Source organism: Paenibacillus nasutitermitis (genome assembly GCF_014641075.1).
GTDB lineage: Bacteria > Bacillota > Bacilli > Paenibacillales > Paenibacillaceae > Paenibacillus_Z > Paenibacillus_Z nasutitermitis.
On the sequence record NZ_BMHP01000009.1, the window covers coordinates 115,344 to 173,014 of the forward strand.

At 51.6% G+C, this 57,671-nt stretch carries 57 protein-coding genes (1 of these 57 only partly in view); 38 read left to right on the top strand and 19 right to left on the bottom strand.

Annotation, left to right across the window (positions count from 1 at the left end):
• On the top strand, nt 1-191 hold the end of the coding sequence (locus IEY46_RS32385; protein ID WP_229750705.1) for a response regulator. Its footprint begins 925 nt before the window's first position; 191 of the gene's 1,116 nt are visible here — the last part of the coding sequence; its start codon lies beyond the left edge, outside the window; it ends in the stop codon at nt 189-191.
• Between the two features lie 53 nt (nt 192-244).
• On the opposite strand, the gene IEY46_RS32390 is transcribed toward IEY46_RS32385, so the two are convergent.
• A complete protein-coding gene (locus IEY46_RS32390; RefSeq protein ID WP_188999381.1) occupies nt 245-883 on the bottom strand; it encodes a pentapeptide repeat-containing protein in 639 nt (212 codons plus the stop codon).
• Nucleotides 884-1,146: 263 nt separating this feature from the next.
• Here IEY46_RS32390 and IEY46_RS32395 point away from each other — a divergent pair, with 263 nt between their 5' ends.
• A complete protein-coding gene (locus tag IEY46_RS32395) occupies nt 1,147-1,542 on the top strand; it encodes a VOC family protein (protein WP_229750698.1) in 396 nt (131 codons plus the stop codon).
• 147 nt (nt 1,543-1,689) lie between these two features.
• Here IEY46_RS32395 and IEY46_RS32400 read toward each other — a convergent pair whose 3' ends face one another.
• The 3 genes from IEY46_RS32400 to IEY46_RS32410 all read right to left on the bottom strand — a co-directional run bounded on the left by IEY46_RS32400 (nt 1,690) and on the right by IEY46_RS32410 (nt 3,470).
• Nucleotides 1,690-2,097: a hypothetical protein gene (locus IEY46_RS32400; RefSeq protein ID WP_229750699.1), complete on the bottom strand. Its 408-nt coding sequence runs from the start codon at nt 2,095-2,097 to the stop codon at nt 1,690-1,692.
• A 14-nt stretch (nt 2,098-2,111) separates the two neighbouring features.
• A complete protein-coding gene (locus IEY46_RS32405) occupies nt 2,112-2,588 on the bottom strand; it encodes an ankyrin repeat domain-containing protein (protein ID WP_188999384.1) in 477 nt (158 codons plus the stop codon).
• Between the two features lie 78 nt (nt 2,589-2,666).
• Entirely contained in the window at nt 2,667-3,470 is an 804-nt protein-coding gene (locus IEY46_RS32410) for a YheC/YheD family protein (RefSeq protein ID WP_188999386.1), read from the bottom strand.
• 195 nt (nt 3,471-3,665) lie between these two features.
• Here IEY46_RS32410 and IEY46_RS32415 point away from each other — a divergent pair, with 195 nt between their 5' ends.
• The 14 genes from IEY46_RS32415 to IEY46_RS32475 all read left to right on the top strand — a co-directional run bounded on the left by IEY46_RS32415 (nt 3,666) and on the right by IEY46_RS32475 (nt 21,728).
• Nucleotides 3,666-4,907: a phenylacetate--CoA ligase family protein gene (locus IEY46_RS32415; protein ID WP_229750700.1), complete on the top strand. Its 1,242-nt coding sequence runs from the start codon at nt 3,666-3,668 to the stop codon at nt 4,905-4,907.
• Nucleotides 4,904-5,869 (top strand): 2,3-diaminopropionate biosynthesis protein SbnA, encoded by a 966-nt coding sequence (gene sbnA, locus IEY46_RS32420; RefSeq protein ID WP_188999388.1) that lies wholly within the window; start codon nt 4,904-4,906, stop codon nt 5,867-5,869. The genes IEY46_RS32415 and sbnA overlap by 4 nt, the downstream gene beginning before the upstream one ends.
• A gap of 14 nt (nt 5,870-5,883) precedes the next feature.
• The gene (locus IEY46_RS32425) at nt 5,884-6,861 is read left to right on the top strand and encodes a 2,3-diaminopropionate biosynthesis protein SbnB (RefSeq protein WP_188999389.1); all 978 of its coding nucleotides are present in this window, start codon (nt 5,884-5,886) and stop codon (nt 6,859-6,861) included.
• 302 nt (nt 6,862-7,163) lie between these two features.
• Nucleotides 7,164-8,903, top strand: coding sequence for an ABC transporter ATP-binding protein (locus tag IEY46_RS32430; protein WP_188999390.1), 1,740 nt, complete (start codon nt 7,164-7,166; stop codon nt 8,901-8,903).
• Nucleotides 8,884-10,719 (top strand): ABC transporter ATP-binding protein, encoded by a 1,836-nt coding sequence (locus tag IEY46_RS32435; RefSeq protein WP_188999588.1) that lies wholly within the window; start codon nt 8,884-8,886, stop codon nt 10,717-10,719. Before IEY46_RS32430 ends, IEY46_RS32435 begins: the two co-directional genes overlap by 20 nt.
• 258 nt (nt 10,720-10,977) lie before the next feature.
• Nucleotides 10,978-11,370, top strand: a complete 393-nt coding sequence (locus IEY46_RS32440; RefSeq protein ID WP_188999392.1) for a GNAT family N-acetyltransferase — start codon at nt 10,978-10,980, stop codon at nt 11,368-11,370.
• Nucleotides 11,371-11,622: 252 nt separating this feature from the next.
• Nucleotides 11,623-12,099, top strand: a complete 477-nt coding sequence (locus IEY46_RS32445; protein ID WP_188999393.1) for an HPP family protein — start codon at nt 11,623-11,625, stop codon at nt 12,097-12,099.
• 302 nt (nt 12,100-12,401) lie between these two features.
• A complete protein-coding gene (locus tag IEY46_RS32450; protein ID WP_188999394.1) occupies nt 12,402-13,346 on the top strand; it encodes an ABC transporter permease in 945 nt (314 codons plus the stop codon).
• Between the two features lie 16 nt (nt 13,347-13,362).
• Nucleotides 13,363-14,238 (top strand): carbohydrate ABC transporter permease, encoded by an 876-nt coding sequence (locus tag IEY46_RS32455; RefSeq protein ID WP_188999396.1) that lies wholly within the window; start codon nt 13,363-13,365, stop codon nt 14,236-14,238.
• Between the two features lie 41 nt (nt 14,239-14,279).
• Nucleotides 14,280-15,908: an extracellular solute-binding protein gene (locus tag IEY46_RS32460; RefSeq protein WP_188999398.1), complete on the top strand. Its 1,629-nt coding sequence runs from the start codon at nt 14,280-14,282 to the stop codon at nt 15,906-15,908.
• A 96-nt stretch (nt 15,909-16,004) separates the two neighbouring features.
• Nucleotides 16,005-18,188: a helix-turn-helix domain-containing protein gene (locus IEY46_RS32465; protein WP_188999400.1), complete on the top strand. Its 2,184-nt coding sequence runs from the start codon at nt 16,005-16,007 to the stop codon at nt 18,186-18,188.
• Nucleotides 18,173-18,247 (top strand): hypothetical protein, encoded by a 75-nt coding sequence (locus IEY46_RS37175; RefSeq protein ID WP_373288936.1) that lies wholly within the window; start codon nt 18,173-18,175, stop codon nt 18,245-18,247. The genes IEY46_RS32465 and IEY46_RS37175 overlap by 16 nt, the downstream gene beginning before the upstream one ends.
• A 9-nt stretch (nt 18,248-18,256) precedes the next feature.
• Nucleotides 18,257-20,464, top strand: a complete 2,208-nt coding sequence (locus tag IEY46_RS32470; protein ID WP_188999401.1) for a family 78 glycoside hydrolase catalytic domain — start codon at nt 18,257-18,259, stop codon at nt 20,462-20,464.
• 319 nt (nt 20,465-20,783) lie between these two features.
• A complete protein-coding gene (locus IEY46_RS32475) occupies nt 20,784-21,728 on the top strand; it encodes a C40 family peptidase (RefSeq protein ID WP_188999403.1) in 945 nt (314 codons plus the stop codon).
• A gap of 118 nt (nt 21,729-21,846) precedes the next feature.
• On the opposite strand, the gene IEY46_RS32480 is transcribed toward IEY46_RS32475, so the two are convergent.
• From IEY46_RS32480 to IEY46_RS32490, 3 genes are all read right to left on the bottom strand, one after another.
• The gene (locus IEY46_RS32480) at nt 21,847-23,334 is read right to left on the bottom strand and encodes a rhamnulokinase (RefSeq protein ID WP_188999405.1); all 1,488 of its coding nucleotides are present in this window, start codon (nt 23,332-23,334) and stop codon (nt 21,847-21,849) included.
• 144 nt (nt 23,335-23,478) lie between these two features.
• Nucleotides 23,479-24,138, bottom strand: coding sequence for a class II aldolase/adducin family protein (locus IEY46_RS32485; protein ID WP_188999407.1), 660 nt, complete (start codon nt 24,136-24,138; stop codon nt 23,479-23,481).
• Between the two features lie 23 nt (nt 24,139-24,161).
• Nucleotides 24,162-25,949 (bottom strand): L-fucose isomerase, encoded by a 1,788-nt coding sequence (locus IEY46_RS32490; RefSeq protein ID WP_229750701.1) that lies wholly within the window; start codon nt 25,947-25,949, stop codon nt 24,162-24,164.
• A 130-nt stretch (nt 25,950-26,079) separates the two neighbouring features.
• On the opposite strand from IEY46_RS32490, the gene IEY46_RS32495 reads away from it, so the two are divergent.
• Nucleotides 26,080-27,102 (top strand): LacI family DNA-binding transcriptional regulator, encoded by a 1,023-nt coding sequence (locus IEY46_RS32495; protein WP_188999409.1) that lies wholly within the window; start codon nt 26,080-26,082, stop codon nt 27,100-27,102.
• Between the two features lie 140 nt (nt 27,103-27,242).
• On the opposite strand, the gene IEY46_RS32500 is transcribed toward IEY46_RS32495, so the two are convergent.
• The 3 genes from IEY46_RS32500 to hflX all read right to left on the bottom strand — a co-directional run bounded on the left by IEY46_RS32500 (nt 27,243) and on the right by hflX (nt 31,073).
• A complete protein-coding gene (locus IEY46_RS32500) occupies nt 27,243-28,163 on the bottom strand; it encodes an aldo/keto reductase (protein WP_188999412.1) in 921 nt (306 codons plus the stop codon).
• A 196-nt stretch (nt 28,164-28,359) separates the two neighbouring features.
• On the bottom strand, nt 28,360-29,202 hold the full coding sequence (gene erm / locus IEY46_RS32505) for a 23S ribosomal RNA methyltransferase Erm (protein ID WP_188999416.1): 843 nt from the start codon (nt 29,200-29,202) through the stop codon (nt 28,360-28,362).
• A 605-nt stretch (nt 29,203-29,807) separates the two neighbouring features.
• Complete coding sequence (gene hflX, locus IEY46_RS32510) at nt 29,808-31,073, bottom strand: GTPase HflX (protein WP_188999419.1); 1,266 nt, start codon at nt 31,071-31,073, stop codon at nt 29,808-29,810.
• 729 nt (nt 31,074-31,802) lie between these two features.
• Between hflX and IEY46_RS32515 the strand changes: the two genes are divergently transcribed.
• The 15 genes from IEY46_RS32515 (at nt 31,803) to IEY46_RS32585 (ending at nt 39,342) form a co-directional block, all read left to right on the top strand.
• Nucleotides 31,803-32,588: an SDR family oxidoreductase gene (locus tag IEY46_RS32515; protein ID WP_188999421.1), complete on the top strand. Its 786-nt coding sequence runs from the start codon at nt 31,803-31,805 to the stop codon at nt 32,586-32,588.
• A 1,069-nt stretch (nt 32,589-33,657) separates the two neighbouring features.
• Nucleotides 33,658-33,873, top strand: a complete 216-nt coding sequence (locus tag IEY46_RS32520; protein ID WP_188999424.1) for a hypothetical protein — start codon at nt 33,658-33,660, stop codon at nt 33,871-33,873.
• Nucleotides 33,874-34,057: 184 nt separating this feature from the next.
• Nucleotides 34,058-34,444: a MerR family transcriptional regulator gene (locus tag IEY46_RS32525; RefSeq protein WP_188999427.1), complete on the top strand. Its 387-nt coding sequence runs from the start codon at nt 34,058-34,060 to the stop codon at nt 34,442-34,444.
• Between the two features lie 19 nt (nt 34,445-34,463).
• A complete protein-coding gene (locus IEY46_RS32530; protein ID WP_229750702.1) occupies nt 34,464-34,760 on the top strand; it encodes a thioredoxin family protein in 297 nt (98 codons plus the stop codon).
• Between the two features lie 197 nt (nt 34,761-34,957).
• The gene (locus tag IEY46_RS32535; RefSeq protein ID WP_188999431.1) at nt 34,958-35,401 is read left to right on the top strand and encodes a GreA/GreB family elongation factor; all 444 of its coding nucleotides are present in this window, start codon (nt 34,958-34,960) and stop codon (nt 35,399-35,401) included.
• Between the two features lie 27 nt (nt 35,402-35,428).
• The gene (locus IEY46_RS32540) at nt 35,429-35,629 is read left to right on the top strand and encodes a sporulation protein Cse60 (protein WP_188999433.1); all 201 of its coding nucleotides are present in this window, start codon (nt 35,429-35,431) and stop codon (nt 35,627-35,629) included.
• 3 nt (nt 35,630-35,632) lie between these two features.
• The gene (locus IEY46_RS32545; protein WP_188999436.1) at nt 35,633-35,932 is read left to right on the top strand and encodes a cold-inducible protein YdjO-related protein; all 300 of its coding nucleotides are present in this window, start codon (nt 35,633-35,635) and stop codon (nt 35,930-35,932) included.
• A 110-nt stretch (nt 35,933-36,042) separates the two neighbouring features.
• The gene (locus IEY46_RS32550; protein WP_188999439.1) at nt 36,043-36,384 is read left to right on the top strand and encodes a thioredoxin family protein; all 342 of its coding nucleotides are present in this window, start codon (nt 36,043-36,045) and stop codon (nt 36,382-36,384) included.
• A gap of 95 nt (nt 36,385-36,479) precedes the next feature.
• Entirely contained in the window at nt 36,480-36,770 is a 291-nt protein-coding gene (locus tag IEY46_RS32555; protein WP_505814155.1) for a GNAT family N-acetyltransferase, read from the top strand.
• Nucleotides 36,771-36,781: 11 nt separating this feature from the next.
• Nucleotides 36,782-37,048, top strand: coding sequence for a hypothetical protein (locus tag IEY46_RS32560; RefSeq protein WP_188999444.1), 267 nt, complete (start codon nt 36,782-36,784; stop codon nt 37,046-37,048).
• A gap of 37 nt (nt 37,049-37,085) precedes the next feature.
• Nucleotides 37,086-37,322 (top strand): DUF6953 family protein, encoded by a 237-nt coding sequence (locus IEY46_RS32565; RefSeq protein ID WP_188999447.1) that lies wholly within the window; start codon nt 37,086-37,088, stop codon nt 37,320-37,322.
• 40 nt (nt 37,323-37,362) lie between these two features.
• Nucleotides 37,363-37,605, top strand: a complete 243-nt coding sequence (locus IEY46_RS32570; protein WP_188999450.1) for a hypothetical protein — start codon at nt 37,363-37,365, stop codon at nt 37,603-37,605.
• Between the two features lie 106 nt (nt 37,606-37,711).
• Nucleotides 37,712-38,200 (top strand): SRPBCC family protein, encoded by a 489-nt coding sequence (locus IEY46_RS32575; RefSeq protein WP_188999453.1) that lies wholly within the window; start codon nt 37,712-37,714, stop codon nt 38,198-38,200.
• Nucleotides 38,201-38,366: 166 nt separating this feature from the next.
• Complete coding sequence (gene rnhA, locus IEY46_RS32580; protein ID WP_188999455.1) at nt 38,367-39,014, top strand: ribonuclease H; 648 nt, start codon at nt 38,367-38,369, stop codon at nt 39,012-39,014.
• A 100-nt stretch (nt 39,015-39,114) separates the two neighbouring features.
• Complete coding sequence (locus tag IEY46_RS32585; protein WP_188999458.1) at nt 39,115-39,342, top strand: DNA-binding protein; 228 nt, start codon at nt 39,115-39,117, stop codon at nt 39,340-39,342.
• A 399-nt stretch (nt 39,343-39,741) separates the two neighbouring features.
• Here IEY46_RS32585 and IEY46_RS32590 read toward each other — a convergent pair whose 3' ends face one another.
• The 4 genes from IEY46_RS32590 to IEY46_RS32605 form a co-directional block, all read right to left on the bottom strand.
• Entirely contained in the window at nt 39,742-40,296 is a 555-nt protein-coding gene (locus tag IEY46_RS32590) for an ATP-binding protein (RefSeq protein ID WP_188999461.1), read from the bottom strand.
• A 141-nt stretch (nt 40,297-40,437) separates the two neighbouring features.
• Complete coding sequence (locus IEY46_RS32595; RefSeq protein WP_188999464.1) at nt 40,438-41,418, bottom strand: phosphotransferase; 981 nt, start codon at nt 41,416-41,418, stop codon at nt 40,438-40,440.
• A 114-nt stretch (nt 41,419-41,532) separates the two neighbouring features.
• Nucleotides 41,533-41,988, bottom strand: a complete 456-nt coding sequence (locus tag IEY46_RS32600; protein ID WP_188999467.1) for a hypothetical protein — start codon at nt 41,986-41,988, stop codon at nt 41,533-41,535.
• Nucleotides 41,989-42,268: 280 nt separating this feature from the next.
• Nucleotides 42,269-42,772: a GNAT family N-acetyltransferase gene (locus tag IEY46_RS32605; RefSeq protein WP_188999471.1), complete on the bottom strand. Its 504-nt coding sequence runs from the start codon at nt 42,770-42,772 to the stop codon at nt 42,269-42,271.
• 521 nt (nt 42,773-43,293) lie between these two features.
• Here IEY46_RS32605 and IEY46_RS32610 point away from each other — a divergent pair.
• Nucleotides 43,294-43,560 carry a Fur family transcriptional regulator gene (locus tag IEY46_RS32610; RefSeq protein ID WP_188999474.1) on the top strand — a complete coding sequence of 89 codons (267 nt, stop codon included), beginning with the start codon at nt 43,294-43,296 and terminating at the stop codon, nt 43,558-43,560.
• 155 nt (nt 43,561-43,715) lie between these two features.
• On the opposite strand, the gene IEY46_RS32615 is transcribed toward IEY46_RS32610, so the two are convergent.
• The 5 genes from IEY46_RS32615 to IEY46_RS32635 form a co-directional block, all read right to left on the bottom strand.
• Nucleotides 43,716-44,381, bottom strand: coding sequence for a sulfite oxidase-like oxidoreductase (locus IEY46_RS32615; RefSeq protein WP_188999477.1), 666 nt, complete (start codon nt 44,379-44,381; stop codon nt 43,716-43,718).
• 182 nt (nt 44,382-44,563) lie between these two features.
• Nucleotides 44,564-44,977 carry a hypothetical protein gene (locus IEY46_RS32620; protein ID WP_188999480.1) on the bottom strand — a complete coding sequence of 138 codons (414 nt, stop codon included), beginning with the start codon at nt 44,975-44,977 and terminating at the stop codon, nt 44,564-44,566.
• Nucleotides 44,978-45,277: 300 nt separating this feature from the next.
• A complete protein-coding gene (locus tag IEY46_RS32625; RefSeq protein ID WP_188999482.1) occupies nt 45,278-45,805 on the bottom strand; it encodes a MerR family transcriptional regulator in 528 nt (175 codons plus the stop codon).
• A 134-nt stretch (nt 45,806-45,939) separates the two neighbouring features.
• Nucleotides 45,940-46,749, bottom strand: a complete 810-nt coding sequence (locus IEY46_RS32630; protein WP_188999485.1) for a hypothetical protein — start codon at nt 46,747-46,749, stop codon at nt 45,940-45,942.
• 281 nt (nt 46,750-47,030) lie between these two features.
• Nucleotides 47,031-48,077, bottom strand: a complete 1,047-nt coding sequence (locus IEY46_RS32635; RefSeq protein ID WP_188999487.1) for a LacI family DNA-binding transcriptional regulator — start codon at nt 48,075-48,077, stop codon at nt 47,031-47,033.
• Nucleotides 48,078-48,481: 404 nt separating this feature from the next.
• Between IEY46_RS32635 and IEY46_RS32640 the strand changes: the two genes are divergently transcribed.
• From IEY46_RS32640 to IEY46_RS32660, 5 genes are all read left to right on the top strand, one after another.
• The gene (locus tag IEY46_RS32640; protein ID WP_188999491.1) at nt 48,482-50,134 is read left to right on the top strand and encodes an ABC transporter substrate-binding protein; all 1,653 of its coding nucleotides are present in this window, start codon (nt 48,482-48,484) and stop codon (nt 50,132-50,134) included.
• A 100-nt stretch (nt 50,135-50,234) separates the two neighbouring features.
• Nucleotides 50,235-51,113 (top strand): carbohydrate ABC transporter permease, encoded by an 879-nt coding sequence (locus tag IEY46_RS32645; RefSeq protein ID WP_188999493.1) that lies wholly within the window; start codon nt 50,235-50,237, stop codon nt 51,111-51,113.
• 14 nt (nt 51,114-51,127) lie between these two features.
• Nucleotides 51,128-51,943, top strand: a complete 816-nt coding sequence (locus IEY46_RS32650) for a carbohydrate ABC transporter permease (RefSeq protein ID WP_188999496.1) — start codon at nt 51,128-51,130, stop codon at nt 51,941-51,943.
• A gap of 61 nt (nt 51,944-52,004) precedes the next feature.
• Complete coding sequence (locus tag IEY46_RS32655) at nt 52,005-54,149, top strand: alpha-L-rhamnosidase-related protein (protein WP_188999499.1); 2,145 nt, start codon at nt 52,005-52,007, stop codon at nt 54,147-54,149.
• A gap of 167 nt (nt 54,150-54,316) precedes the next feature.
• Nucleotides 54,317-57,526 carry a glycosyl hydrolase gene (locus IEY46_RS32660; RefSeq protein WP_188999502.1) on the top strand — a complete coding sequence of 1,070 codons (3,210 nt, stop codon included), beginning with the start codon at nt 54,317-54,319 and terminating at the stop codon, nt 57,524-57,526.
• Nucleotides 57,527-57,671 lie beyond the last annotated feature (145 nt).

Sequence of the window (57,671 nt, forward strand, 5' to 3'; positions counted from 1 at the left end):
TGGCCAGAAGAATGGTCATGCGCAATGAATTTGAGGAAGACTCCAATCTGCTGCTGCTGAATATATACGGAGCCATGGGGGACCAGCGATCCCTTCATATCGCATATAAGCAATATACGCAATTACTGTTTGATGAGCTTGGCCTTCAGCCATCGGAGCGTATTCAGCAGCTCTATGATCAATATCAGTAATCCCCTTCCGACCAGGAGAGGGGATTTTATGTCATTAATCATTAACCATACCGTTATGCGAGAGCTTCCCCATTGACTTTGACGTGGTCCAGTATCGTATTTCCCCAATCAGGAAGCAGGCTTGTCTCTCCCGTAAAACGGCTTCCAGCCAAGGAACTGTAATGAAATACAGCTCCTTCAAAGCTGCATTCCTCAAACCGGCAATACATAAACATGGCCCCGCGAAAATTAACATCAGAAAAACAGCATCGCGTGAACGTGGCGTCGCTCGCTATTGCTTTGCTTAAATTACTTCCAGTAAAATCGCAATCCTCAAATTGCTCGCTAATCCTCGCATTATTCAGATTTACCCCTCGAAACGAGCAGTGGCTGAATTGACGTGACATATACCTGCCATTCATCTTGACCCCATCAAAGCAACAATTCATAAATTTTGAGGTGCTCAAACTTGTATTCTCCACGAAACGGGCATAAGACAGATCAACCTGCTGTACAGTCAGGTACTGAATCGTCTCAGCCAATGCGACTCCCCGGAAATCCTCCAGTCCGGCATCGGTCTGACCGAATGGGGAGGAGGGGAAGAGCCGTTCTTTTTTATGCAGATTTTGTTTGCCGCAAACCAAGGCCAATCCTTGATTGACTTCAGCGAGCTGCTCGTCGTTCCATCTTGCAGTAAATTGCTTTTTGTTCAAAATGATAACCTCCTCCCTTATCCCATTATAAGGTATATGTCTTCGATTATCTCGTTATTGGATACTTCAAGGCATCCGTGGACCTGAATGCAGCCGGTACCTTGTCGGCAGTAGGCTCCTTGATCTTCCCGGGCAGCGGCAACTGTTTTCAAAAAATAGGTATAACGAATCGGACAGGCCATTACGAGCGTTAAGTTGACACTGGTAATGGTTTTTTTTGTTTCGTATACTTAAGGGATAAAATGACATTAAGGAGTGAGATGATGAAGAAAAAATTAGGCCATGTTACATTGTTGGTGAACAATTACGATGATGCCATTGAATTCTATACGAACAAAGCGGGGTTCGTGCTGTTATCCGACAACACATTTGGCGAAGGCATGCGATGGGTCGCGGTGGCGCCTTCCAAAGATTCGGAAACTGCGGTTGTTTTCGTTGAGGCGGACACTCCCGGGAAGAAAGAACGAGTCGGCAATCAAGCAGCCAATCATGTCTTTCTTGTTGTCCATACCAATGATTGTCGCCGCGATTACAGCATGATGAAGTCGAAAGGGGTAACATTTTTCGGAGAACCTGCAGATGTGCCATGGGGAGTTGAGGTGGTATTTGAGGACCTGTACGGCAATCGTCTGGATCTTGTACAACATAATGGCTTCTAGCGGCCGCTGTGGTTCGAGGAACGAACTCTTCGCATGAATGACTATGAGCAGCCGGCGTTCATCCCGAACAACATGATAGCACAAAAAGCCCCGCCCTGTCCGTTGTGAGAAAGAGCGTGAGCTTGCGTCCTTATCATCCATTTCGTCTCATGGCAAATAGGCGCCTACAACTTCAAATTGCTGCGTGTCGTCTACCGTCAAATATTTGACTTCAATGATATTTCCTTTTTGAAACGCGGGAATATTCACGATCTGAATCGCCGTCTTTACTACGGTATGGACAACCTCGCCATCCTGCTTGGTGACGGTCAGGTCCAGCAAAACTTCTGGTTGATCGTCAACTTGTACATTGGTTTGCCGGATCGAATTGATCACCGCTTGTGCAGACATGCCGCCCGCGAGAACCGCCTTGCGCTGCAGGGTACGGTTTTTGTGGGCCCGCAATCCCTTGACAACTTTTGAGATTGTAAGGGACGCCGTCAGTAATGAGAAAAGAACGATGATCACAATAAAAGCAGTCAAATAGCATTCACCTCGCTTTCCAACCCCAATCAAAAAACAAAATCCCCCTATTTTTGACTGAGCAGTTCAATCATCTCTTCTTCTTGCCTGGCCTTTGCAATATCCAGCGGGGTTTGTCCGTCGTTATTCGTTATGCTTGGATCCGCGCCTTTGGCAAGAAGGAGTTCAACGACATCCAGGCGTTCTTCACCATCAGCGGCTTGCGTATGTAAAGGCGTGCTGCCGTCCGAGGATTTCTTATTGATATCGGCACCGCCTTCCAACAGGCATTTAACAATGGCGGGATACAGAGCAATGTGCAAAGGGGAAATGCCTTCATCATTTGTTGCGTTCACATCTGCACCCTGATCAAGCAAATACCTGGTCATCTTTGTGTTTTCCGTCATCACGGCTCCATGCAGCACGCTAAACTCATAATCGTCTTTTCCCGTAATGAGCGAGGGATCCGCGCCCAGGATCTTTTTCAGTTTTTTGAATTCCCCCTCTTCCGCAGCTTCATATAAATCTTCGAATGTATAGGCCATTAGTGGTCTTGTCCTCTCTATTTAGAACTCTTTACTATTTAATCCAGTTTAATAGAATTTGAAGCACATCCATGGGAATTATATTAAGCGTTTGGGGGAGGCTCCTTTCCTGGATTTGGAGCAGGTCAGACAATAACGCCGGCCATAAGCCTTTCCATAGGCGACGATGGTGTTGATCATGGTTTTATCGGGAAGCTTGGTGAACGGACAGGGGTCCGGACGGGTATTGACTTCCAGCAGCCATGGCTTCAGCCGCCGGTCTACGGCTATATCCAGTCCGAGCTCATTCATCGCCGGGTAGGTCTGATTGAACCGGTCGGCTGTCAACTTGGCCATACGGTACATCTCTTTCAGGAGGCGGCTTGACGCTTTTTTGCTTGCCAGCGGGACGATCAGCGCATCGACGGGGTAAATGCTGCCTCCCTGGCTCCCGTTGGTAACCGCTTTGCGGGGATGGGCTACGCGTCCGGCTGCTCCGGTCGGCTTCCAGTTGCCGGATGGGCCTTTTTGAATCATGATACGGAAATCAAACGGACGGCCCATATGCCGCAGCACATGAATGCCTTTCTGTACCAAATAAGTCCGGCTGCCAGCCTGCCGCCGGATGGAATCATACAATTCCGCGAAGGTGCGTAAGACGCAGATGCGGGTGCCTGCCTGATAACGATAGGCGCCTGCAGTTTTCTCCACCCGCATGACCCCGATCCCAAGCGATCCCGTATCAGGCTTTACATAAACCATGCCATACCGTTTCAGCATAACAGCTAGCTGGCTTCTTGAGAATAGACGGGTTGCGGGCACATGACTGGCCAGCTTCCGGTCGCGCATGACAATGCGGGTCTTGCGCAGCTTGCTTGATACGCAGGTGCGTCTACTTTGCATGGTTGTCTCTCCTTTTACGATACCTGACTTCCCTTTAGTATATGGCTGCGCATAGGCACTGGTGACGGGCTTTGAAGGGGGATTAATAGGGTAGGCGAACGCCCGGAGTCCTTGCAGCATAGGATATAAAGTCACATGTTGGGTGTCGGAACTAGCATTTTTTGAATTAAACCCCGAATGCAAGGAGGAAAGTCTATGATCCGGCCTGCCGACCTTAAGCGGACGATTGAACGGATGGGAAATCGTTTTCCCTGGTATTCCCCTATGCTGCCCAGCGGACGTACCGATCAGACCTCCACGGAGCAGTGGAGTCAGCTGCCCTTGATTACAGCCGGGATACTGGAGACGCATTACTATACCGCAGATAATCCGCTTGCTGCCGGCGAGGGAATGAACCTGTACCGGACCTCCGGTACCAGCTCGAACCGGCGCAAGGCGATTTTTTATTCTCCTGCCGATGAAGAAGCCTACCTTCAGATCAAGCGCGAAGTGCTTGGCCTCATTCTGGGCGGCCGTTACCGGACGGCCATCGCGGATGTGGGCACAGGGCATGCCGAAGCCACGGCGGTCCAGGTATTTCGCGAACTGGGCATGGAAGTGGATTCGTTGTCCTTCCGTCTGCCCATCGAACGGCATATCGAGCGGCTGGCTGAATTCCGCCCTGAGGTGCTGTACACGATGCCATCCCTATTGGACCGCATCCTGCAGGCATCCGGCGACCCGGCAGCGTTTGGCATCCGCCATGTTATTCTGGTCGGTGAGATGGCGGCCCCATCCTGGATTCGCAGCGCGGCGCGCCGTCTCTCCATTGGAACGGAGCAGATAACGGATACGTACGGCTCTATTGAAATCGGAACGATTGCTTATTATTCGCACAGGCATGGCCGGTATTTGCTGGCGGAAGGGCTTTTCGCCGAAGGCGTCGGCACGGAGGTGCTGGGGGATGGGCTTGAGCCGCTTTCGGCTGCCGAGGAGCGGGTGCTTGTTCTGACCTCTGCATGCAGAGATTCGTTCCCTGCGATTCGTTATGTTACCTATGATGTGGTCCGCGATCTTCGATGGATCGTGGTGGACGGAAAGCCCAGGCAGAGCTTTCACAGTCTGGTGAAGCGGATTGGCCCCGAACTGAAGCATGGAGAGAAAATCAGTCTGTATGACATCGAGAATGTGGTATTGGAGCATCTGCCCGAAGCCAGCATCCGGGTAAAAGTAGCGGGCAACGCGCTGAGCGTACAGGTATGCGGCCCGGAAGCAGAACCGCAAACGCTGGAGAAAATCCGTCATGACCTGGAGAGGAGAATTCCGGAGATCGGGATTATGATACAGTCGCGGATTCTCGGTGAGATCCAGGTCCTTCAGGGCGTATTCGATGACTCGCTTGCGCGCAGATCCATTAAGAACAAAACCGTCAGCTACGAGCAGGGGGGAACAGCATGAAGCTGGAAGGAGGCATTGCCGAAGCCATCGGAGGGACTCCGCTTATCGGTTTGAGCCGGCTGTTCCAAGACGAGCCTTTCGAGGTCTACGCCAAGCTGGAATGGATGAATCCGGGGGGAAGCGCCAAAGACAGGCCTGCTCTGTTCATGCTGCGGGAGGCGATTCGCCGCGGGGATATTACCGGTGAAACCGTCATTATTGAATCAAGCTCCGGCAACATGGCAATCAGCCTGGCCCAACTATGCTGCTATCTGGGACTGAGGTTCATCTGTGTGGTCGATCCCCGCACGACCGGGCAGCATAAACAAATTATTGCCGCCCTCCATGGCGAAATCGAACTGGTAGCGGAGCCTGATGCTTCGACAGGCGAGTTTTTGCCTGCCCGTATCCGCAGAGTGCAGGAGCTGCTTCAGCAAATACCGCACGCCTATTGGACGAATCAGTATGCCAATCCGGACAACTACCGGGCACACGCCGAGACGACCATGCGGGAAATTGGCGAGCAGCTGGGGCCGGTCGATTATCTGTTCTGCGGGGTCAGCTCATGCGGAACGATTCGCGGCTGCCGGGAGTACATTCGCAGCCGGGGGTGGCCGACACGGATCGTGGCGGTGGATGCTGCCGGCAGCGTCATATTTGGCGGAGAGAAAGGCGCACGCAGTTTGCCTGGTCTGGGCGCTGGCATCGCGCCTGGCTTGTTCCAGAGGGATATGCAGGATCATCTGCTGTACGTAACGGATGCCGAGTGCGTCCGGGGCTGCCGCGATCTCGTCCGTTATGAAGGGATATTGGCTGGCGCCTCCTCCGGAGGCGTAATTGCCGCCGTAAGCAGAATGAGGGACAGCATTCCGGCCGGGGCCGTATGTGCGGTGATTCTGCCGGACCGCGGCGAGCGGTATCTGGCATCGGTATATAACGATGAATGGGTCCGCCGGGAATTGGGCGATGAATGGCTTACTTAAAGGGAGAACATACGATGATCTATTTGAACGACAAAGATATCCGCAGCATCGGAATTGATTGGAGGAAGCTGACCGGCATCATCCGGGATGTAGCAGGGATTCAGCACACGTCGGATTGTGTCCATCCGCTGAAGCCTTACTTGCGCTTTGGCGACCCGGACAACCGGATCATCGCCATGCCTGCCTATGTGGGGGGCAGCATCCGGATGGCCGGTATCAAATGGATCGCCAGCTTTCCCCATAATCACCGTCTTGGCCTGCCGCGTGCCCACAACACGATGATTCTGAATGAGCCTGTGACGGGCAGGCCGCTTGCGTTCATTCACAGCGCATTGCTGAGCGGGCTGCGCACCGCAGCGGTCAGCGGATTGATGATGGAGGCTTTTCTCAAAAGAAGAAAACCGGGCGGTCTGCGGATCGGCATGCTGGGATGGGGACCCGTAGGCCGGCTTCATCTGGACATGTGCCGGGAATTGCTCGGCGAAGTCATACAAAGTGTTACTTTATATGACCCGAATGGCATTGATCCCGCATCCGTGCCCGAAACGCTTCAAGCCGTGACTGCCATTGCGGATGATTGGCGTCCGGTCTTCCGCAGCGCGGATATCTTTATCACCTGTACAGTCTCGCCCATGAGGTATCTTGACGAGCAGCCTCCTGCAGGTGCTCTTCTGCTTCACGTCTCCCTTCGCGATTATATGCCAGAAAGCTTGGCGGGCCTGAAGGTTGTCGTGGTGGACGATTGGGGAGAAGTATGCCGCGAGGATACGGATGTGGAGCAGCTTCACAAACGCTTCGGCCTGATGGAATCCGATACGGTCTCCTTCCCGGATGCGGTGTGCCGGGACAGACTGGCCGCATTCCCTGCGGAGGAGCCGGTATTATTCAGTCCGATGGGCCTTGCCGTATTCGATATTGCGATCGCCGCCTGCTACTATCATGAGGCACTGCGGCTCGGGATAGGCAAGGCGCTGGAGGGAAATTTATCTTGAGCGGCCAGCGAACCAGCCTCCTCTTGTTCTTTTCTGATCGTTGTTGTTGGAAGAAACGCGCATCCTCCCACACGGCCGGGTTTGCGTTTCTTTTTTACTGCATATGGACAAGCTTACGGAGGAATAGGAGATCCTGGCAGCAATAGGGTGATTGATTTTTGAATCGCTTTCATGCCGTACCCAGGTATATAATAGAAAGATGAAATTTGGATTGCTCAAGGCTATTGGAGAGCGGCAACAGGGTAATGGTGAGTTGATGCTGTGCAGGTAAGTGTTTAAAACTTGGCGGAGGAAAACAGAGCATGACTATTATTTTTCGTTATTTGGGGAAGTACCGGCTCGCTGCCGGCATGGCAGTCTTGATGATGCTGATTGAACTGGCGCTGGAGCTGATACAGCCGTTTCTGATCGCCGTCATTATCGATGAAGGAATCACGCAGAAGGACACGTCAGTGGTGCTGTTATGGGGCGGATTGCTCGTTGGCGGCTCGATTGTGGCATTCGGCGCCGGCATTCTGAGCTCGTTTTTTGCTTCGCATACGAGTCAGGGATTTGCTTTCGATATCCGGGAAGCCCTTTATACAAAGGTGCAGGCGTTTTCTTATGCGGTGTTTAACCGGTTCGCCACTTCATCGCTGATCACCCGGTTAACCAATGATGTTACACAGCTTCTGGACACGGTATTTATGGGTTTGCGGTTTATGCTCCGGATGCCGCTTGTCGTGATCGGCAGCATTGTCATGGCGCTTGTTGTGCATCTTCAGTTGGGGCTCCTCTTGACCCTAACCGTTCCGGCACTCTTGGTATTTGTCGTATGGATTATGAAGAAAGCGTCCGTATTGTTTAAAAAGGTCCAAATGAAGCTGGACACGGTCAATCGCGTGATGCAGGAGAATTTGACGGGCATGCGGCTGATCCGCGTGTTTGTCCGGCGCAAGGAAGAAGCAGGCCGGTTTGACCGGCTCAGCGGGGAACTCATGGGGAGCACGGTCTCAGCGCTGCGGCTCACCGAGATGACGATGCCTTTTATTCTGCTGATTATGAACGCCGGCATCATTGCGGTCCTGTGGTTTGGTCATCAACAGATTGGCGTGGGCAGCGCTACATCAGGCGAGGTCGTGGCGGTTGTGAATTATTCGCTGCGAACCGCGGGCGCGCTGTCCGCTTTCTCCATGATTGTGGCTACCTTGTCCAGGGCGCGCGCATCGGCGCAGCGGATCGACGAAGCGCTGGAGACGGACAGCAAGGCGCGGGTCCACTCCGGTCATATCCCGGTAGAGTCTTGCGCAGGAAGCGTGGAATTCGATCAGGTTTCCTTCCTTTATCCGCATACGGACGCACGCGTACTGACAGATATTTCCTTCAAGATCCAACCGGGTGAAACCGCCGCGATTATGGGGGCTACCGGATCGGGAAAATCCTCGCTGATGCAGCTCGTTCTGCGCCTCTACGAGCAGACCGCAGGCGTAGTCCGGATCGACGGAAGGGATGCCCGCGAGCTGGATCTTGAATTTTTGCACCGCTCCATTGGTTATGTCTCTCAAGAGGTGCTGCTCTTCTCCGGCACGATACGCGATAACATCGCCTGGGGGCTTGAAGATGCAAGCATGGAGCAGGTTGTGGAAGCAGCCAGAATGGCGCAAATCCACGAGACGATCGAAAAGCTGCCGGATGGCTACCAAACGCAGCTGGGGCAGAGGGGCATCAACCTCTCCGGCGGCCAGAAGCAAAGGCTGTCGATCGCCCGGGCTTTGATCCGCAAGCCGGCTATTCTGCTGCTGGACGACAGTACCAGCGCGCTTGATGTGCGGACAGAGGCGGCGCTTTTGCACGCCCTGAAGGAAATGGCCTGTACGACGCTGCTGATCACCCAGAAGATCAGCTCCACGGTCGGAGCGGATCAGATCCTGCTGCTGGATGAGGGAAGCCTGATCGCTCAAGGCACCCATGAGCAGCTGATGGCCGGCAATTCCCTGTACCGCCGTATTTATGAATCTCAATTCGGGAAGGAGGGGACCGCTCATGTGGGAAGCTTTAAGTGAGCCCTTCCGGTACCCCAGACCGCTTGGGAAAGATGCGGCAGCACCCGGCAGTTCCCAGTCCGGCAAACGGGCCAAAGCCAAAGCAAAGGATTGGCAGGGAACCCTAAGACGGATCTGGCAATACCTGGCCCACCGAAAAGGCCGTCTGACGCTCGTCCTGCTGATGGTTATTGCAAGCTCCGGGCTCACGCTGCTGGGTCCCTACCTGATCGGAATGGCGATTGACGATTACCTGGAAGGACCCGGAGGCAGGCCGTGGCTGCTGTTTCTGCTGGGACTGGCCTGCGTGTATGTGCTTCAATCCGTTGTCGGCTGGCTGCAGAATATCTGGATGATCCAGATTGCCCAGGAGGCCGTGTTCCGGATGCGCACCGATCTCTTCGAGCAGCTGCACCGTCTGCCCATACCGTTCTTCGGCAAACGCCGGCAGGGCGATCTGATGAGCCGGATGACCAATGATATCGACAGCGTAAGCTCGACGCTGAACAGCTCGGCGATCCAATTGTTCTCCAGCGTGCTGATGCTTGGAGGCACGATTGTAGTGATGCTGCTGCTCAGCCCCCTGCTTACGCTGCTGACCTTTCTGGTAGTGCCGTTAATGGCCCTTGGCATGCGCTGGATTACGCGGCGGACCGGGGCGTTGTTCAAGGAACGCCAGCGGAATCTGGGGGAGCTGAACGGATTTGTGGAAGAGACCTTGTCCGGTCAGCGGATTATTAAGGCGTTCTCCCAGGAAGAGCGGGTCATCCATGAGTTCCGCAAGCGCAATGAGCGTATTAAACAGTCAGGCTTCTGGGCGCAGACGATCTCCGGCTTCATTCCCAAGCTGATGAATGGGCTCAACAATCTGAGCTTTGCCATTATTGCCTGTGTCGGCGGCGTATTGGCGATCCGGGGAGCGATAACGGTTGGCGTTATTATTGTATTTGTCGAGTATGCCCGCCAGTTTACAAGGCCTCTGAACGATCTGGCGAACCAGTGGAACACGCTTCTGTCGGCTATTGCCGGAGCGGAGCGGGTGTTTGAAGTACTGGATGAAGAGAAAGAAGATGTGGACGAGAGTTCGGCTGTATCCCTGGACACCGTTTCAGGCGCAGTGGTGTTTCAAGAGGTTTCCTTCTCTTATGAGGAAGGGGGGGAAACGCTTAAGCAGATCAGCTTCGAAGCGAAGCCGGGGGAAACGATCGCGATTATCGGCCCTACCGGTGCCGGCAAGACCTCGCTGATCCAGCTGCTGTCGCGCTTTTACGACGCTGACGGCGGTAAGATCACGCTGGACGGAAGAGATATTCAGTCCATCCGGCGGGAAAGCCTGCGTTCCCATATGGCTTTTGTGCTGCAAGATTCTTTCCTGTTCGAAGGTACGATCCGCGATAATATACGCTACGGCAAGCTGGACGCCACCGATGAGCAGGTAGAGGAGGCCGCCAAGCTGGCTAACGCGCATTCGTTTATCATGCGGCTTTCCGGCGGCTACGACCGTTTGTTGATCGCGGACGGGAGCGGCATCAGCCAGGGGCAGCGGCAGCTGCTCGCCATCGCGCGCGCCATCCTGGCCGATCCGGCCATTCTTGTGCTGGACGAGGCAACCAGCAGCATCGACACCGTTTCCGAAATCAAAATCCAGGAGGGTCTGAAGCGGCTGATGGAGGGGCGGACCAGCTTCGTCATCGCCCATCGGCTCAATACCATCCGCGAGGCCGACCGCATTCTGGTGCTCAAGGATGGACGACTGGTGGAGCAGGGGCCGCATGAAGAACTGCTGAGCCAGGAGGGGCTGTACAGCGAGCTGTTCCACGGACAGCTGGAGCAGTAAGGTTGTCCGGTCCTTGAATACGGCTGTCCCTACCGGATATCCGGCCGATCCCGTACTTATGGCGGGGTCGGCTTTTTTTGCGTTGAGCCTTCCGTTGGTATGGCGCCCGTTGCCCCGATTCATCGATATTTGTTCCGGCTGCATCAAAGCCCGGCACATGGGGTAATGAAGGAAGACAACAGACATAGGCTGCAAATCTGGAATGCGGATCAGGAAGACATTAATGTCCCATGAGATTAACAGGAGGTGCAAATAGTTATGACGGAGAGAAACCGGACAGGAAATGACGATGTCATCGTTCAGAGGCAGGAGCCCATAGAAACGGAATTGGAAATTGAAAAACAGGGAAATGGTTTCATAGTGAGGGGTATCGGCGGTCAGGTGGGTGAGATCAGCTACAAGCTGGCGGATGTCGGCACTTGGGTGATTGATCGCATCCATATGGATGCGCCCTACAACGGAACGGAGCTTGAGCGCCAGCTATTGGATCTGGTCGTGGAGGAAGCCCGGGATAAAGGGAGGAAGATCATTCCATCCGCCCCTTATGCGCTTGAGCAGTTTAAGGAAAATGCCGAATACGATGACGTATGGGAGAGAAGCGAGAAAGAATTTTCCGACACGTACAGCTCGAACAGCGTAAGCTCGTCCTAAAACCTCGTAGCGAGTAAAACGATCCATTAACCCAAAACCATTACGATCCTGTGATGGTTTTTTGTAGTTATTATCCAATGTAAAAAGGTTATATCTCGATAAACATTGCCTAGTATGAAAGAGACCCTCTACCTGTCAAGAGAATATCTTCCAGGCATTGACGAAGTATAAAATAGCGATATAAAATAAGTAGACTCCAATGAAGGTGTCAATCGACTGTTTCAGGTCAGGGAAAGAAGGATCATATCTCACATGAATATTAAAATAGCAGCCATTTGTCTATATATCACACTGATTTATTGGCTGTCTTTGCATTATCCCAGTCTTCATATGATGTTTTTTCCTACACTGGGTGCATTCAGTTTGCTTTTTGCGACACGTTCCCTGGAATTGAAAGAGTTGAGCAAAATATCGCTCGGCGCGGTCCTGTCTTCCGTCATAGGAACATTATTGTTCTATCTGGACGCGGGAGTGTTTTCCTTATTGGCCAATATCTTGATAACAATCTGGCTGATGACGAAATTCAAATGGAATGCGCCCCCGATTCTGGCGGTTTCCTTTATACCCTTCTTTGCCCAAGTTCCAGAGCTGTGGACGGTGCCCCTTTCCGTATGCGGGTCGTTGCTGGGGCTGCTGCTTACCTTAACCTTAGCAATTGCTGTTGAGAAACGGATGAGAGGCTTTTCCGCTTTCCTCCTCCGAAGAAGAGAATGGACGAAGTCCGAGTGACGTCTATTCACCTCCATACTCTGCAAAAGAGCGCCTCCGTTCGCCGGGGTGCTCTTTTTTTGTGCGCTTGACCGTATACACAGGCCAAGGTGTGACCGCCCCTAGTATGCGGGTTGGAGGACATGTCCGGCAGGATCCAAGGACCGAAAATACCAGCGGCGGACCCGGGAAGCCGCGTCCTGACTGGGCCGGCAAAAGATGTGCGTTCTAAAAAAGTTGTGGCTTGTGGGCATTCTCCGCCTGCTTTAGGATGGGAGTTGGCTGCAGCCGAAAGAGATTGGCATAAAGGCGGTAATGAAAAAATGGAAAATACACTGTCCCGGAATCGCGCGGGAGACCGCCGAAAACTGTTCGACCGAAAGCGCCTTCTCATCAACATCCCTTTATTCGTGATGTTTATCCCGATCATCGTGTACTTCCTTGTGTTCAGGTACATCCCGATGCTTGGGCTCGTGGTGGCCTTCAAAGATTATAATTTCACCGACGGGATATGGGGAAGCCCCTGGGTGGGGCTGGATCATTTCAAGCTGCTGTTCTCCAATCCGAATATGCAGAATATCCTGCGCAATACGTTTATCCTCAGTCTTCTGCAAATTGTCGTCGGCTTCCCGTTTCCCATTCTGACGGCGCTCCTTATCCATGAGGCCCGGAAGCTGTGGTTCAAGAAAACGGTCCAGACGGCGGTCTTTCTGCCCCACTTTCTGAACTGGGTTATCGTGGGACAGATCGTGATTACGATTTTTTCCCAGCAGACGGGTATCGTCAATACAGTCGTGGAAGCGCTGTTCGGCGAACCGTACGCTTTCCTTTACCATGAAGGCTCCTGGATCTCGATCTTCGTCGGGGCCGGCATCTGGAAAGGAGCGGGATGGGGAGCGATTATTTATTTGGCGGCGCTTGCGGCCATCGATACGTCCCTCTATGAGGCGGCGAGTATGGATGGAGCCGGCAAATGGCGGCATATCTGGCATATTTCTCTGCCTTCGCTTGTCCCGGTCATCGTCATTCAGCTGATCCTGACGATCGGCGGCGTAATGGAGGTTGGGTTTGATCAGGTATTCGTACTTCAGAATTCAGTCGTATCCAGCATATCGGAGGTTATCTCCACCTGGAGCTACAAATCCGGAATCAACGGGGGGCAATTCAGCCTGGCGACGGCTCTTGGCCTGTTCGAATCACTTATCGGCTTGACCCTGGTGCTGCTGACGAACTGGGTCGCCCGGCGCTACAATCAAGGATTATGGTAAGGCGGGTGGGACATAGATGAGAGATTCACGAGGAGAGAAACTATTTTATACACTGAACGCCGTCATCCTGTCGTTGTTTGCCCTCAGCTGCATTCTGCCGATGGTGCATCTGCTTGCCCTGTCATTCAGCAACCAGGATGCGATTGTGTCGGGGCTGGTATCACTGTGGCCGGTCGGCTTTACGGCTGTCGCCTACGACAAGCTGGTGAACGGTACGCAGATTGTGAAAGCGCTGGGTAACAGCGTCGAGATCACCCTGGTCGGTACGTTCCTCAATCTGCTGTTTACGCTGCTCTGCGCGTATCCGCTGTCTCGGGGTTACATGTACGGCAGACGTTTCTTTACCCTGGCCATCGTCTTCACCATGCTGTTCTCCGGCGGTCTGATCCCCGGGTATCTGCTGGTCAAGTCGCTGGGACTGATCAATACCTACGGGGCGCTCTGGCTGCCGGGTCTGGTCAGCGTATATAATATGCTGGTCATGCGCACTTTCTTTATGGGGATTCCCGAGGAGCTGGTGGAGGCGGCGCGAATCGACGGCTGCGGGGAGTGGCGGCTGCTGTTCCGGGTATTCCTGCCGCTGTCGCTGCCTGTCATCGTGGCGCTCGGTCTGTTCTATGGCGTCGGCCATTGGAACTCCTTCTTCAATGTCATGATGTTCATCAATTCACCGGAAAAATTCAATCTGGCCGTGCTTGTCCAGCAGATGATTCAAAGCCAGTCGCTGCTTCAGGAGATCGGCACCATGTCTCCGGAGGATTTCGCTTCGATTACGCCGGAGTCCATCAAATCGGCGGGAGTTGTGGTCATGATTGTGCCGATGCTGATCCTATATCCCTTCCTGCAAAAGTATTTCATTAAAGGGATTTTAATTGGGGCCATTAAAGGATAAACCGTTTACCAGAAGAATTCATTGAATAGGGAGAGGGTCTCATGAAAGGCTACATGAAAAAAACGGCAGGCTGCACCTTATCGGGTCTGCTTGCTCTTACAGTTATCCTGTCCGGCTGCTCCAAGGATAAGCCGGCATCTTCCGCCACGGGGGAAACCGGCGAGACCGGGAAATCGAAGCCGTCGATTACCGTGTCGATGTACGACCGCGGCAATATCCCGCAGGAAATCGGTACGGTGGATAATAATCTGTGGACCAAGTGGGTCAATGAAAACTCGGGGGTCAACGTGAAGTTCGTTCCGGTGCCCAGATCCGACTCTGTTAAGAAATTCAACACACTGCTGGCCGCAGGCCAGGCGCCAGACCTGATACTGGAATATGACACGAACTTCCTCAACCAGTTGTACACACAGAAGCAGATTATGCCGCTCGATGATCTTATCGATCAACACAGCACCGAATACAAGCAGCTGCTGGAGCAATATCCGCTGCTTCGGAAGCTCGGAACGAAGTCGGACGGCAAACTTTATGGAATCGGGCGGGTGCTTGGCTACATTCCCGGCAACTTTCTGTTCATCCGCCAGGACTGGCTGGACAAGCTGGGTCTGAAAGTGCCGGAGACCGATGAAGAAGCCCTCGAGGTCATGAAAGCGTTTGCTGGAAAGGATCCGGACGGCAACGGAAAAGCGGATACATTCGGTGCCAATCTGAGCGGCGCCGGCGGCGGCTGGGTGGACACGATGTTCCAGAATGTCTCCTGGATCATTAGTGACGGTAATCTGGAGAAGGATTGGGAGCGGGCCGAAGCGGCAGCTTCCTACAAGAAGAGGATGTTCGAAGAAGGACTCGTCGACAAGGATTATCTGACGGACAATGTCGGCAAGAAATCGGAGCAGGATTTCCTCCAGGGCAAGACCGGGATTTATGGAGCAACGGGCAGCGTGCATCTGATTTATACCCAGTATCAGACGTTCAAAAGCAATAATCCCGATGCCAAACTGACGGTTATCGCCGTTCCGCGCAGCAAATACGGCCAGTTCAGTCCCGGCTTCAATGCGCCGATACAAATGTCCGGCGCTGTGAATGCCAAAGCCGCTTCCCCGGAGGGTGTGATGCAACTGATTGATTTCATGAGCAGCGCATCCACAGTCAAAACGATGAAGTACGGCCTCGAGGGCGTTCATTACAAAATGGAGAATGGCAAGGAAGTCACCCTCGACAAAGACAAATATGACAAGGAGATCAGCTGGCTGGGCGATTTCCGGATGGTCGGATCGCAGCACCTGATCAATGAATTTACTAAGTATCTGGAGGATCTCGACCAGTCCAAGCCGCTGGACAAGGATGTTTATGACATGATGAAAAAAGCCTACAGTCTCTACATTTCCAAGGATCAGCCTATTCCGGCGATTACGATGGACGGTTACATGCCGGGTCTGCCCGCGGACATGCTGTTCATCGCCAATAACGTGAACCAGCCGGTTGCCGACCTGTGGAACAAGGCGGTTGTCAGCGGCAAAGGTTATTCGGTGGAGCAGGCCGCCGCCGATGCGAAATCGCTGTGGAAAAAGTCCGACGGCGAGAAGCTGGAGACGTGGTATGCCGACTGGTATGCGGCCAATAAAGACAGCTGGGTATTCACCAAAGATCTTTACGATATGAAATTTTAATGAAATGAAGGACCTTTCCTACCGGCTGCGTATGACGCGATACCGGTAGGATCTTCGTTTTTGCCGGAGAGCGGCCTGGAAGGAAGGGGGATGCCGATGAATACAAAATCGTGGTTTCAACGGCTGCTGTCTACATATTTGCCGATCTTTTATCTGGTCATTTTCTTCCTGATCTTCGTATTCTTCATGACCGTCAGCCAGATGTCGCGCCAGCAGACGGCCAACGCCAACGCCAGCTATGCCAAATATGTCATGCAGGCGCTGGAGTCAGCCCTGCAGAATATCGACCGGGTATTCTACAGGGAGCTCGATACTGATCCCGATATCCAGGCATTCCTGTTCCGCAAAGACGACACCGGTGAAAGTGAATATCTGCTTAACAGCCGGCTGGCGAACAAGTTTAAAACCATGGGAGTCAGCTACCCGCTGATCCACTCCATCTATCTGTACCGGGATGCGGACCGCCGGGTGCTGACCTCCAATGCGATCATGTCCAGCGACAGCTTCGGCGATCACGAGTTCGCGGAGGAGCTGGCAGGCGGAGGAGAAGTTCCCTATACATGGACGGGAGTGCGCGATTACAGGCTGTTCAGCTTCGATCCTCTCACTTCGGTTGTCTCGTTGGTCCGCAACGTGCCCCTGCAGTACGAAAGCCGGGGATTTCTCGTCATCAATGTCTCGGTCAGCGGAATTCGGGGCATGGTGGATGAGATGGCCACTCAGAATGTCGGCTCCACAGCGGTATATGACGCCTCGGGCCGGGCGATTGTCGGTTCGATCAACGGCAATCTGCAGGGCATGTCTTTGGTGAAATCCTCCTATATGATGTGGGAGGTGCGGACCGGCCTGATCGGAGGTTCGGCATACGGGGTAATTCTGAATTTCTTTTACGGCTGGGTAGTGCTAGGGTTTGCGGCAATTGTGCTCGGAACGGTCGGAATCGTGTTCGTTACCCGGCGTTATACCTCACCGCTTGACGCTATTGTCCGGAGGATCAAGTCCTACTCCAAATCCCGATCGAAGGAGCTGGCCGTGATGGCCGGCGGCCAGCCGCAGTTCTTCGAGACGGCATTCAATCATCTGCTGGAAATGGCGAATTTGTACACCGATGTTCATCATGAGAATCTGGTTTACCGCAGAAAAACGTTCTTCATCGAGCTGGTTGGCGGGGAACGGAGAATCGACGCTTCTGCCTGGGAAGAAGAGACCGGAAGATTCGGAATGACGGCCGGTTTCCGGGAGCTTGCGATCGGCATTGTGGATATCGATAAATATCCCGGCTTCTGCGGAGCGTACAGCTATCAGGATCAGAATCTGATCAAATTCGTCATCTCAAGCGTCGTGAAGGAAACGGCTGCCGAGATGCGCATAGCCGTCTGGTCGGAATGGCTGGAGAACGAGCAGCTGACCGTGCTGTTCCGCACGGAAGGGTCAGAGCCTGGACTCCGCTCGGAGGTTGCCGTCTTGTGCGACAGAATCCGGATTTGGATTCAGGATAATCTGGAGTATACGGTGACCATCGGGATTGGGTCGGTTGTGGAGGAATTGGGGGACGTTCCGCGCTCCTTCGATGAAGCCGAGGAGGCGTTGACCTATAAATCCTCTGCAGGTATGAACCGGATCATCGCTTATAGCGATACCGAGCGCGGTTTTCAACTGGATTCGTTTGTTTATTTGCAGCTGATCCGCAGCATTGCAGATTCTTTCAAGCTGAGAGACGCAGACTGGAAGATCAAGTTTGCCGAACTGGTGGATCATATGCGAAGCCGGCTGTTTTTGCGCCAGGATATGGTTAATCTGCTGCAATACATGGTTTTTCACATCTCCAAGGAAGTATGGGACCTCCCCGCACCTTACAAAGAGGCATGGGACCGGGTGACCCCGGAGCTGAGCGGCGTGCTGAAGGACTTCGATACGCTGGAGGACGTCCGGGAGCGGCTTGAAGCTCTGCTGGACGAGGCCGCCGCACGGTTTGAGCAGCTCCGTCCCGGCAAGCAAAATCAGGAGCTGATCCGCAATGTCAAAGCATACATTGAAGCCCATTATCACAGTCCTGATTTGTCTCTGGGCCTGCTCAGCTCCGAATACGGCATTCACCAGAGCAATTTGAGCCGTCTGTTCAAGGAGGAAATCGGCGAGAATTTCGTCGATTATCTGGCCCGCATCCGGATTTTGCGGGCGAAGGAGCTGCTGCAGACGACAATTGATCCCATCCAGGACATTGCGGGCAGGGTGGGTATCTGCATTATTTTTCCTTTAACCGGGTGTTCAAAAAATTGATGGGCCTGACGCCCGGCGAATACCGCAGAAGCGCAGCGTCGGAAGCGGAAGGCGGATAGGAGACGAACATGGATAAACATTGGCAGGCGAACTGGATCCGGCATCCGGATTTTCAAGGGATAGCTCCGATCGGGCTGCTGCACAAGGAGACGCAGCCGCAGCCGGAACATTTGCATCCTTCGGAGCTGAAACATCATCATTCCCTGTTTCGCAAAGAGATTAACCTGGCGGCGGAGCAGATGGAGAAGATAAGACTGGATATCAGCGCAGACGATTATTACAAGCTATATATCAACGGAGCTTATGTCGCCCAGGGGCCGGCCCAGGGATACCCGTTCCATTATCATTACAACCGGCTGGACGTCACTCCTTATATGACGGTTGGCCTCAATATCATCGCCGTCCATGTCTATTACCAGGGGTTGGTGAACCGCGCCTATAACAGCGGGGATTTGCGCCAGGGTTTGATTGCCGAGCTGACGACGGCGGGCCAAACCGTGCCGCTCGCGGAAACGGATGAAAGCTGGCGCTGCGCGCGCACGGTGGAATATGGCACCGGGGATGCAGCTACGACCGGCTACGATACCCAATATATCGAGCATATTGACAGCCGCCTTGCCTTCCGTGGTTGGCGCGCGGCGGATTATGACGATTCCGGCTGGATGAAGCCAGCCACGCTCGGGCTGGAGCATGCCGGTTACACGCTTTTCGAGCAACCCACGCCTCCCGTGGAGGTATATCGGAAGAAGCCGGACCGGGTGCAGCGGATCGGAGAGGATCATTATCTGGTGGATTTCGGCGAGGAGGTAACCGGCCAATTTACGATGAGGGCACGCGGAGAAGCAGGGACGGTTATTGAAGTACGATGCGGGGAAGAGCTGGACGATCATGGACGCGTACGTTATGAAATGCGCTGCAACTGCAATTACCGGGAGCAATGGACTCTATCCGGGCACGAGGATGAGCTGGAGCCGTTCGATTACAAAGCGTTCCGTTATGTGGAGATCATCGGACCAGGCGGAATTCTGGATGAGCGGACGTTCGCCGCTGTAGTCCGCCATTATCCCCTGTCGCCCGGACAGAGCGGCAGCTTCCGCTCGGAGGAGCGGCTGTTGAACGGTATCTGGGACATTTGCGGCCGCGCTGTCCGCAGCTGCGCGCAGGAATCCTATGTGGATTGTCCCAGCCGGGAGAAGGGGCAGTATCTTGGAGACAATACCGTTATCGGCCATGCCCATTTGTATGTGAGCGGCGATTCGCGTTTGGTCCGGAAAGGGCTGCGCGACTTTGCCTTAAGCACGGCGGTGTGTCCGGGCATGATGGCGGTCGCCCCCGGGAATTTTATGCAGGAAATCGCGGACTTCTCCTGCCAGTGGCCCATGCAGCTGCTCACCTATTACCGGCATACAGGGGACACCGCCTTTCTGCAGGAGATGCTGCCTATCGCCGATGGCATCGTGGACTACTTCCGCAAGTACCAGCGTGCAGACGGGCTGCTGGCCGATGTGAAGGAGAAATGGAACCTCGTCGATTGGCCGGAAAATCTGCGCGATGGCTATGACTTCCCGCTGACGCGTCCGGTCGGGAACGGCTGCCATAATGTAATCAACGCACTCTATTACGGCTGCATGAAAACCGTACAGGAGCTCAAGGATGAGCTGCAGGTAGAATATGAGGACCGGCTTCCGGCGTTCAAAGCGGCGTTTCTCGCTGCCTTCTACCGGCCGGAGAGCGGGCTGTTTGCCGACTCGGAGAACAGTGTACACAGCTCGCTGCATGCGGGTGTATTCCCGCTGTTGTTCGGACTGGCGCCGGAGCAGGCGGTGCCTGCTCTTGTCGCTGAAATCCGCCGCAAGCGGTTCAGCTGCGGTGTTTATATGGCTTACTTTGTGCTCAAGGCTCTTGCCCGCGTGGATGAACACCCTCTCATCTATGAGCTGATTACCGGAGATGACGAGCATTCCTGGAGCCAGATGCTGCGGGAGGGGGCAACCAGCTGCTTCGAGGCGTGGGGCAAGGAACAGAAGTGGAATACCAGTCTGTGCCATGCCTGGGGCAGCGCGCCGATCCCCGTGCTTATCGAGGATATCATCGGCTTGAAGCCGGCGAGTCCGGGCTGGGAGGAGATTTCATTCGAGCCCCGGCTGCCTCCGGGTATGAAGCCGTTTCATCTGCGCATCGCTGTCCCTGCGGGCATAGTGGAGGTTCGTTACGACGGCGCGGAAGCGGAGCTTGTCCTCCAGGATCAAACGTTGAGACGGCCAGCCGGCGGGTAGCTGTATACGGATTGCCAGAAACAAGGGCGGGATTCCGCAAGCCAAGAGCTGGTTGGAACCCCGTCCTTGTTTTATTACTGGATGACGGCAGGATTTTTAGCCAATCGCAAGTAAAGGAAAATAGCCCTTGAGAGGTTCGTCGAGGAGACGATCTATCGCGGGCCACCCGGCCTGTGTTGTCCTCGAATCCAAAAGTAATGGGGCAATAACGCCTTCTAAGGTGCATTGTCGATTGTTTTCTGATATCGTTTCCGTTCGCATAATTTAAGGCCATGCAGAAGAACCTAATCCATAATCATTGGAAAAGGTGGTAATCGTTATGCGACTCCTGCGAAAATGGCCTCAAACCTCCCTGGTCCTCTGTACTGTCCTGCTGCTTGCCGCGGCGGCGGGATGTACCGGACGTCGTTCGGGGATGAACACTGCCGAGGCGCCGGGCCAGAAGGGGCGGACGGCCAGCATTATGGTGGCGAATCATGAGGTGTTCGCCGATCTTCCCGTTTACAGGGAAAGCGGAGGGCGGCTCTGGATTCCCTTGAAGGAAAGCGCCGGCGCTATGAGTTTGGATCTGCACAATAGGGGCGACCGCCTGGCGCTGGGCAACACGGATGCCGCCTATTGGCTTAAGGTCAATGACAGCAAGGCCGCTGCGGGGGAAAGATCCATATCACTGCCTCAGGCCCCCAAACTATTTGACGGCAAACCCTACGTCACGACCGAAACCTTGTCCGCATTGCTGGCTACTCCGGTTCATTGGAACGAGCAGAGCGGACAGGTCACGATCACTCCCATCGATGACCGGACAAGACTTGCCCTGCAGCAGCAGGCTGGTATGACCCTGGGGCACGGGCAATTGAGAGGCCTGTCCCTTCCGGCCGACAAGGACGAAATCATTCAGTTTGCCAAAAAATACATCGGCACGCCGTATGATTTTGGGTCCAGCAGCTACAGCGCATCCCATAAATTTGATTGCTCCTCCTTTGTCCAGCATGTTTATGCCCACTTCGGCGTGGATTTGCCAAGAACGGCAAGGGATCAGGCGGAGGTCGGCCAGACGATTCCACAAAGCCAGCTTCAGACAGGCGATCTGATGTTCTTCTACACCCCGGACCGCTTTGAGACCAATCGGATTGTCGGCCATGTCGGTATTTATGCAGGCAGCGGCAGGATGATCCAGACTTACGGGGATCCCGGTGTGGTAATGTCGGATTTTAATGATTACTGGAAAGGACGTTTCCTGCTGGCCAAACGTGTAGGCGGGTGAAGCCCGGGTAGAGGCGGCACTCCGTGGCATCAAAAAAAACCATCCAGTTTGGCTTCCTTTCGGAAGGCAGACTGGATGGTTTGACGTTTCTGGAATATCGGTCAGCCCGGCAGGCACCTTAAGCCAGCCTGTTGAATCTGGCGATAGCTTCCTGCCACTTGTCGGCATCGGCCGGCTCATAGGTCTGAATGGGAAAGGAGCGTTTGACCAACTGCTTTCCTTCTTCAATGCCCGCGATCTCGCCGCCGGCTTGAAATTGGACCAGCATGTTGCCAATGGCGCTCGCTTCCACAGGACCCGCCCATACCGGGCGGCCGATGGCGCTTGCGGTCAACTGGCAGAGCAGCTCATTCTGAATGCCGCCGCCCACCATATGAAGCTCAGAGAAGTGCCGGCCGGTCAGCCGCTGGCATTGCTCCAGCACGATATGATACCTGAGCGCAAGGCTTTCCAGAATACATCTTGCGGTTTCGCCCCTGCTGCGGGGAACGGGCTGGTTCGTTTCTTCGCAGAAGCGGGCAATCTCCTGTTCCATATCCTTTGGATTCATGAAACGCAAATCATCGGGGTGGATCAGACTGCGGAAAGCCTCTGCATGACCGGCTTCGTGCGTCAGCTCCGCGAAGGAGATCTCCGCACCGCTTTTGTTCCATTTGCGCCTGCATTCCTGCAAAATCCACAAACCCATAATATTCTTCAGCAGTTGAAAGGTATTGCCGACTCCGCCTTCATTGGAGAACTCCAGCTCCCTGACTTCCGGCGTCAGCAGAGCGTCCGGCAGCTCCGTGCCGAGTAGGGACCAGGTGCCGCAGATCAGATAAGCAAAGGAAGAGGAGCCGGAAGGAACAGCCGCCGCCGCGGACTCCGTATCATGAGAACCGACTGCAATGGCGCGCATGGACGGCACGCCAAGCTCCTCGCAAACCGCGGCTGTCAGCCTGCCGGTCTCTGTGCCGGGATGCACAGGGGCGAGAAATAAGCCGGACGGGATGCCAAGCCGATCCATGAGCGGTTCATTCCATACCCGTTCGTCGGGCCGGAACAGCTGGGTCGTCGTCGCCATCGTGAACTCGCATGCTTTCACTCCGGTCAGGAAGTAGGTGAGCAAATCAGGCGTGAGCAGCAGCGTCTGTGCATGCTCGAGCGGGACAGAGCCCGCCTTCTTCATCGCATACAGCTGATAGATCGTATTGAAGGGCATGAGCTGCAACCCGCTTTCGCGGAACAGCTTGTCTTCCCCGATCATGGCGCATACTTCCTCAATCAGCCCCGTCGTGTGCGGGTCGCGGTAATGATATGGATTGGCAAGCAGCTCGCCGCTGCGGTCAAGCAGGCCAAAATCCACGCCCCATGTGTCGATGCCAAAGCTTGCCGGTTCAAAGCCCTGCTGATGGGCTTTAAGAATGCCGGCCTTCAATTCCTTGAGCAGCATAAGAATGTCCCAATGCAGATGGGCGCCAATCTCCACCGGTTCATTGACGAACCGGTGGATTTCCGTAATCCGCAGCTGCTTGAGGCCGTCCTCTCCCGTGACCAGCTCGCCGATAAACGCTCTGCCGCTGCTCGCGCCAAGGTCAAAGGCCAATGCCGCAGGGGGCTTTTTCATTGTGGAGTCCACCGCCTTCGCTAATGTTTTCTACAACGCTGCTGTAGAATTCCGGTATTCCCTGCATGGCCGGCCGAAGTCAGCCTGTGCCTTCAACGGTTGTCGAGCGGCAGTCTCTGGCTTCTTAAGGCCGGATCGATATGTCTATTTCATCTGCTGCAGCAGCTTGATGCGGTAATCCTCGCTCTCAAGCGACGCGATTTCCTTGAATTCCTCGTCCGTCAATACTTTCAAGGGGCCGACTGCTCTTGCGCTCATATAGATCTTTGCGCTTTCATCGACGACCTGCGTCCGGTAATAAGCCTCGCGCAAATTCCGTCCCGTGGTGACCAGGCCATGGTTGCCGAGCAGGATGGAGCTTGCTTCGTTCACCTTGTCGGCCACGGCTATGGCAAGCAGATCCGTCGTTGGCAGGACATAAGGAACGTAAGCGGTTTTGCCTACCAGCGCCGCTTGGTCGGGGAACATGATCGGCAGCTCGGTCTCCACCAGAGTGAATGCGATGCAGGAGGAAGGGTGGGTGTGCACAATCGCGCCGATAGCCGGATTCTGCCTGTAGCAGAACAGATGCATCAGCACCTCCGAGGATGGACGCAGTCCGTTGTCCGTAATCTCTCCGGTTGGAATATCCACCTCAACCCACTGTTCCGGGGTGATCTCCTCGATCGCGAAGCCGCTCGGCGACAAATACATCTTGTCCCCGGCACGCGCGCTGATGTTGCCGCCCGGGCCCACAACGAGCCCGTTCACTACCGTTTTGACGGCATATTTGCAAAGCTCGTTGCGTGTATCCATGTTTTGCATCTGAAAAGTCTCCTATCCCGTGCTTATTTATAAAGCGGTCCGAAATTCGCGCATGCTCTGAAATCCGCGCTTTCCGTGCTTTCGGTACCGAACATTCCCCAGGTGCGGGGGCGGAAAATCTGATCGCCCGGCACATTGTGCATGCTGACCGGAATCCGCAGCATTGACGCAAGCGTCAGCAGGTCGGCGCCGATGTGGCCATAGGAAATGGCGCCATGATTGGCTCCCCAATGATCCATAACGGAATAGACGCTGGTGAACGCGCCTTCGCCGGTCAGATTCGGAGCAAACCAGGTGGTCGGCCAGGTCGGATCTGTCCGGTCATCCAGCGTTTGGTGCACCTCATCCGGCAGATCAACGGAATAGCCTTCCGCGATTTGCAGTACAGGTCCGAGGCCTTTCACCAGATTAAGCCGGGACATCGTCATCGGCATCCCGCCGCGCGTGAGGAAATCGCTGGAGTAACCGCCACCGCGGAAATATTCAAGCGATGCTGGCCTCCATGATGTGGCGTCGAGGCATTTCTGCGCTTCTTCGCTGCTGATTTCCCAGAAAGGCTTCATTGCCGGTTGGCCGTCAAGCTGCTGCTCGCCGGTCCCGTCCAGCGTCGCAGCCCCGGAGTTGATCAGATGAAGCAGTCCGCCTGCAGCCTTGCCGTCCAGATCGTGGCCGGTCACGCGTTTGACGGCATCCGGGCTCCAATAGGTGCGGACATCGGCGAAAATTTGCGCGGTATTGGTCAGCAGATAACCAAACAGCATGTTGACACCGTTCAGACTGTCGTTCTCGGTGGCGACCATAAACGGGGAACGGATGCCGTTCCAGTCGAAGGAGCTGTTCAGAATCGCCTCCATAAAGTCGCCGTTCGGGAAGTGGTCAGTCCATTGGCGCTGCCCCTGGAAACCGGAAACGAGTGCGTTATGGCCGCCTGCTTCCTCGCCAAAACCAAGCCCCGCCAGCTTCGGATTGCCGATCATCAGATCTCTTGCGATAATGGCCATCTTGACGACCGTTTCCCAATCCTTGTCCTTCTGCTCGCGCGAGGTGGCGTTGGCTTCGGGATTGTTGTCCGCGCCTTCCTTGCAATTCTCTTTTGTCCACGCGAGCGCTTTCGCAAATTCCTCTTTGTCGTAAATCTCTTCATCGATGCGGCGCACAAATTCGGTCATATCTATATATTCATTTCTCATGCCCAGATATTCCTGGAAGAACCGCTCATCTACGATGGACCCTGCAATCCCCATCGACACCGAACCCATGGACAAATAGGATTTGCCGCGCATCGTCGCGACCGTCAAGCCCGCTTTGGCAAAACGGAGCAGCTTCTCCTTCACATCATCCGGGATAACGGAATCGCCTTCATCCTGAACGTCCTTGCCGTAGATGCCAAAAGCGGGAAGGCCCTTCTGCGCATGAGCCGATAATACGGCTGCCAAATATACGGCACCGGGACGTCCGGTCCCGTTGAAGCCCCATACCGCTTTGGGCAAAGAAGGGTCCGTATCCATCGTTTCCGTCCCGTAACACCAACAAGGCGTAACGGTTACCGATAACCCTACGCCTGCTTTTTTGAATTTATCTGCAGCGGCAGCCGCTTCCGCCACGCCACCTATACAAGTGTCGGCAATCACACATTCAACGGGCTCGCCATTTGGATAACGAAGCTCGGAAGAGAGCAGCTCTGCAACCGTTTTCGCTAAATTCATCGTTTGATCTTCAAGGGATTCGCGCACGCCTCTGCGTCTTCCGTCGATTGTCGGACGAATACCGATCTTAGGGAAACCATCTTTCCATCTGTGATCCAAAGTCATGATGAACCATTCCTCTCCAGAGTAATAATAGTAAGGTTACCGATAACCCTAAATTAGCAACAAGCACACTTGCTGTCAACTCTTTTCTTCGTTATGATTGAAATAGACAACATAAAAGGAGCAATTAGGCTTGACGACCATATATGATATTGCCAAGAAGGCGAATGTATCTGCCATGACGGTCTCCAAGGTGATCAACAACACGGGGAGTATCAGTCTGAAGACGAAGGCCAGGATCAAACGGGTGATGGAAGAACTCAATTATGTGCCCAATCAGATGGCGAGGGGACTTGTGCTCCAACAGACGCGGCAGCTGTTTCTGCTCATCACGGATATTAACAATCCGTTCTATACCACACTTTCCCGCGGGGCCGAGGATGCCGCCAAGGAGAAGGGGTATCGTCTTTCTTTTGGAAACAGCGATGAGAATATTGAGAAAGAAGGCGAGTACCTGGAAATCATTCTGGGAAACCGCGTAGCAGGCGTCCTGTTCTCGCCTGCGGGGGATCAATCGGTTTCCCATTTGGAGACACTGCAACGGCACAAGGTTCCGTTTGTACTGCTGGATCGGGAGGTGCCGGGAATCGAGAGCGATGCGGTAATCGGGGACAGCCGGGAAGGGGCCAGGCGGATCGTCGAGCATTTTATCGAGAACGGGCATCGCCATATTGCCCTGATCAACGGATCGCCCGGCATATCCAGTGCGCGCCTGCGGCATCAGGGGTATATCGAAGCGCATAAGCTGAATGATCTTCCTGTACAGGAAAGCTACCATCTGGCGTTCGGTTACGGCTCGCAGACGGATCTGTCGGGAATAATGACTTGGCTGAACAGCTTAAATCCCCGCCCCACAGCCATCATGGCGGGCAATAATGTCCTTGGCGTTGAGGTGATCCGCGCCATACGGGATAGTGGCCTGCGGGTTCCGGAGGATATTTCAGTCGCCTGCTTCGACGATCTTGGCCCCTTCTCGCAGATCTCCCCGTTCCTGACCGTCGTGACCCAGCAAGCGTACGAATTCGGGTATCTGGGCACCCAGCTGCTGATCGAGCGCATTGAGAAGAAGGATGAGAACCGTCCGTTCCGCAGAATCAATCTGCCGGTTGAACTGGTACCGAGGAAGTCGGTCGCGAGGCTTGGAACCTCTACGTAAACCGTTCACGGAGCCAGCCGCTTCTGCTTTCCGGGCAGCTCCCGGCCTTCAGGCATTGCCAATAGATGAAGAAAGGGACAGCCCCGGGCCATTATTGTGGCCATGAGGGACTGTCCCTTTTTCTCACCTATTCCTGTTACCTATGCCTTCCAGTCCTGCGGGTGGTTGTCCTTCACATAATCCACGGCAGCGGCATTGGCAATAACCTGATCGGCATCCTTGCAGCCGGGAATAACCGTTGTAACGGCCGGGTTATCCAGACACCAGGCCAGAGCCCATGAGGCCATATTCACATGGGAAGGCACCTCATGCTTGCGGATTTCCTCCACTTCGCGGAGCAGCCGGTCGCGATTGTCCGCATCATGCCTGTTGCGCACATCGTTATCGGCAAAGGAAGCTCCCGCTTTGTATTTGCCGCTCAAGTAGCCGCTGGCAAGCGGAACGCGGGCGAGTACGCCCAGATCCTGTTCGATGCAGGAAGGAAATACTTCTTCTTCCGGCGCTCGATCGAGACGGTTATAGACGACCTGAATGGCGCTTGCGCCGACTTGGGCTGCCCGGGAAGTCTGGTGAATATTTTTGTTGCTGCCGATTGAGATACCAAGATGGCGGATTTTCCCCGCCTGTACCTGTTTATCCAGCAGTGTCCATAACTGGTCGTTGTCAAATTTATCATCCGGTCCGGAATGGAATTGATAAAGGTCAATATAATCCGTTTGCAGGGAGCGCAGCGATTCCTCCAGCTGCTTCAGCATGTCATCGGGCGACCATTTCTCGTCCCTGTTGAAATTGTGGTTGAAATGATGACCGAATTTTGTGGCAACAGTCCAGTCTTCCCGCCGGTTGTTGGCCAGATACTGCCCAATAAACCGCTCAGATGTATGATCGCCGTAACATTCTGCGGTATCGATCAGGTTGATCCCGACCTCGCCTGCTTTGTCGAGAATGGAATTGGCCTCATTCTGGTCATAAGTCCGGCCCCATTCGCCTCCGAATTGCCATGTGCCTACGCCAACGACGGATACGCGCAAATCTGTCTTGCCCAGTCTTCTGTATTTCATCGTGCATCTCCTCCTTATTAATGAAAGAACGGCCTGTAATCGAAAAACATACAGCTGGACAGCCTATCGTTATTCTAGACTTTGGAAAGGAAATAGGCAAGGCGCGCAACAGCCATCCGCTTGCAGGCCGTCCGCCACCTGCTAATGCCGCACCGCGCATGGTGAGCTGACGCGCGGTGCGGAGCCTTTGCGGAAATTACCGATGTTTCCCCGGCCAGCGGAGGCGTTGTACATGGGTAAGCATGGTGTCGAATACGAGGCTCCATTGCCGTTCATTCAACCGGCATACAGGGAGGTTGCGGTCTACGCCGAGGCGTGCGGCCAGATGTTTGAGCTGCGGCGGTGTGAAGATGCCGTTCAGCGTATCGTAAATCGACCTGTCCGGATGTTTCAGGCCATATTCGGCCAGCGCCGCGAACCGGCCGGTAAGATGGACCGGGAGAAGCGGCTCCTGCTTCCGCTGAATCCGGAACATGACGGAATCCACATTTGGCGGCGGTGAAAAACACCCGCGCGGTACGGCTTTTACCATCTCCATCTCATACCACATCCGCCAAACCAGCAGTCGCGGACTGCGGATCGTCCGCGAGGTGAAACCTTTTGCAGCGCCTTTCTCCATAATTAGCACGGCCCGCTGCAGCAAGCTGTTCTGCGGCTGGAGCAGCAGCTGAAGAATGGACGTCGTGAGATAGAAGGGGATATTTGCGATAACCTGATAAGGTTCCCGTGGAAGCCGCATCTGCAGGATATCTTTTTCAATAACCGTAATGCTGGGCATAGCCTGCGATCTTCTGCGCAGCGTCTCTGCCAGACGGGGGTCATTCTCAACGGCCAGAATGCGGCAGGAATTCTCGGCCAGCAGCATGGTTATGGCGCCTGCTCCGGCTCCGATATCCACAACGATATCGGTTGGTTGTATGTTAGCAGCCCGGATCATATCCTTCACCACTTGTTTGTTTTGCAGGAAATGCTGCCCGTGGGCATGGAGAGCGGGTTTCTTTTGCAGCGCGCAGGGCTGCTGTTTGTGGCGTTTATTCATCTTCATCCTCCGTTACCAAGCAAAATAAAAACACAGGCAAGACTGCTGCCTGTGTGGAGGTAAACGGAAAATGAGGATGCGGAAAATGGGCGCAAGCCAATAAGCGGCCGAACCTTCCGTAAAGGGGGTCTATTAAGAATTCCATCCCTTCATTCCCGGTATCGGTCAGGGCGGGAATGCGAGGGGTTGGATAACCTTTTTATCGTCCAAGTTCAAAAAGAAAGATACCACCAGTATCCATTAAGATGTATTGCTGCTCGGAACATGAGCGCACGCAAGGCGTTATCCAAAACTTGGAGGGCGAAAGACGGTTCCATCGAAACCGGGCCTCGCCTTGCTCGAAGCATGCGCTGAAGTTATGGAGGCAGCTGTCATTCGATATGGACAGGACATTGACCTGACTTTGAACAATGACTGGCTGAAAAAAGGCAGACCACTTCCGAGTCCTCTGCACACAGGCAGAGCCTTTGGCGTATTCAATTAGCCGCGCAAGGTTCGAACTCGAAAGTAATGGTCTACCACACGTAACCCTCCGTTCCTCTGATAATAGTGATTAGCCTGTCATGCTTCTAGGGTGGACGGGCAGTCACCTGGCATGATCCGCATTAGCGGGACAGGAAAGGGCTCCCGTATTTCTCGAAATCAGCGGTTGTGCATTCCAGCGTAAGTCGTGTTCCCTCTTCTTCATAACTGGTTGACTGGACCCAGGCATGCTCGTTAAAGTAGGAGACGATCTGCCCCTGATCGAAAGGGATCAGAACTTCGCATTGTATATAATCCGTCAGGACACGGTCGCGGATGAGCTGGACAAGCTCGTCAATCCCCTTGTTCTGTTTCACGGAAAGATAAACGGACTTGGAGGTTCCGGCTGGATGCTCCCCGTCTGTCAGATCCGTTTTGTTGTATGCGTATATGACGGGGATATGATCGGCGCCCAGCGCTTTTAAGGTCTCCTCGGTCACGGCGATCTGCTCCGGATAAGCCGGATTCGAATAATCCACAACATGAATCAGCAGGTCTGCTTCGGCAACTTCCTCCAGCGTGGAACGAAATGCCTTGACCAGATGATGGGGAAGGCGGCTGACGAAGCCTACTGTATCGGTAAGCAGGAATGCCCGGTGATCCGGCAGTTCTATTCTTCTCACAGATGTTTCCAGTGTGGCGAACAGCATATTTTGGGCGAGCACCTGTTTATCTGCCTGCGGATTATAGCGCTGGAGCAGAGCATTCATCAGGCTGGATTTGCCTGTATTCGTGTATCCGACGAGACAGACGATCGGCAGTTCATTCTTCAGGCGCTGCTTGCGCTGCGTTTTGCGGCGGGAGACAAGCTTCGCAAGCTCCGTCTGAAGAGCGGTGATCCGCTCTTCAATGCTCCGGCGGTCCAGTTCCAGCTTGGTTTCGCCGGAGCCTCTGTTTTTGAGGCCCGAGCCGCCGCCCTGCCTGCCAAGCGATTCCCGGAGGCCGGTTAAACGCGGCAGCATATATTGCAGATGGGCGATTTCCACCTGCAGTTGCGCTTCCCGCGTCTTTGCCCGCTCTCCGAAAATATCCAGGATGAGCATTGTGCGGTCAATGACTCTGCGCGCAAGCGTCTTCTCCAGATTGCGGATCTGGGAAGGCGACAGCTCATCGTTGCAAATAACGACGGCGGACTCGTGCTGTTCCAGCAGAGCCGCCAGCTCCCCAAGCTTGCCGCTCCCCACATAATGAGCGGTGTTCAAGCGGGCTGCCTTCTGGCTCAGCTCGCCTACCACCTCTACGCCGCATGCGGCAGCCAGGCCGCGGAGTTCTTCCATTGCTGCTGCAAAATCCGTCCGATTCTGCAAATGAATGCCGACGATAACGGCTTGTTGTTTCGTTTGTTCCATCTTTTTCATCATCCTCCAAGTTAAAAAACATAATAAAAAACACAAGCATAACTGCCTGTGTTTTCAGTAAATTGGAAGAGAACTCCGGGATAAGCCTGCAGGGAAACGAATTTCCCCGCCTGATGGATTCCAGGTCTTCCATAGCTGTGAAGGGCTACTGTCCCGGACCGACCCGGAAGCAAGGCTGCAATTTCCTAACATCCTGCGCGGGCAGCCTCGGGGGGCTATTCCTTCACCTATGAAATTGTTTCTTTAAGGCAACCACAAAGCTTACGACACCGTAAGGGCAGTATCATCCGCTGCTTTGTTGATGTTCAAATAAAGGATACATTCATTCACGTACGCCAATAGTTGAACATACTGCGGGGAAAGGGCAAGCCGTCAACGAAACGTCAGACAGACTGGTCCTTCTGTACCGCAATAGGTTATGGGTTACCTGTAAAAAGACAGACCTATCCGGAGTTCTCTGCACACAGGCAGAGCTTTGGCACTATTCAATTACAGCTGCGCTCAAAGATCTAACTCGGATAAAATCTATCACACGTAACCCTCCGTTCCATATTAAGTAAACTGATTCTAACACAAGATTTCGATCTTGACAAATGGGGGACTGGCCCAAATGGGGTGTATAGCATGATTTTCGAGGGTAGATCAGGCTATAATGAACAAGCAGACATGCTAAAGGAACATACGGCGTTACGATAATAGGACCAAGGGAGGCAGCGGAAAATGGATTTAGGATTAAACGGCAAAGTTGCACTTGTTGCGGCATCTAGCAAAGGGCTTGGCAAAGCCTGCGCCATGGAGCTTGCGCGAGAAGGCGCATATGTGATGATCACCGGCCGCAAAGAAGCGGAGTTGCAGAAAGCCAAGCAGGAAATGGACCAGCTTGCAGGAAAAGTAGAGTATCTGGTGTGCGATATTACCAAGAGCGGGGATATCTCTTATGCAGTGGAAACGACCGTGAAACGATTCGGCAAAATCGATATTCTGATTAACAATGCGGGCGGGCCGCCGCCAGGGAGCGTCGAGACCCTGACGGACGAGCAGTGGTACAAATCATTTGAATTGAATCTGCTCAGCTATATCCGCTTTATCCGGGAGGTTCTTCCGTATATGAAGGAGCAGAAGAGCGGCAGAATCATTAATTTGGCGTCCTCTTCCGTCAAACAGCCGATTCCTGGCCTGCTCTTGTCCAATACGTTCCGGACGGGAATCGTCGGTCTGGCCAAAACGTTATCCCAGGAGCTGGCACCTTATAATATATTGGTCAACACCGTATCGCCCGGCAGGATTGCCACTGACCGGATCAAGGAATTGGACGGAAACCGCGCGGAGAAGACGGGGAAGACCATTGAACAAGTGGCGGAAGAAGCTCATAAGGGCATTCCGCTGGGAAGAGACGGTGATGTGGAGGAATTCGGGCGTACGGTTACATTTCTTGCCTCATCCGCTTCCTCCTATACAACCGGTGTATCTCTGCTGATCGATGGCGGAATGGTCAAAGGCATTTAATACTCTCAAATGGGGCCGGGCGGGGCGAACATATACCGCACGGCCTTATCTTCTTCCGGTGCCGAGGGGCGCCACCATGGCAACCGGTCGCTTCTTCCTCATTTTGCAACGCCTCTAAACTGCTGCAAAGCCGCTCGCTCTATCCTCTCCCTCTTTTTCGCAGCTGCCACAACGCCCGCAAACCGCCCATTCCACCATGATTTCTCATTTCACTGACTATTCGGGTGACCGCAAGCTGCACGAAATCTGTTCCTTTCCTCTTTTGACTACAGCCACAACCCATGGAAGCCCCATTCTCCACTATGCTCCCTCATTTCATGGACTGTGCGAGTAGCTCGCAAGCCGCATTCCACCATACATCCTCATTTCCCTGCATCCACTTGCACGCTCATTCATTTCGAACCTGACCTCATCGCCCCCGGAATCCGCATAATTCGCACGCTCATTCTTTTCCGCAGCCCATCAAGCGTACTCGCAGGTGATCACTCCACCTTCTTCCCTCTTTCTTTCGTTGGGACGCCTCTTCCAATCACGCTTCTCCGCCTTCTTGTGAATGCCTCTCACCCTCCGGGGCGGGCCCACACTCTGGATCATCTCTGATCCCTTAACCCTTCGGCTCTTGAATCTTGCGTTCTATTTTTTGGCTTTTGTCTTAACGGTTTCCGCGTGTTTTTCGGCGTTCTTCTGCTTCCTTTTGAGCCCCGCGGCCACCTCATTCCGTTGAATTCCATGATCTGATTTTGTATTTATTATGCTAAAATTACATCTTCGCCATTTCGTTGTTTAGTATTATAAAATATTAATTATATGCAAAAATATATTTTCGTTGTGATGCCGAATCTCCCTGAATTACTCATTAATACGCTTAATAATAGGTATTTTAGATGATAAAATTAGATGGTAGTATCGTTCATTATATGCAATTATATATTTGATATCGTTGAAATATTTTTATCTATAAACACACAAAATACTGATGTTGAAAATATGCCGGTTGAAAAATCCTGACGAAAGGATATGGCGCCTGGGGCGTCGAAATAGTCAAGGAAAGCTTAAGGAGGTGACAATGATGGGAGAGAACAAAACGCATCGTATAATTGTCCACTTTAACGGCGGAGACAAGCTTGTAGTCGGCACGAACGACGTGGAAGAAACGATTGCCCAAATCAAAGGGCAAACCGGGGGCTGGCTGGAGCTCGATGGCAAAATCATTTATCTGAATAATATTACGTATGTTGAAAGCGACGAGCAGCGTGACCGCTCGGTAATGGGTTTTGCTTTATAAGCAGCCGGCCGAAGTCTTCATGAGTGCAGCATCTACTAAAGACACCTTTGCGGTGTCTTTTTTTGCCTATAGAGAATCCGTCGTGTTTTATCCTGTAAATATTCCTGAAAAAAAGGATTGACCCTGCCATTGATGGCAGGGTTTATAATGGGGATCAGCAGGTCGTATCCAAGGAGGTGCATGCTTGAAAATAGGGGAGCTGTCGAAGGCCACCGGCGCGAGCATCCGATCCATCCGGTATTATGAGCAGCAAGGCCTGATGGCGCCTGCAAGGATGGAGAACGGATACCGGGTATATAATCGTCTGGCTGTCGAACAGGTGCAGACGATACGGCTGTATCTCTCGCTCGGGCTCAGCACGGAGCAGGTCGCTGGTTTCCTGAACTGCGTCATGCTCAACAAAGAAGCGTTCTGCCAGGAGGTGCTGCCTGTTTATAAGGAGAAGCTGGCGGATATCGACCGGCAAATCGAACAGTTGTCCTCGATTCGCCAAAACCTGGTGGAGCGGATCGCATCCATTCACACAGAAAACCATGGAGGTGCCGCAGATGGGTCTGCAGAAGATAAATAAAACAGAATATGAGGATTTAATGAGTGAGAAAGGAGTCGTGGCTATAGAGTTTGGGGCGGTATGGTGCCCGCCCTGCAAAAGGCTGCTTCCTATACTGGATGAATTGGCAGAAGACTATGGCTCCTCGGCTTCTATCGTCCAGGTCGATTGTGAAGAATCCCCGGAGCTTGCCTCCTCCTTTGGTATTATGGGCATGCCGACGGTTATCGTTTTTCGTGACGGCCAGCCTGTTGATAAGCTGGTAGGGCTTCGTCCGGGCGCAGCATACAAGAGCATTATCGACCGGCTGCTTGAGGAGGAAGCGGCGGAAGTTTGATGAAATCGCCGTATGATTGGTGCAATCGCAGGGCAGTTCAGGAAGTAAAAACCAGATTGGAATTGATGGCGATATCTGTTAATATAACGTTAAGGCCTCCTTATCCGGAGGCCTCTACGTATAGGGAGGTATAAACATGCAAAGGCGATTCGATTGTGCTGTATATAAGGTGCTTCATAGAGGAGGAGAAATCTACTATGAGCCATAGTCTGCTGCACCAGGATGTGAAACTGCAGCTCGTCAGCCAGCTCGTCTATTTTGATGAAGAAAAAACGCGGTTCCTGGACCACTACTTCCCTGACCATGGCAGGGAGCGAAATAAAGTGGAGCAGGTTCTATTTGTTTATTCTTCCGTTTTGGAGAAAATTGTTAATGATTTCAACGAAACAACCCTGCATTCATCTGTTATAATCGGAAGCCGGGTGAAACTGCGTTATCTTGATGATGATTATGAGGAAAGCTATACGATCGTATTTCCACAGCAGACGGATGCCGGACAGAATCGGATATCTTTTCTTTCACCGATCGGGATGCAGCTCCTGATGACAAAGAAGGGCGAGACCTATGGATTAATTGTCCCATCTGGAGAAATTAAAGTGAAGATTGAAGAGGTTGCTTACGACAACTGTGGGCAAATTTGATTTTTAGATGAAAGGAGGGCATGGGAAATGATACAAGTAAAGGAATTCGTGGATTCGGATAATTCCTACGCTGAGAATAAAGCCAATCAATTTTTGGCGGGGCTGCAGGAGGATCAGGTTATCAATGTTTGTTACGCTTCCGTGGTGAAGTCATCCCCGTCGCGATCCGAGAGTCAGCGCAGCACGATTCTGGTCGTTTACAGAACAGAAAATCGAAAGGGTGTCTAAGCAATGAGAGAAATTAAGCCTCCTCCTGGCAATCGGAAGGAAGAGGCGGCTGCGAGCGATGCGTCAAAGCTGTTAATCTGTTCGAATAAACGCTGTACAAGCTGGAGGAAAATGGACGGCTTGCAAGGAGACCGGCCTCTGTGTCCGCTGTGCGGCGCAGCCATGGTTCCAGGCGGAGTATTGGATCTGGAGGCTGCAACGGATCGTAAATACAAACGGTTTTTTCTGTTTTTATCGGCAGTTTCCACCGTTTGTCTTGCGGCATTGGCTATTGTTTTTTTGTTTCACCTGATGTTGAGATGAATATCTTTCATGCGGGATGCCTGATGGGGGGTGTCCCTTTTTTTGTTGCGGAGGTATATAGTATAAAAGATAGTAAGCTCTATAGATAACGTGCGGATAGGAGAGGGAGCATGTCCATTGAAGAACTGCGGGAAGATGAACTGATCAGGCGGTTGAAGGGGAGGGCGGGTCCTGATGCTGTACTGTTTCACACCGTATTTTGCGGAACATGCAAGCTCGCGGAACGGATGCTGGATATTGTACAGACTGCAGGGACGGCCGTCCCTATTCATAAAGTGAATATCAATTATGCTCCTGGTTTGCGCGATGAATGGAAAATATCAAGTGTTCCATGTTTGGTGCTTTTGAACGGGGGGAAGCCGGTACGCTTTGAATATACGATGAGGTCCGTCGACTATTTATATGGTCTGCTCAAGGAGCTGGAAGCAAGCAGTCCGGCGCAGGAGGATTAATTCGGAGATCCGCCGTGGGAAGGAACATGGGGGAAGGTAATCGAATACAGACTGTGGGTAATATATAGAAGTATGCCAGTCTGGCGTTGAATAATATGGAGGTGACGGTAATGAGAGAGACAATTATGGAAGGCAATGGTTTTGTGGTGCGGGAAGACGGGGAGGCGGTAGCGGAAATTACATTCGTCCCGAGCGGAGAAGATGCGCTTGTCATTGATCATACTTATGTATCCGAGGCGCTGCGCGGGCAGAAGATCGCGGAGGATTTGGTGAAGCGCGTCGTGGAGTATGCCCGGGAAACGAATAAACAAATTATTCCTGCCTGCTCTTATGCGCTTGCGCAGTTCAGAAGGCATAAAGAATATCAGGATATCTGGAAGCAATAAGCTTCAAGGGAGTGTGGGGACACGGGCTGGAAGGGGTCTTTCCCAATCGAGCCGCTGCCGTTCTGGGCTACTGGGATGAACTGTCGCGGATTGCCGGGCGTGTCCAGGCGGTGACGGAAACAAGGGCAGTGCTCCCGCTGCATCGCCTATACCAGCTTGGCCGTCTTCCGCAGCTTGCGCTAAGACGGCCATTGCTGCTTCCTGGCTTGCTGGCGATGGATCGCAAATCCACAAATAGACTTTTTTGCCGAATGTTCAGGAAAGGATATCCGCTGTAAAATCAGAAGCATTCTAACAGGAAAAGAGGTGCCGAAAATGGAACAGACAGCTCAGGGAGCGGCGCAATGGATGGTCGATGAAATCAAATTTAAAGGGATGCTCCGCCAGGAGGAAGCGATCGAATATGTCCGGTCTCATTTTGGCGGGGAGCATGTTTTTGTGAATGAGCAAGGCAACGCTTCGCTCTCCAAGGATGTGAAAAAAGCCTTCCGCAAGCTGCATGGCGGCAAGGTTGCCTGGGACCGGGACGGCTTTTTCTGGGCCTGGACTTAAAGCAAATGGCTGGCCTATGGTAAAAGACAGGAGGTTGGAGTTGAACAGGTATGTCATTCAAATGATTGCCAGTGCGGCGTGTATTCTGATACCGGTATTCGGTGTTTTATATGGGTTATGGGACAGCAGCCGGCCTAAAACAGGGCCGGTAGGTGATGGGAATACATCTCCTTCGCTCATCCAGTTGATTCCTTTAATTTCCACATTTATTATGGGAACCATAAATTTTCCTATTGCTATTATCCGCTACAAAAAACATAAACAAATGTCAGACGATCAATAAAAAATTAGAGTTGTTGTAAAAATGAACCCTGCGGCAGCGGGCGAAAGCGCCGGGGCTTCTTTTTTTGCTTTGAAAAGGACAGGAGAGGGTATTGGGGTCATATAAGATGATTTTCGAAAGGATTGTTATGAACCAGTATGCCTATCGATTTCAGAACAATTGGCTGCTTGCCAAAGGCTCGGACAAGGTCTGGGATTTAATCAGCAATTTTCAGGATGACAGCGGCTGGCCAGGCGTTACGGTGCGGAAGATCTGCGATGGACGCCAGTCAGACGGGGTTGGCCGGGAATACAAGTCGCTTTTCCGGACCAAGCTTCTATACAAACTTTCCTTCCATGCTGTTGTGGTGAGCAGCAGCCCGCCTTCGCGTCTGGAGATGAAGGTGAGCGGACAACTGGAAGGAAGAGCGGTCTGGACGTTGTCGCCGCAGATGGGAGGGACAAGCCTGACCTTCCTCTGGGAAGTAAATACAAATGCACGGTGGATGGCTCTGCTGTCTCCTTTGCTTCGCCCTCTGTTTATTTGGAACCATGATCAGATGATGAAAGAAGGGCAGCGTGCCTTGTCGGCGCGTATCGGTGCGCCTGTCGTTTAACGGCAACGGTGACAACGGTTCTTCAGCCGTCTGGACAAGGTCGGCCCGCAAGCTGTGAGATTTGGCTGAATAAGACCCGGTTTGTTCTTAGGATTTGTGGTAAAATAATGATTCGGCAACACGCGATTAATTCTCCATACAGGGAGATCGAAGGAGCAGTACATAGATGGCGAAGCAGAAATTTTATGTCGTTTGGGCTGGCAGGAAACCGGGCATATACACAAGCTGGACAGAGTGCCAGCAACAAATTAACGGATTTACAGATGCCAAATACAAGTCCTATGAGACTAGAGCATCGGCTGAAGATGCTTACAGAGCAGGTTGGAAGAAACATTGGGGGCAGGGCAAAACGTCCGGAGCCGGCAAGTCCCCATCCTCCGCATCGAAGGCAGCTTACAGCGGGGAAGAGATTGATTATAACAGCATTTCGGTAGATGTGGGAACCAGTGGCAATCCCGGCCCGGTCGAATACAAAGGGGTGGACACGCAAACGGGCGAGGTGATTTTCTCCTATGGACCGATCAAGAGGGGGACCAATAACCTGGGAGAGTTTCTGGCCATTGTTCACGGCTTGGCATATCTGCAGAAGCTTGGCAGCAGGAAGGTAGTCTACAGCGACTCCGTCAATGCGATTAAATGGGTGAAGCAGAAGGCTGTTTCCTCGACGCTGGCCCGGGATGAGTCCACGAAGGAGATCTGGACGCTTGTGGACAGGGCGGTCGAATGGCTCAAGACTAATTCCTATGAGAACAAGGTAGTCAAGTGGCAGACGAAGCAATGGGGTGAAATAAAAGCGGATTACGGGCGAAAATAGAAAAGGTCAAATATGAGCTTTTCCTCATTTGTTGTATCAAATTGTGATATAATGTGAGTATCTATGCAATTTGATCATCACTTAGAGAGGTTGCCGGTAAATGAATGGATTTGAAGACCACAATCTGAAAGTGAAGCGCACCTTTAACGCAACAAGCAATGAAGAGGTGCTGACTCTTACGGAAGCGGGCAATACGTTGGGACTTTCCAAGGACCAGATGAAAGTCTATGTCGATAAAAACAAGCTGACCAAGGTTCCGATAATGAGGAGCGTTCACAGGTATCTTCTCCTGAAAAGCGAAATAGATGAAATTGTTGGTAACGGCTGATTGCCGCCTGAATGTGATGCAGCGGCAAGGCGGAAGATATAGAATAAGGGCACCTTTCCAGGTGTCTTTTTGTTATTAAAGGGTTGCGTCGCGGTGACTGTAAAAGTTGTGTATGCATACACCGCGAATATCTTACTGATCGCCACGTCGAAACGGACGAATTTAGGATGAAGAAGAGCTAATAAATTGAATGACTCCAATCGAAATCAATAGAAGTACAAACACAATTATAAAACCTAGTACAAACCGTATAATGTTAGATGCTTGCGATTTATGCTGAAGTTTATTCTCGACAATTGTCAATCGCTCTTTAAGTTCTTTTATTTCTTTATCGTTTTCCATTAGTATCCTTATCCCCTTTAATTGAAGTACTTTCAGCTTAATATTGAATCCCGAATGCTAAATGCTTCGGTTGACTGAGGATTGCTTGATTTGGTTTATTATTTCCGTGATGGTATTGGGATCTTTTATTTCAAATAGATAATTAGCTTCGTCTGTACCAGGTGGTATTTCCCCCGAATTTTCTTGTTGCTCCAACACTTCTAAAAAGCTCGATGCACTTCTGAAAATAGCTTTACTTCTTTGTGTTCCTTCAACTCGTGCTCTCAGTATTTCAATAGATAAATTAAAGTAAACAATAATACTTTTAAATCCCTTTTCATGAAAATATCTGAGTACATTTGTTCGTCCTGATTTATTTAGATTACAATTGCTTAAGATGATGTGAAAATTACTTTGCACTGCAGCATATTCAACAATCGTATTGGTAATAGAGAATTTTAGTGTGTTAGGTCCTTTTATAGGGAGAAGTTTCTTATAATGACTATTAATAAATTCAGCATGATTATCCTGCTCAATGACTACAGCTTGTTGTAAGACAGATTCCAATTCTTTAGCGAAGGTAGTTTTTCCACTATGCGTTTTTCCAACTGTCATAATTACTAGGCGGTTCATATAATATTAATCGCTCCTTTATGTATTAGGTCGTACTCAAATCTGCCGATCATTCCGGCAGTCTCGTCGTAGATGTTTATTCAGCTGCCGTGCCTGTTAGCTCAACACCCATAGGTTTTATTGAACTGTCACCAATATGTATCATGGCTCAAGCGAATTAAATAGTTTTGTAAGTTTCCCCCATTCTTCACCGATCCAAATCATTTCATCTATGAAGCGACTCATGGCTTTATCGTTTCTAAACTGCTCATCGATCCATTTGGATTCTTTGAACCATGTCAATTTAATGGAGCGAACCAGTTGTTCTGTTGTAAGTGGCGAGTAGGATCTATATCCCGCAATGAATGCGTTTGTTGTTTCCTTATTTAGTCCATTGTCAGACACTGCACCTGATAAAATAGCGCGGGAAACATCAAAATCCGGAAATACGAAATGAAGTCTATCGAAGTCCAAAATATCTGCTACCCCGTCATCATAGAACATTAAATTATCCACGTGCATGTCCCAATGCGTCCAACCTTTATTGCAGGGCTCGAATGTTTCAATATCCAGAGTCTCAAGAATAGACAATTGCTTTTCAATGGCATTAGAATATCGTTCGTTACCGGCTTTTAAGGATTCAGTCAGGTTCATTTTTGCTTTCTCGACCACATTTGCTTTTGATGGTAATTCCCATTGTAAAGCTTGCAGCCTTGGCATATTGGATTCCATCCAAGCATGCATGCGACCGGTAGCTTCGCCAAGACTGAACATTTGATTCGCATTACATTTTCCAGGCTCCACAAGTTTTCCTTGGCTTACGCCAGTAATCATATAATTTTCTCCCGATGGTGTAGTGAGGATATATTCGTCTTTAAGGCTATAAAGTGGCTGACATGGTATCCCATCGAGATACATTTGGTGCTGGTACTTTAGCGCTTCTTTGACTCCATCTAATCCCCGTCTATATCTAATTTTGTTATATTGCTTGACGAAAATAGAGTTGTGATCCGTATCAATTATCCACTTCAAGTTTGCATATCCAAGCTCGCAAGGTCTAAAATTTATTATTTTCCATCCAAATTTTTCTTCAATATCACTCATAACCTCACTTAATATTTGTTCGTTTGTTAACGCATTCATGAATTAATATAATCCCCCTTCAAATAAGTAAATTCGATTAAAAGTATTGCTAAGAGCAAATTGATCCCCGTTTGACTGACTGCTTTCGTATCTCGATTGAGCAATCGTTCTCTGTTAGTTTATTCCCATGAGTATTTGTATTGCGTAAGAATCCCAGTCCGCTTCGTCTGTGTATATCTCGAAAGTGGGAATTAGCGATTGTTTCGCACACTTGCGAAGTTTTTCCTGATCCTCTAAGAACTTCTGACATGCCTCCGTTACTGTGAAATGGTTTTCCATCACATATGATTTCCAAGCTTCGCCACGACTTTCAATAAATCTGGGCTCAACAGCATCTTGAGACAAGGTTAAGAGTATACAATGTGCATTCAACCTTGATAAACGCATTTCCAGCATCTCAATTTCTGCAGAATTTATAAATGCCGCTCGAAGATTTAAATGAAACCTCTCAAAAAGATAAAATACACCGTTTGATGGTTTCGTATGACCAAGTGAATCAATCCAATTGTATTGTTGCTCAAGATAATCAACATGACGATTTAAAAGCTGAATATGTTCATCCTTGTCCAACGATCTTAAGATGCCTGGTATGAATGCAAAACTTGCGAATATTGTTCACTTATTGCAATTAATCGTTTTTTCACGATTGGGTGTTTGACTATGTAATCTCTTTATTGCAGAAAAAACTGATGATTTTCCCGCGGTAGACAACCCTTCGATTATTACCCCCTGAACCATATTTCACCTCTTCAGCTTGTTTTCGTATTCTGCCCTTTAGCTTAATAAAAAACAAGGAGCAACTGCGCGGCAAACTGCTCCTTGTTTCATTGAACTATAGTGTCCCGTTAATTTAGAAATGATAGGCCATCAATTCTTCATCAAAGTATTTTTCATTGTGAATCATTGAATTCTTTTCAAGCCCATAAGATATAAATCCATGTGATTCATACATCTTTTTTGCTGCTTCATTAAATGTGATAACCCCGAGGTTTATTTGGGAAATTCCCTCAATTTTTTTAGCCCGAAGTAGTACTTTATCTAGCAACTTATGACCTATCCCTTGTCCTCTAAACTCAGGTAATACATAGGTGCCCCAGATATTACCTTTGTGACTCAATTTCTTATCTGGTTCCCTAACAAAACCAATCATACCGATGACAATCTCATTGTTAAATGCACCCATAATAAAATGGTCATTTATAGTTAGGATACGTGCTCTGACTGAATCCAAGGATCGTGATATCTGATCCTCATAATTTGCAGAGAATGCCTCAGGATTGTTTTTTAGGGCGTTCAGTCTTAAATCCCAGTACGACTCGGTATCTTCAGGGGTAATCATTCTAATTTCAAACATTTCAAATCCCTCCGCCTGGTTCAGCCTAATCTTTAAATATACCATATATTTACTGAGGCTAGCTGCGGAATTCTGCCCGTTCAAAACGACATCCCTTTCCTGTTCAGTTTGACTTTATTGTCAGTCTTGCAAAGCCTCTTAATTATTCATATATAGCAGAACATCAGCAATGTAAGAGTCTAGGGGTTGTGAAGTGACTACTCTCATACATTTCAAGTATACTGGCTTTTTTTGCTCGGTTGATTACCTCTTGCCATTTTTTTCTGGTATATCGACTGGGCCAATTTGGGTCATCACTTTTACGCGATTTTTCAATCTATTGCTTTATCGCCACATGCGCAGATCAGCTCCATTGACAATCCGTATCAAAATATCTATAATTGTTATTATATTAATTATAAACTGATAATTATTATCGTTAATTACCGCCGACATGTACCGTTCCTGTGACGCTGCCCGAATGCATGCATGTGCATAGGCCAGCCGATGCTTTATCGTACACTTATGGAGGTGTAAGAATCATGACAAACTATGATTTGAATGCAGCGCTTCAAAAGCTCGAGCAGCAAAATATTCATTTATCCCCTCAGCGGATGGCTGTTTTGGAATATTTGTATTCCGCTGAAGGATACCGTGGTGTGGACGACATATTGAAATCGCTCGTCCCCAGGTATCGGACTTTAAATGCTTCAACGGTATATAACCATCTCAGAGTATTCAGAAGGCTGGGAATGGTCAAGGAAGTGACGATCGGGGGTTCCGCGCGCCGGTACGAGGCAGCGAGCTAATCCGATTGCTTGCAAGGTGAAGGTCCCTGCGCAGGGACGCAGATAAGGCGTTTATCCGCTTGTGGGATAAACGCCTTTTTGTGTTTCATATTGTTTAGAAAGGTCTTGTCAAAAGACGGCCAAGCCGGTTCTTCCTGAATGCTGCATGCTCCAAGCTAATCGAAGTCCTTATGGTGCCATTCATCATCCGGAATGTTCAGGTCCTCGCCGGAGAAACGCTGTTCTGCAAACGGCTCTGCTTCATTATGGAACCCCAGTCGTTCCCAGTAGCCGTGCCGGTCTTCCTTCATAAATTCAATACCCCGGATCCACTTTGCGCTTTTCCAGAAATATAGAGAAGGGACAACAAGCCTGAGCGGCCAGCCATGCTTGGGTGTAAGCGGCTCGCCCTGGTAGCAGTAAGCAAGCAGGGCATCGTCGGCCAGCAGGGTCCGGACGGGAAGATTGGTCTCATAATCCTGATCGGCATGTATCATGGCAAATTCAGCGGTGGACTTGATGTCAAGCGCCTGTAACAAATCGAGGACGGCAATGCCTTCCCACTGCGTATCGAATTTCGACCAGCGTGTGACGCAATGAATATCGGCTTTGATCTGTGTCTTGGGCAGTTTCATCAGCTCGGCATAGGTTATTTCTGTGGCCTTATTCACTTCGCCGAAGATCCGCAGGGACCAGGTATCCATGTCATACTCCGGAACGTCCCCCTCATGAAGAATGGGAAACCGTTCAGTGAGTACCTGGCCGGGCGGCAGCCGGTGCGCAAGCTCGGTCGGGACGGGCGGCAGTTTTACGTTTTTGATGCGTTTTACTTTATCGTGCATGTCGATCCTCCTTGAGTCAAGGGTGCTGCTTGAATGCTAATGACGTGCGGGATGTCCTCCATTGATAGTACATGAACGATCCGTGAAAGGGAAGGGAAGGGATGCCCACGGGCAGAGAAAAGGCAAACGAAAAAGCCTCCAGTGCAATATTACATGGGGAGGCTTTGTTCATATTGCTGCTGTTAAAGCAGTCCATGCACGCTTTTTGTGATGATTTCGGGAAGCTCCTGCTTCTGCGCCCGATAAGCTGAGGGTGTGAGATTTCCCTGCTTCAGGCGGGCGTCCAACTGATTCGTCATCTCGGCGATTTGCAAGTGAATGATTTCCTGAATGTCGGCATCATTGGCTGCTGCTATGTCGGCCAGTGAATATCCCTGGTACAGGGCATCGTAGATTTCATCATCGGAGGATACCCCAAGAAGTTTCTGAAATTGCGCATCTGCAGCCGGATTGGAGGCGGATGAGGAAGACTTTATTTTGGACGTGCTTATCGATTTGAGCGGCGCCGCGCTGCTGGTATTGCTGCTCCAGATATTGCTGCCTACAGAGACTGCGAAAGCAAGGGTGCCAACCAGGATAAAGCGTTTTGGATCCATGCATTAAACCTCATTTCCTTGCTCTTTTTGTAAAGAGCGTTAAAGGTGACAAGCCTATTGTAGCGTTCCAACCTTAAACCAAGCTTAAGGAGTGTTGAAAGATTGGTGAAGATCTGCAACCAACAGCATATGAGATCCTAAACCGTATTATGACTGACAGGACTCGGGTATTCCCTCTTGCGGGTTAAGCCGAAGGCCTTAAGGGAGTCTGAAACTTTCTTGAAGACAGCAAGACCGCCCTGCAAGAGGACGGACTTCTTCTTGGTTGAAGGCTCCATGGAGTTATATGCCGTAATGGCACTACCAGAATTGGAAAAGGGAGCGCAGAATGCCGCGTTTGCGGCGGTGGGAATGATGCCCGGGCAGCTGAATTTCCTTCTCGATGACAGGTGGCCTGGCCAATTTCCGCTCCAACAGCTCCACGGACTCCGCCAGCTGCTTGACGACCTGGTTCAACGCTTCAAGCTCCTTGCGATGCTGGAGAATTTGCATGGAGACAACCTCGTCGGCTTTTTGCGAAAGCATATGCTCTATACGCTTCATGCGGTTGATCAGTTCATCTGCCTGCTGGGCAGATTCTTCCGGACATGACTCAGCACTGGAATCGTCGGAATCTTCCTTTCCGCTCAATTCGAGCCGATCCAGGCTATCGCCCAGATCGACCCGTTCCTTGATATATCGCAGCCGGATGAGATCCGAGTCTGAGAAGATATAATGTCCCAAACGGTCTTTTGTGAAAAAGGCAGGAAAAGCAATAACCCACCGTTTCACGGTTGTCTGGCTGACTCCGAGCGCCACCGCCGCTTCCTTCGTCTTTAATGCTTGCATTACGATCACCCCGTTATCGGATCTTTATTAGGGTATTCGTGCCGGAACGGCATCTCCCTGCAAGGCCGACAAAGGTAGTGTCCATTCGATAAACAAAGTGTTTTTGCGTCATATTCATTTGTATGAAAGTCATTTCATTTAGGAATCTGTGTTTTCGCTTTGGCAATGATACCGGAGGTTTTCTTCTCCAGCTCAAGTATTTTCCGGTTCTGCGCGGAAATCTGGCGAGCGACAGTAACCAGTGAGTTCAGTGAAGACAACACGCTGTTGGCATCGTTTTTCTTGATCGCCTGGTTCAGGCTTTTGCCAAACTCTGTTGTGAGCTTCCGGGGAGCGGACAGGGCGCTTTTCTCCGCTTTGATACTTGCGCGAAGGGGGTCGGCCTCATCAAGAATGGCACGGATTTTTTTCGCTGTTTGCGTGTTGCTGTCTTTAAGTGCCTTCAATGCGGCTTGCTTGGTCTTGATGTCAGCGCGGGCGATCTGCACGGCGGTTTGCATGATATCCGCTTGCGCGCGGAGCATGGCGTTGTAGGATTTGCTTTTCAAGGGCCTGACCGCTGCGATTTGCTTGTTGAGTGCGGTATAGCTTAAGAACAGCGGCTCGTATTTATCCTGTGTCAGCTTGACCTGAGCTTCAAGCTTGCTTCGCTTATCCGCATTCAGTTCCTTGATCAGCTTGCGGACGAGGGTCTCGGCTTCAGCGTTGGCCAAGTGCAAGACGCCAATGTCCTTATCCATCCGGCCTGCTTCCTCCTGAAGCTTCAACAGCTCATTATAGGCGGCCGTTATTTTTCCGCCTAATGCCCGATCGGGACCGGCCGCCAGCTTGTCCATTGCGGTTTTGGCGGTAGGGGACAGCTGGAAGGCAGCAGCCAGCATGGCATGGGGGGCAGCAACAAGAAGCCCCGCGATTAACAGTAGAATGACCATTTTTTTTAGCATGTGATAAGTACCTCCCGGTATTTTTTTAGCGGCTTAGACTGGCTTGACCACCAGGGACAAACACAAAAAAAGCACCAAGCAAGAAAGGCTGTACGCCTTTTCTTACCGGTGCTTCCGCTGTAAGAGTCATTTGCCGCTTTAAAGTTGTAGTTCGACTATACGTTAAGCCTGCCTTATGTGTCAAGCTCTGTGTCCGGGGTATTGCGTGGAGGCCGGATTCGTATAAGAAACGAATAGGGAAGTAGCGGAAGTGAAACAATAGGAATAAGAAGGATGCGGCTTTAGGCTGATCCTGTCTGAGCGCCGCAGCTGCTGCGGATGATCAGCTCTGACGGAATGGAAATATTTTGCGCCGGTCTATCCTTCTTGCGGTTCAGCAGCTTGAGCAGCAGTTTGGCTCCCTCCTTGCCGATCTCATAAAGATTGGTTGTAATGGAGGTAATTCCGTATTTATCTGCCAGAGCCGTATTCTCGAAGCTGACCAGAGCTATATCGCCGGGAACGGACAAGCCGTTTGCTGCTGCATAATCCAGGACCCCGACAGCTTGAACATCCCGTCCCGCCACGATGGCGGTCGGCGGCTCCTTCAATAACCGGAAATGCTCGGCAGCCTTGCGGCCGCTGGATTCATTCTCGTCGCCAATATAAATATATTCTTCTTTTCTTTTGATCCCTGCGCTGTCCAGCGCATCCTGATAGCCTTCCAGACGGTCCTCGCATACGAGAAATTCAAGCGGCCCCGGGCTGATGAAAGCAATTCGGGTATGGCCCAAATCGATCAAATGCTGTGTGTTCCGGTAGGCAATTTCATAGTTGTCTACATCTACGGAGTTGACCTGGTTCTTCAAATCATTGCTGCCGAGTATAACAACGGGAAAATTCTGCTCAGTCAGCTCCTCGATAATGGATGAGTCGTGATCAGGCAGCGAGATCAGCACACCGTCCATTGCCCGCTCGCGCATCAGTTTGATCAGCTTGGGAGTTTTGGCTTTGTGACCAAGATTCTCCCAGGATATGAGTAGGTTATGATCCTTCTGATCCAGCACTTCGCCGATTCCCTGAAGCAAATCGGCAAACACGCTATTTCCTTTGAAGGAGAAGAAATCGGATGCGGGATGAGGAGTGAACAGGCATATATTATTTGTTTTGCGTGTTACCAGCCCGCGAGCGGCTGAATTTGGCTGATAGTTCAAGCGTTTGATGACTTCGAATATACGGGCTTTGGTTTCCGCCGCTACCGGCGCAGTGCCGTTGAAAGCGAAGGAAACGGTTGAGATGGAAACGCCGGCTTCGCGTGCGATATCCTTGATGGTTATATTACGACTCATATTAGGGCTCATCCTCATAAAAACGTTTTATGAAATAAACCTATCATATACGGACAGATTGGTCAACAAGCGCTTTCAAAACACATTTTTAACGTTATTTTTATAAGAAAACAAGCTAAAACCGCTGAAACTACTGAGTTTTTGAATTTGTTTTTATAAAAACATTTTTATATTGAATTGATTCCTTTCCCGTGTTAGCATGGAGATAGACCCAGTTTGTAAGTGTTTTCATTTTTATATTTGAATGGTTTTCACGTAAATTCGCATAAAAATAGCGAATTTTTAGGAGGTGAAGGGTGCGTATATCGGAATGTATAGAAACGTTTTTATAATAATTATTGAAATGACTGGATGATGTTCATTACAAGGCCTGAATTTAATAATCCTAAGGGGGATTTCGCTACATGAAGATGAAAAAAACACTACTGTTAATGCTCAGTGTTATTGTTGTGATGAGTATGCTGGCTGCCTGCTCAAGCAAGAATAACAACGCTGGGTCGGGCAATACACCGCCGCCTGCCGACACGGGTTCCGGTACGGACAACAACCCCGATACAAACAAAGGCGAGGATGGAACCGTCGGGGGTACAGGCAACACCGATCCGAAAACGATAACTTTCTCGACGATCAGCAACTACTATACGGACGGGTTGAAGGAAGCGGCGGTGGAATACAATAAACTGCATCCGGAAACCACGGTGAAAATTGATGTGCAAAGCGATAATAATGCTTATATCACTTCCTTCCAGGCGAAGATGTCCGCCGGTGGCGACAATGCTCCGGATATTGTGCATACGAACCTGACGGGCGATAAACCTGGCGCCAATATTACGAAAGGCTGGTTTGTGAAGCTTAACGATTATGTAAAACAGCCGAATCCTTACAATGAAGGCACATCAATCTGGGATGGCGTGGACGAGAATTATCACGCCAATATGTACTCGGAAGCAGGAGATGTTGCGCTGCTCCCCTTTGACCTTGTAGGAACAGGGTTCTATTACAACAAAGCGATTTTTGAAAAGGCAGGCATTACGGATACACCGGCCACATGGGAAGATTTGCTGGCTGATCTTCAGAAAATTAAGGATTCCGATTCCAAAATCATTCCGCTGGCTATGCCTTTCCTGCACACGGCGGATTATGAAGGCTGGATGAGAGGCGCGTTTGTCGATTGGGCTCTGCGTCCACTGATCGCCGATTTCCTTGTTCAGGAAGGCGACGGTATCGCAACACCGCAAATCGTAGAAAATAACAAGAAAATTGTATACGAAGCAGGCAAACCGATGTTTGATGTTGGCGGAGTGGTCAGCCAGGAGCGCATTATGGACTATGCCATGAGCGGCAAATATGACCTTGAAGGACCGGCTGAGCAGAAATACTGGACGTTGCTGAAAGATTTATCCAAGTTCTACGAGCCAGGATACTCAACGATGGGCGACTCCGATCTATATAAACTGTTTATCTCCGGTAAAGCGGCTGTTTATTGGAATGGCAGCTGGCAGGTCGGACAGCTGGTGCAGGACCAACAGAAGCTTGGCGACAAAGGCTTTGAATGGGGAACCTTCAAGTTCCCGAATTTCTCCCAGCCTGATCCGAACTTCCCGGATGACCCCCGCGGCATTCTGGCTGTAGGCCACCAGCTCAGCATTGTCCAAAAGAAAGATGCCGAACAGGTGAAGAGAGCGGAAGATTTCATGCAGTATCTGTTCTCGCCGAAGGTGGCTCAAAAAGTATATGAAACAACGCTTGCGGCTGGACAGTTTGTGCAAGGGCCAAGTCTTGTAAAGGGTGTTCAATTATCGGACGAAATCAACGGCTATTTGGAAGGTTTCCTTGTATCCGGTAACATGAATGGTGAAATTACACGCATTTCCACAGGTAATCCGAATAACGATGTAACAGCGGGTACGGAATTCAAAGCTCTGCAGTTGAAATTCTACCAAGGCGACATCGACCTGGCGGAATTCCTGAAGCAGAAGGCTGCATTTGTGAAGAGAACGAATCAGAAATTTATCGATGATAACAAAATGGATCTGGATCCAAAAACAAATCCCTAAACGTTAGCTCAAGCGGAAGCGGGATGGCGCTTGCCATCCCCCTTTTCTGTTTCATAAGGACAGGACCCGCCCATACAGATAAGAAAGGAGAGGAAGACTCTTGAACTCGCATAAATGGAAACGATATGGAATTTCCTATTTATTTCTGGTCCCTTCTTTTGCGTTTGTGTTTGTCTTTTTGTATTATCCCATGATTTTGGCTTTCTTCCATTCCTTTACCAAGTGGAATCTGGTGACTTCGGAATGGATTGGTTTCGACAACTTCACTTCGATCCTGAAGGATCCCACATTTCACACCGGTGCGTTCAATCAAATTATTTATACGGTAACCGATGTACTGAAGGCGATTATATTTCCGCTTCTTGCCGCAGAGCTGATTCATTTAATCGGCGGAAGCCGGTTGAAATATTTGTTCCGCACCAGCTTTATTCTGCCGATGCTGCTTCCTGGCATTGTAACCATTCTGCTCTGGCAGAACATGTATGACCCATCCAATGGCCTGATCAACCAATCCTTGGCGAAGCTCGGGCTGGATAGCCTGCAGCATGCCTGGCTGGGTGAGGAAGGCACCGCAATCTGGGCTTTGATCGCGTTTGGTTTTCCTTTTATCGCAGGTTTGCCATTCCTGATCTTCTATGCCGCAATCGGCAATATGAACCAGGAACAAATCGAGGCGGCGCGGATGGACGGTGCAACGGGCTGGCAGGTATTCAAAAAGCTGCATCTGCCGTTCCTGATTCCTCAGTTTAAGGTAGTCACGATTCTAACGATTATCGGAAGCCTTCAGGATTTTGTGAAAATACTCGTTATGACTGGCGGAGGACCGGGTGTGTCAACGATTAACCCGGCCATTATGATGTACAATTCCGCATTCGGAAGCTCGCAGTACGGCTATGGCTCGGCGATCGGCGTGACGCTGTTCCTTGTTATTCTTGCACTTACCATTTTCAACCTGAAATTTCTTCAAACTGACAACTAAGGAGGGGATTGCTCATGTCCGCACGTTTGCCAAAAGTGATTGGGGGAGCCATCCTCGTCTTGCTTCTCATATTAACGGTTATTCCGTTTTTTCTGCTGATTTTCTTCTCGTTCCGCGATCAGCTTGATATTCTGATTGACTTCTGGAGTTTTCCTGAACAAATTAAGTGGGAAAATTACTCGCAGGCCTGGTCCGTTGTTAAAAGCGGAATCGGCAACTCTTTATTTGTCTGTATCGTCACGGTAGCTGCTGCGGTGATTCTGGGCTCCTTGTCGGGTTATGTGTTTGCCCGCCATAAGTTTCCTTTGAAGGGTCTGCTATACATGATGCTGATTGGTGTCATGATGATTCCGTCACTGCTCACGATCGTTCCCCTGTATTCCATTATTACGGTACTTGGGTTGACCAATAACTTCTTTGGCCTAATCCTGCCCTATATCGCGGGTACGCAGCTGCTGGGTATTCTGCTGTGCAGAACCTTCTTTGAATCTCTGCCTGAAGAGCTGTTCGAGGCAGCCCGGATGGATGGAGGCAATGAGTTCTACCTGTATTCCCGGATTGCTCTTCCGCTTTGCCTGCCCATCCTGGTTACGGTTGGCATCGTGACTTTCCTCAGCGTCTACAGCGATTATGTCTGGCCGCTGATTGTATTGGACGAAGATCACCGTACCTTCACCATGGCTGCAGTCAGTTTGAACCGTTCGGGAAGCGCGGATGTTGGCCTTTCATTTGCGGGCTACATCATCGGCAGTATTCCAACGATTTTCGTAATCGTGTTCGGCATGAAATATTATATAGAGGGCATGGTATCGGGCGCAGTCAAAGCATAAGTGCTGGAGGCTGCGCAGCCTCGCTTTTACGTCATTCAAAAGTGAAATGGGGATAATGACAATGACAAGTCAAATAGAAAATGCTCTGCCGAAATGGATATGGCATGCAAAGCGGGAGAAGCAGGCAAGCTTTGTACTGCGCAAGCAGATTGAAGTGGGGAAAGAAACATCCGATGCACAGTTTTTTGCCGCCTTTACCGGCGCTGCCCGGGTGAGCTTTGATGGACAGCAGATTGCGCAAATTGAGGAGCACCCGGGGAATATTACGGTTTACCGGCAAATTCCCGGACTGCCTCAGCCATTGCCGGCAGGCACTCATGAAATCAGTATTGAGCTGAACTGCTCGGCCTTTGTGCCTGTTGTCTCGGTTAATGGCTATTTGCACAACCGCACAGTGGGTTTTTCCGCTTATCTCCAGGGAGAAGGATTGTGGATCGTAAGCGATGATTCCTGGCTGGCCGGCGACGAAGAGGCCGCAGTTATCTGTCTGCTGGGGGAGGAGCCTTTTGGCGATCTGGATGGGGGACCAGACTGGTTTGTATCCGGGGGATTTGGGGACATCGAGGTGTTTCCGGTTAATGAAGCCTCTTCTTTGCAATCGCAGATGATGGAAATTGCATTGCAGCAGGGGGGGATATTCACGCTGACCGGCCAGGCAAGCGGTGACCTTGCGCTGACGCTGCCGGAACGGCCGCAGCTGGAGCTGTTCTACCACTTGCGCAAGCAGAGCGATTGGCGCCAAATGCGGGCTCTTCAGCGAAGTCTGGATTTGAGCGCAGTTCCTTCCGTGACCATTGATTTGAAGCGGGAATTCAACGCACGATTCACACTTGAGAACAAAGGGAACACACCGCTCAAAGTGCTGTGGAACGGCGCCGAATCGCTGCACGAGCTGGAACATTATGACGGCTGTATCACGGAATGGTTCGAGGCGGCCGCAGGGGAAGACTTCACGACGCTCCCTGAAGGGATGAAATATGTCAGGCTGTATGTGATCGGGGCGCGAAGCGATGCTTTCAAGCTGCAGCTTTCCTTTGAATCGGCACATGTCAATGTATCGCAGGTCGGGCAATTCCAGGCGGATCTTCCACTTATGCCCCAGATCTATGAAACCGCTGCCCATACCAGCCGCATCTGCCACCAGATCGGTCTGTGGGATGGAATCAAACGCGACCGGCTGAACTGGACCTTCGATTTCTATCTGGCTGCCAAGTCCTGTTATGTGCTCTGGGATGATTTCAGCGTTCTGAAGAGAGCGGTCCGGGAACTGGGAACGGGAACGCCTTACGGCATGTGGATGAATGGCATTGCGGAATACACGCTGTGGTGGATTAAAACCGTCTGCGAGTATTATTTCCATACCGGTGACAAGACATTTGTTCTCGAAATGCAGGCAGCACTGCAGCGGCATGTCGCCTGGGTTGAAGCGAATATCGATCAGTCGACAGGAAGGCTGGATGTGAGCGATGGCATACTCATTGAATGGGTGCCGTTCAGCGATGAGGAGAAGCAGGCGGGCCTTCAGGCTATATATCGCATGACGCACGAGGATCTGGGGCGGCTGCTTAAGGAAATCCCTGAGCTTGCGCTGGAGTATCACTGGAAGGTGCCGGATGTGAAGGAAGAAGCATTCATGGAACCGTCCAATACCCTGGCGGTCAAGATTCTGGGCATCGAAAGCGGCTATGTCTCCAAGGAAACGGCGCTTCATTTTCTGCAAACGTATGAGTTGAAGGATCCCTTCACGCCGCTGTCGGCCTATAGTCTGATGGAAAGCTATTCTCGTTATGGCCTCCACGATAAAGCGTATGAGATTCTGGAAATAGTCTGGGGCGGTATGCTGAAGGAAGGAGCAACAACCTTCTGGGAGGCGTTCAATCTGGATTCCGATACCAATTTCCATGACGGGCTCACCACATTCACAGCCTATGATTCGTACCGGATGAGCCTGTGCCACGCCTGGTCCAGCACGCCGGTCAAATGGATGAGCGAGACGGTGCTCGGCATTCACAGTCTGGAACCCGGATTTAATTCTGTCCGCTTCGATCCTGTTCCGGTTGGCGGTATCCGGGAGTGCGAAGGGATGGTCAACACCCCGCACGGCCCTATTCAAGTGAAATGGAAGCTTGACGAGAATGGAAGGCTGGACGCGAATCTTCATCTGCCGGAAGGCATTGTGCTTCAAGATTCGGTTATGCATTCTTAATTATTAATAAGCGGAAGAAGAGCAAGGTGGGGAAGATGTGCGGGGGTGCTTGCTAGGTGATAAGCAAACCTCACATCCTGACCCGCTTTTTTGTTATATTTATCCTATGCCATCATGGTCATCATCGATTCTATCGCTCTACCGTATAAGGGAGGAGAAGGCGCATTATGCACAATCATATAAACGCATTGTTCCAGGAGCCCACCGCAGCTTATCGCGGAAAGCCGTTCTGGTCATGGAATGGCGAACTGAACAAGGAGGAATTGCTGCGTCAAATTCATGTGCTGAAGGATATGGGCTTTGGCGGATTTTTCATGCATTCGCGGACGGGTCTGATCACGGAATATATGGGGGAGGAGTGGTTTGACCTCATTAATGCCTGCGCCGACGAAGCCGAGAAGCTGGGAATGGAAGCCTGGCTGTATGATGAGGATCGTTGGCCGAGCGGGACGGCTGGGGGCATCGTGACAGAAGAGCCGGCTTACCGGCTGAAATATCTCCGCCTTCGCGTTCTGCCGCCGGAGGCTGGATTCAGTTGGGAGGATCATGAGTCTGTTGTGGCTGTATTTGTCTGCAAGCTCAGCGGACTGGATTACAGCAGATGCCGGCAGGTTGGTCACGGCCTGGATCCGGAGGCAGGGCCTGACGAAAGCTTGCTTGTTTTTGCTGTCGAGGAACAGGCCAGGGAGAGCTTCTATAACGGCTTCACATACCTGGATACGTTGAACCGCGAGGCGGTGGATCATTTCCTGGCGCTTACCCACGAGAAGTACAAAAGCAGAAGCGGCGGCCGATTCGGCAAATCCATCAAAGGCATCTTCACGGATGAACCGCACCGCGGTGCGTTAATGGATGGCTTCGGCGCGAAAAACCCGGATCATGAGTGGCTGGTTCCCTGGACGTATACTCTCTTCGAACGTTTTTTGGATAAGTACGGCTACGATCTGATTCCGCTTCTGCCGGAGCTGTTCTTGCGTCCGGAGGGACGCAAAATCTCAAGGGTCAAATGGCATTATACCGACCTGCTGCAGGATATGTTCCACGATAATTTTGCCAAGCCGATTAATGAATGGTGTGAACGCAATGACCTGATTCTGACCGGACACACGCTTCATGAGGATTCGCTTTCAGCGCAGACGGCGATGGTCGGATCGGTTATGCGTTTCTATGAGCATATGGGCTATCCGGGCGTGGATGTGCTGTCGGAGGGCAACGTCAATTACTGGATCGTCAAGCAGCTGGCTTCTGCCGCGCGCCAGCTCGGCAAGCCATGGATGATGTCCGAACTCTACGGCTGCACAGGATGGCAGATGCCGCTGGAGGGACATAAAGCGGTTGGAGACTGGCAGGCGCTCTTCGGTATTAATCTGAGGTGCCATCATCTCTCCTGGTACACAATGGAGGGGGAATCCAAACGGGATTTCCCGGCCAGCATCTCGTACCAATCCGCCTGGTGGCAGGATTATGAGAAAGTGGAAACCTACTTCTCCAGACTTGGCGTCCTGCTCTCGCAGGGAACGCCGGTATGCGATCTGCTTGTCATCAATCCCGTAGAGAGCCTCTGGTGCCAGATCTATCCGGGCTGGTCAAGGGGGCTGTCCGCCCAATCGCCTGATGTGCGGGAGATTGAGCAGCATTACGAGCAGACCTTCCACTGGCTTGCAGGCGGTCAGCTCGACTTTGATTACGGGGACGAAGAGATGATGTCCCGTCTGTCTCAGATCGGGAAAGACCCGTTGACGGGCGCTCCAGTGCTGCATGTCGGGCAAGCCAGCTACCGGGCCGTGCTGGTCACCGGGTTGACCACGATGCGCTCGACAACGCTGAGCCTGCTGGAGAAATTTACGCAAGCGGGCGGAGTTGTCATTATGGCGGGCGAAGCGCCCGCGTATATCGATGCGATGCCTTCTGAAGAGGGAAGCTTTATTGGAAAAGCTGTACCGTTCGAGCGCGAGTCGCTCATTGAGGCTTGCCGGCAAGCTGTATTGCCGCCGCTGGAATTGGCAATCGCGCAGACAGGGGAGCCGGTAACGGATATTTTCGCGCAGGTAAGAACCGATGGCGGGCGCTTATGCGCGGTGCTGATGAATATGAACCGCAAAGATTGGCATCGCGGCGTAGAAGTGCGTATACGGGCGGACGCCTTTGCTGCCTTGGAAGCCGACTCCGCTGGCCCTATTGAGACATGGCTGTGTGCTACAGGCGAGCAGAAGCAGATTGCAGCCAGGCTTGTGGATGGCATCTATTCGTTCACACTGGATTTTCCGCCTGTCGGGGAGCATGTCATTGTAGCCGGGGGCGGAGCAAACCACGCTGGCTCTGATGCCCTTACAGGTTCGGTGCCCGAGGTGAAAGCTGTAGCGGTCCGTTATGAAGAAGCGGAAGCAGCCGGGATCGAGGGAAGCTTCGACTACCGGCTTGAAGAGCCCAATGTTTGCGTTCTGGATCGCGTGCTCTACCAGTTGGATGGCGGGCCGGCTGCCGGTCCCTTCGAAATTCTCAAGGCGGATCGTGAAATCCGCAGCCAGCTTGGCCTCCCCTGGCGTTCCGGGGAGATGATTCAGCCCTGGTACCGCCGGAAATATCTCGGCGAGTCGCTGCATGAGCTGGCACGGCTCCGGTTAGCCTACACGTTCAATGTGGAGGCAAGCTTCCGCGGAGAACTGACGCTTGCAGTCGAACGGCCGGATCTGTTCGGAATCCGTCTTAACGGCCAACCGGTTGCGGTACCCGAAGAAGCTGGCTGGTGGGTGGACCCCTGCTTCGTGAAGATTCCGCTGCCAGTTCAGCTGCTGCAAGGCGGCGAGAACGTCGTCGAGCTTGAGGGCGGCTTCCACGCGGGCATTGACCTGGAGGCAGTTTACCTGCTCGGCGCGTTCGGGGTGAAGCTGCAGGGAACGGCCCGGATTCTGACTGCGCTCCCGGAGTCATTGACGGTCGGCGATATTACGAAGCAGGGACTGCCGTTCTATGGAGGCGCGATAACGTATATCCTTCGCCAGGAGCAGGCTGCGGCTGCAGCCTGCAAGCTGCCGGCGGGCGATGCCTTGCCGGCGGGTGGAAGCCGGACCGTGCTGCAGTTCCCTGCCTTCGAAGCGGCATGCATCCGCGTCAGGAAAGGCGGAGCCCCGGAGGAATTGTTGGCCTGGCAGCCTTACGAGGCGGAGCTTGCCGGCAGCGGGGCGCAGGCGCTGGAGTTCGACCTTGTGCTGACGCGCCGCAATACGTTCGGGCCGCTGCATCAACTCCCGCTGCTGACCCCGCACTACGGTCCGGGGAATTGGGTGACGGAAGGCGAATCGTTCGACGAGATGGATGTTTTGCTTCCTTCGGGACTGCTGGCAGCGCCGAGAATCGTACGGCAGCACCGGATATAAACCGCAATATCTAGGTACTCCTGGTGTCGGGTTATATGCTTTGGGCTCTATGTGACGAATCAGGCCGGCGGGCTTTTCCACAGCCCGCTGGTTTATTTTGCTGCTCCTCCGGCCAGGGCTTTATTTCAAAGGGGAACATCCTTCA

Excerpts from the sequence above, each read along its gene's own strand:
- IEY46_RS32395 (WP_229750698.1), top strand. The coding sequence starts at position 1,147 with ATGAAGAAAAAATTAGGCCATGTTACATTGTTGGTGAACAATTACGAT.
- IEY46_RS32405 (WP_188999384.1), bottom strand. The coding sequence starts at position 2,588 with ATGGCCTATACATTCGAAGATTTATATGAAGCTGCGGAAGAGGGGGAA.
- IEY46_RS32410 (WP_188999386.1), bottom strand. The coding sequence starts at position 3,470 with ATGCAAAGTAGACGCACCTGCGTATCAAGCAAGCTGCGCAAGACCCGC.
- IEY46_RS32415 (WP_229750700.1), top strand. The coding sequence starts at position 3,666 with ATGATCCGGCCTGCCGACCTTAAGCGGACGATTGAACGGATGGGAAAT.
- sbnA (WP_188999388.1), top strand. The coding sequence starts at position 4,904 with ATGAAGCTGGAAGGAGGCATTGCCGAAGCCATCGGAGGGACTCCGCTT.
- IEY46_RS32425 (WP_188999389.1), top strand. The coding sequence starts at position 5,884 with ATGATCTATTTGAACGACAAAGATATCCGCAGCATCGGAATTGATTGG.
- IEY46_RS32430 (WP_188999390.1), top strand. The coding sequence starts at position 7,164 with ATGACTATTATTTTTCGTTATTTGGGGAAGTACCGGCTCGCTGCCGGC.
- IEY46_RS32435 (WP_188999588.1), top strand. The coding sequence starts at position 8,884 with ATGTGGGAAGCTTTAAGTGAGCCCTTCCGGTACCCCAGACCGCTTGGG.
- IEY46_RS32440 (WP_188999392.1), top strand. The coding sequence starts at position 10,978 with ATGACGGAGAGAAACCGGACAGGAAATGACGATGTCATCGTTCAGAGG.
- IEY46_RS32445 (WP_188999393.1), top strand. The coding sequence starts at position 11,623 with ATGAATATTAAAATAGCAGCCATTTGTCTATATATCACACTGATTTAT.
- IEY46_RS32450 (WP_188999394.1), top strand. The coding sequence starts at position 12,402 with ATGGAAAATACACTGTCCCGGAATCGCGCGGGAGACCGCCGAAAACTG.
- IEY46_RS32455 (WP_188999396.1), top strand. The coding sequence starts at position 13,363 with ATGAGAGATTCACGAGGAGAGAAACTATTTTATACACTGAACGCCGTC.
- IEY46_RS32460 (WP_188999398.1), top strand. The coding sequence starts at position 14,280 with ATGAAAGGCTACATGAAAAAAACGGCAGGCTGCACCTTATCGGGTCTG.
- IEY46_RS32465 (WP_188999400.1), top strand. The coding sequence starts at position 16,005 with ATGAATACAAAATCGTGGTTTCAACGGCTGCTGTCTACATATTTGCCG.
- IEY46_RS32470 (WP_188999401.1), top strand. The coding sequence starts at position 18,257 with ATGGATAAACATTGGCAGGCGAACTGGATCCGGCATCCGGATTTTCAA.
- IEY46_RS32475 (WP_188999403.1), top strand. The coding sequence starts at position 20,784 with ATGCGACTCCTGCGAAAATGGCCTCAAACCTCCCTGGTCCTCTGTACT.
- IEY46_RS32480 (WP_188999405.1), bottom strand. The coding sequence starts at position 23,334 with ATGAAAAAGCCCCCTGCGGCATTGGCCTTTGACCTTGGCGCGAGCAGC.
- IEY46_RS32485 (WP_188999407.1), bottom strand. The coding sequence starts at position 24,138 with ATGCAAAACATGGATACACGCAACGAGCTTTGCAAATATGCCGTCAAA.
- IEY46_RS32490 (WP_229750701.1), bottom strand. The coding sequence starts at position 25,949 with ATGACTTTGGATCACAGATGGAAAGATGGTTTCCCTAAGATCGGTATT.
- IEY46_RS32500 (WP_188999412.1), bottom strand. The coding sequence starts at position 28,163 with ATGAAATACAGAAGACTGGGCAAGACAGATTTGCGCGTATCCGTCGTT.
- erm (WP_188999416.1), bottom strand. The coding sequence starts at position 29,202 with ATGAATAAACGCCACAAACAGCAGCCCTGCGCGCTGCAAAAGAAACCC.
- hflX (WP_188999419.1), bottom strand. The coding sequence starts at position 31,073 with ATGGAACAAACGAAACAACAAGCCGTTATCGTCGGCATTCATTTGCAG.
- IEY46_RS32515 (WP_188999421.1), top strand. The coding sequence starts at position 31,803 with ATGGATTTAGGATTAAACGGCAAAGTTGCACTTGTTGCGGCATCTAGC.
- IEY46_RS32520 (WP_188999424.1), top strand. The coding sequence starts at position 33,658 with ATGGGAGAGAACAAAACGCATCGTATAATTGTCCACTTTAACGGCGGA.
- IEY46_RS32530 (WP_229750702.1), top strand. The coding sequence starts at position 34,464 with ATGAGTGAGAAAGGAGTCGTGGCTATAGAGTTTGGGGCGGTATGGTGC.
- IEY46_RS32535 (WP_188999431.1), top strand. The coding sequence starts at position 34,958 with ATGAGCCATAGTCTGCTGCACCAGGATGTGAAACTGCAGCTCGTCAGC.
- IEY46_RS32540 (WP_188999433.1), top strand. The coding sequence starts at position 35,429 with ATGATACAAGTAAAGGAATTCGTGGATTCGGATAATTCCTACGCTGAG.
- IEY46_RS32545 (WP_188999436.1), top strand. The coding sequence starts at position 35,633 with ATGAGAGAAATTAAGCCTCCTCCTGGCAATCGGAAGGAAGAGGCGGCT.
- IEY46_RS32550 (WP_188999439.1), top strand. The coding sequence starts at position 36,043 with ATGTCCATTGAAGAACTGCGGGAAGATGAACTGATCAGGCGGTTGAAG.
- IEY46_RS32555 (WP_505814155.1), top strand. The coding sequence starts at position 36,480 with ATGGAGGTGACGGTAATGAGAGAGACAATTATGGAAGGCAATGGTTTT.
- IEY46_RS32565 (WP_188999447.1), top strand. The coding sequence starts at position 37,086 with ATGGAACAGACAGCTCAGGGAGCGGCGCAATGGATGGTCGATGAAATC.
- IEY46_RS32575 (WP_188999453.1), top strand. The coding sequence starts at position 37,712 with ATGATTTTCGAAAGGATTGTTATGAACCAGTATGCCTATCGATTTCAG.
- rnhA (WP_188999455.1), top strand. The coding sequence starts at position 38,367 with ATGGCGAAGCAGAAATTTTATGTCGTTTGGGCTGGCAGGAAACCGGGC.
- IEY46_RS32585 (WP_188999458.1), top strand. The coding sequence starts at position 39,115 with ATGAATGGATTTGAAGACCACAATCTGAAAGTGAAGCGCACCTTTAAC.
- IEY46_RS32590 (WP_188999461.1), bottom strand. The coding sequence starts at position 40,296 with ATGAACCGCCTAGTAATTATGACAGTTGGAAAAACGCATAGTGGAAAA.
- IEY46_RS32595 (WP_188999464.1), bottom strand. The coding sequence starts at position 41,418 with ATGAATGCGTTAACAAACGAACAAATATTAAGTGAGGTTATGAGTGAT.
- IEY46_RS32605 (WP_188999471.1), bottom strand. The coding sequence starts at position 42,772 with ATGTTTGAAATTAGAATGATTACCCCTGAAGATACCGAGTCGTACTGG.
- IEY46_RS32610 (WP_188999474.1), top strand. The coding sequence starts at position 43,294 with ATGACAAACTATGATTTGAATGCAGCGCTTCAAAAGCTCGAGCAGCAA.
- IEY46_RS32615 (WP_188999477.1), bottom strand. The coding sequence starts at position 44,381 with ATGCACGATAAAGTAAAACGCATCAAAAACGTAAAACTGCCGCCCGTC.
- IEY46_RS32620 (WP_188999480.1), bottom strand. The coding sequence starts at position 44,977 with ATGGATCCAAAACGCTTTATCCTGGTTGGCACCCTTGCTTTCGCAGTC.
- IEY46_RS32625 (WP_188999482.1), bottom strand. The coding sequence starts at position 45,805 with ATGCAAGCATTAAAGACGAAGGAAGCGGCGGTGGCGCTCGGAGTCAGC.
- IEY46_RS32630 (WP_188999485.1), bottom strand. The coding sequence starts at position 46,749 with ATGCTAAAAAAAATGGTCATTCTACTGTTAATCGCGGGGCTTCTTGTT.
- IEY46_RS32635 (WP_188999487.1), bottom strand. The coding sequence starts at position 48,077 with ATGAGTCGTAATATAACCATCAAGGATATCGCACGCGAAGCCGGCGTT.
- IEY46_RS32640 (WP_188999491.1), top strand. The coding sequence starts at position 48,482 with ATGAAGATGAAAAAAACACTACTGTTAATGCTCAGTGTTATTGTTGTG.
- IEY46_RS32650 (WP_188999496.1), top strand. The coding sequence starts at position 51,128 with ATGTCCGCACGTTTGCCAAAAGTGATTGGGGGAGCCATCCTCGTCTTG.
- IEY46_RS32655 (WP_188999499.1), top strand. The coding sequence starts at position 52,005 with ATGACAAGTCAAATAGAAAATGCTCTGCCGAAATGGATATGGCATGCA.
- IEY46_RS32660 (WP_188999502.1), top strand. The coding sequence starts at position 54,317 with ATGCACAATCATATAAACGCATTGTTCCAGGAGCCCACCGCAGCTTAT.